Here is a 57,160-nt window from a genome sequence, read left to right as displayed (position 1 = left end):
CGGCAAGACCGTGCCGGTGATGTAGGACGCCTCCTCGGACGCGAGGAAACAGATCGCCGCAGCCTGTTCGTCGAGCGTGCCGTAGCGATGCATCAACGACGCGGCGAGCGTCTGGTCGATGTGTGCCTGGAACCAGTCCTGCTCGGTGGCGTTGGTCGGCTCCGGGGTACCGCGGGAGATGCGCCGCGGCGGGGCCTCGGTGCCACCGGGCGCAGTGGCGACCACGCGGATGCCCGCATCGGCGTACTCCATCGCCAACGACGCGGTGATGGCGTTGATGCCGCCCTTGGCCGCCGAGTAGGGGATGCGATGGATGCCGCGCGTGGCCGCCGACGACACGTTCACGATGACGCCGTGTCCGCGATCGATCATCGACGGAAGTGCGGCGCGGCACGCGAACAGGGTTGTCATCAACGATCGGTCGATTTCGGCGCGGATCTGGTCGTCGGAGAACTCGGTGAACGGTTTGAAATTGATCGCGCCACCGACGTTGTTGATCAGCACGTCGACGCGACCGAATGTGGAAAGCGCGGTGCGAACGACCGACGCCGCGCCGTCGTAGGTCTCGAGGTCGGCGACCGCGGACACCGCGCCGGGGCCTGTCGAGGCGAGTTCGGCGGACAGCTCCGCGACGAACTCGGACCGGTCGGCGAGCACCACCTTGCCACCCTCGGCGCTGATCCGCCGCGCGGTCTGCGCGCCGATGCCCTGGGCGGCGCCGGTGACCACCACGACCTTGCCTGCGAAACGGCCGGGTGTGACGAACTTCGGTCGGCGGGCCGCCATCTCGTCGGCCATGGCACGGCGCATTGTCTGCTTGGAGCGGTCGGCGTGTGCGGTGATCAATGCGCGTGCGGCGTCGCGGTCCCCGGATTCGAACGCGGCGACGATGTCGACGTGATCCTGTGCGCACAGCGGATGGCACCACGTCGCGTTGCGCAGCACGTCGCTCATCCGGCCCTTCACACCGAGCGCCTGGTACGCCGAGAGCAGGTGATCGTTGCCGGTCAGCGTGAACAGATAGTCGTGGAAGTTCGCGTTGGTCTCGGTGTATTCGGCGGCATCGACGAACCGGTCGCCGTCGACGTAGGGCACGGTCGTCTCCGCGAGCAGACGGTAACCGGCCAACTGTCTGGTGGACAGACGGCCGAAGGTCAGTTCGAGCGCACCGAGTTCCAGCGCGGCCCGCGCCTCGAACAGCGCGTCCGATTCGTGGATCTCCGGGTGCTCCTCACCGATCTGATAGCCCTCCGGGGTGATCGTGACGGGATCGGAAACCATCTGGGCGGCAGCGTCTTCCGGAGTCGTGGAGTCCGGGGTCGACCTCACAGTGGTGGCGTCGACGGTGTGCAGGGGTGCGATGGCGTCGCCGGGGAACACCTCCTGTCCGGCGATGCTCCGTGCCGGCGTCGCGGCCAGTGCACCGTCGTCGGCGTCGAGTGCGGGGGCCGCACCCGTGACGGACCATATCTGCTGCCCGGCGATGCGGGACATGGCGTCGTCGTCGGCCGCGGCGATCGACGTGGGTGACGGTTCGATGTCGGTGGGCGGCAACGTGATCTGTCCGGCGATCGCTCGTGCGTCCGGCGCGGGGATGAATCCCTCGTCGGTGACCGGCCCTGCGGACGGGGATTCGGCCGAGGGTTCGGCGGCGGCCTGCGACGTGTCCGCGGCCGCCGGTACGGCCAGGGCGAACTTCTCGTAGTAGAAGCCGGTCGGGTCGATGCCCGCATCGGCGACGTGCTTGCGGACCGATTCGACCATGGGCGGGGGACCACACAGATAAATGGCCACGTCACCGTCGTAGAGGTGTCCCGGCTCGATCAGGCTCATCACGTAGCCCTTGTTGACCGCGGCGCTGTTCGGGTCGGAGACGCAGTGGTCCCAGGTGAACCCGGGGAGTTCTCGGGCGAAGTACTCGATCTCGTCGAGGGCCACCAGATCGGTGTCGGTGGACACACCGTAGATGAGGTGCACCTTGCGCCTGCTGTTGTCGTCGTGCAGCTTTCGCAACATAGCCAGGATGGGGGCGAGGCCGGTGCCGCCGGCGAGCAGGAGCACCGGTCGGGTCGCTTCCCGCAGGAAGAACGATCCGTGCGGTCCGGTGAAGGTGATCGACTCGCCGCGCTGTGCGCGCTCGGTGAGATAGGTCGACATCGCGCCGCCCGGTGTGAGTTTCACCAGGAAGACCAGACGTTCCTCGTGCGGGCCGTTCGCGAACGAATATGACCGGGTGAGCAAGGCGCCCTGCCCGTCGTCGGTACCCGGCACGGAGATGTTGACGTACTGGCCGGGCAGGAAGGCGAGGTCCGCGCGGTTCGGGATCTCGACGCCGAGTCGCATCGTCGACTCCGAGAGCCGTTCGAGCTCCACGACGGTGCCGGTGAAGGTCGCCGCCTGTGTCTTGGCGATATCCGAGGTCGCCGAGATCTGGAGCACCAGATCGGAGGAGGGTTTCATGCAGCACGGCAGCGCGTAACCCGCCGCGGATTCGTCGTCGGAGAGGGCATCTTCGATGTAGCTGCCGCCGTCGTAGCCACCCGATTCGCAGAACGCCTTGCAGGTACCGCACGCACCGTCGCGGCAATCGAGCGGGATGTTGATGCGCTGTCGGTAGGAGGCGTCCGCGACCGTCTGGTCCTCGCGGCAGGTGATGAAGCGGGTGACACCGTCCTCGAAGGTGAGCGCCACCTGGTGGGTGCGGGCGTCGGAGTCGGTCGCGGCCGCAGCGTCGCGGTCGGTCGTGACGGTCATGGGCGCGCTCCTAGAAGTGATAGATGTCGACGACGTGGTGGATGTAATCGTTCTTCAGCACGATCGTCTTGCGGCGGATCAACGGCTGGTCACCGGAGAAATCGATCGTGTAGAACGACGTCCCGTAGTATGGATCCACCGTGTTGTAGCGGAAATACATGGTGTGCCAGTTGAATCGGACATCGACGAGGTCGCCCCGCCGTTCGATCACCTCGACGTTGTTGATGTTGTGGCTGGTTCGCGGTTCGGGAAGCGAAGTGGCCGAGGAACGTTCGGTGCGGATGCGGAACACGCGGTCCTCGAGGCCGCCTTTGTTGCCGTAGTAGATCAGCGAGATCTCACGGTGTGGGTCTTCGGTGAGACGGTCGCGGTCGTCCCACGACGGCATCCAGTAGACGACGTCGTCGGCGTAACAGTCGAGCCATTTCTCGAACTCTCGGTCGTCGAGGTAACGCGCTTCGCGGTAGAGGAACTGCTCGATCATGTTCTGCGTGATCAGCTTCGGTCCTGCGGACGCCTGTGCGTGGGTGCCGGGTGTGATGTCTGCGGTGGTCATCGGATCGTCCTGTCTGGCGGGTTCGGGGTTGCCGGTGTGACGGGTCAGGAGTTCGCCGAGGTTTCCTCGGCGGCCGCGGCCTTGCGCATCGTCTCCAACCAGTACCCGTGCTGGACCGGATAGAGTCCCTCGTCCTCGTTCTTCATGCCGGCCGAGATCACTCCGCTCATGCCGAGGCTCTCGGCCACCGGATCAGGACCGGTCAGCCAGTGTTCGGCACCCCGGCTCATGTCGTTCCACGGCGCCGCCTGCGCGCGGAAGGTGAGCTGGCAGGACCGGAACTCCTCGAGATCGTCCGGCGTGGCCATGCCCGAGGCATTGAAGAAATCCTCGTACTGGCGGATTCGATGGGCGCGCGCCTCGTCACTCTCACCCTTCGGGGCGATGCAGTAGATCGTGACCTCGGTCTTGTCCGGCGCGATCGGTCGGAAGTGCCGGATCTGTGTCGAGAACTGGTCCATCAGATAGACATTCGGGTAGAGGCACAGGTTGCGCGAACCCTTGACCATGAACTCGCCCTTGGCGTCGCCGAAGCGTTCCTTGAGCTGATCCATCTTGTCCCACAGTGGGCGATCCTGCGGGTTGGCTGCCCACGTCCACAGGCAGAGATGGCCGTTCGGGTACGACCAGTAGCCGCCACCGGACTTTCCCCAGCCGCCGGCGTCGAGCGCCTTGGTGTCGTTCGTGGATTCGCCGGTGCCGCGTCGGGAGGTGGTGGCCGCGTAGTTCCAGTGCGTCGCGGTGACGTGGTAGCCGTCGGCGCCGTTCTCCGCCTGGACTTTCCAGTTGCCGTCGTAGGTGTAGGTGGAGGACCCGCGCAGCACCTCGAGTCCGTCCGGGGACTGGTCGACGAGCATGTCGATCACCTTGGTGGTGTCACCGAGATGTTCGTCGAGGGAGGTGACGTCGGGGTTGAGGCTGCCGAAGAGGAATCCTCGGTAGCTGTCGAAGCGGGCGACCTTGGTCAGGTTGTGAGAACCGTTGACGTCGAACGTGTCCGGGTAGCCTGCCCCTTCCGGATCCTTGACCTTGAGCAGTGTGCCGTCGTTACGGAACGTCCAGCCGTGGAACGGGCAGGTCAGGGTCATCCGGTTGTCGGTCTTGCGTCGGCAGATCATCGCCCCGCGGTGTGCGCAGGCGTTGATCAGGCAGTTCAGTTCGCCGTCTTTGCTCCGGGTGATCACCACCGGCTGCCGTCCGATGTAGGTGGTGAAGTAGTCACCGGGCTCGGGGACCTGGCTCTCGTGCGCGAGATAGATCCAGTTGCCCTCGAAGATGTGGCGCATCTCCAGTTCGAAGATCTCCTCGTCGGTGAAGATGCGCCGGTTGGCGCGGAAGACGCCGGCATCGTGGTCGTCGATGACCGCGTCGGCCAGGACTGACTTGACGTGATGCAGGTTCTCGATCGACGCGGTCATGCTCTACCTCCATGAATGTGGGCTGTACTTGCACTGTGGCATCACGTGTCGCCGATCACACCAGGACAATTGCTAGTCCTGACCAAGCATTCGATTGATCCATTGTATTTATCAATCAGTGCATAACGTGTCCTTGTCTCGTATGGATGTCCGACCTACGGTGATGTCATACGTGGTGCCCATCACATCGGTTCACCATGGGAGAACGAGACAGGAAGTGCGCGGTCCATGGAGTTACGGCATCTTCGCTATTTCGCAGCCGTCGCGGAGACCTGCCATTTCGGACAGGCCGCTGCACAGCTGCATGTCGCCCAGCCTGCGCTCTCCTACGCGATCAGGCAGCTCGAGTCCGAACTCGACGTCACCCTGTTCACCCGCACCACCAGGCAGGTGTCGCTCACCCCGGCCGGTGACTACCTGAAAGCCGAGGCGGACCGCATCCTCGCGGAGGTCGACGACGCCGTCGACGGTGTCCGTCGGATCGCGGCCGGACGCAGCGGCGTGGTGCGGCTCGGCATCACCGGCATCGCGGCCTTTTCACACCTGCCCCGGATCGCGCGCGTGATCAAGCGTGAACTGCCGTCGGTGGATCTGCAGATCCGCTCCGACATGCTCACTCCGGTGCAGTGTGAGGGCCTGCGTGCGATGGCACTCGATCTGGGCGTGCTACGCCCACCGGTGGTCGGTGAACAGATCGACGTCCGCACCATCGACATCGAGCCGATGGTGTTGGCGGTGTCGGTCGATCACCGGCTGGCGGTGGAACCCGTGGTGGCCGTGCAAGACCTGCGCAATGAACCGTTCGTGATGTACGACAGTCGGGATTCGGCGGTCAACGACGCCGCCATCCGCACCTGCCATCGTGCCGGATTCGTTCCGCAGCGCGCGCACGAGGCGCCCGGCACGGCGGTGCTACTCGCTCTGGTCGCGGCAGGTCTCGGCGTCGCCGTGTTGCCCGCTTCGGTGCGGTCGCTACCTCTGGAGGGCCTGGTCATCCGGGATCTGGTCGACGCGGGCACCGTCGAACTCGCGTTGGCCTGGCGTGACGGAGAGGCCAACCCGGTGGTCTCTGCCGTGTCCGATGCCATCGCAGCTGCCTTCGCCGTCGAGACGGTCGGAATCGATATGGGAGAACGTGCATGAAGATCACCGCGGTCGAGGCGATTCCGTTCGCCATTCCGTACACGAAACCGTTGAAGTTCGCCTCTGGTGAGGTGCACGCCGCCGAACACGTCCTGGTGCGTGTGCGCACCGACGACGGCATCGTCGGCGTCGCCGAGGCGCCCCCGCGCCCGTTCACCTATGGCGAGACCCAGGACGGGATCGTCGCGGTGGTGGAGAAGGTGTTTGCGCCGCAGCTGGTGGGCCTGACCCTCCTCGAACGCGAGGTTGTGGGCGCTCGACTGGCGCGTACCGTCGGCAACCCGACGGCGAAAGCCGCTGTGGACATGGCGATCTGGGATGCACTGGGCAAGGCGCTCGAACTACCGGTGACCGATCTGCTCGGCGGTTACACCGATCGGATGCGGGTCAGCCACATGCTCGGCTTCGACGATCCGGCGACCATGGTCGCCGAGGCCGAGAAGATGCGCGACGGCTATGGGATCCGCACGTTCAAGGTCAAGGTCGGGCGACGGCCCATCGATCTCGACGTGGCGGTGGTGCGCGCCCTGCGCGACCATTTCGGCGACGGCGTCGAACTCTACGTCGACGGCAACAGGGGCTGGACCGCATCCGAGTCCGCCCGTGCGATGCGCGAGATGGATGATCTGGGGCTGCTGTTCGCCGAGGAACTCTGCCCCGCCGACGATGTGCTGGGCAGGCGGTGGTTGGTGGGGAAGGTGGACGTACCGTTCATCGCCGACGAATCCGTGCCCACCCCGGCCGACGTCACCCGCGAGGTGCTGGGTGGCTCCGCCACCGCGATCAGCATCAAGACCGCACGGACCGGTTTCACCGGTTCGCGACGTGTCCACCACCTGGCCGAAGGGCTCGGGCTCGAGGTGGTGATGGGCAACCAGATCGACGGTCAGGTCGGCACGGCGTGCGCACTCGCCTTCGGTGCCGCGTTCGCATCGACGTCTCGGTATGCCGGCGAGCTCTCCAACTTCCTCGACATGAGCGACGACCTGCTCACGGTCCCGCTGGAGATCCGGGACGGTTACCTGCACCGATCATCCACGGCCGGAATCGGTTTCGAGATCGACGAGGACAAGCTGACCAAATATCGCATGGACCTCTGAGCAGCGGGTAAGGAGAACGACGCAACATGCTCTTCCACGTACGAATGGACGTGAACATCCCCCACGACCTCGACCCGGACACCCGGGCGCAGACCGTGGCGCGGGAGAAGGCGTACTCGCAGGAACTGCAGCGGTCGGGCAAGTGGCCGCACATCTGGCGGATCGTCGGCGAGTATTCCAACTTCTCGGTGTTCGACGTCGCGGACAACGACGAACTGCACACCATTCTGTCGGGCCTTCCGCTTTTTGCCTACATGACCATCAAGGTGACCCCTTTGGCCACCCACCCATCGGATATCGCCGCGGGCTGACCGGCCCTCACCCGCAGCGTCAGCCCTCAGGCCGCCACAAAGGAGTACGACCATGACCACCAGTTTCGATTCCGAAGTCAATGCCAAGGCCGCCGAGTCCGGCGCGAACGCCTCGGCCCGTTTCCAGGAGCGCATGTCCACCGGCGGCCGTGCAGGCGTCGTCGACACCGCTCGGGTCAACTACCTGGCGTCGAAGGTGGTGAAACTCCTCAACGACACCATCATCGAGGACAAGGTCAGCTACGAGGAGTACAACGCCCTCAAGGCATGGCTGATCAAGGTGGGCGCCGACGGCGAGTGGCCGCTGTTCCTCGATGTGTGGCTGGAGCATTCGGTGGAAGAGGTTGCCAGCGAGCACCGCGAGGGCAGCAAGGGCACCATCGAAGGGCCCTACTACATCGAGGGCTCACCCGAACTGCCGTGGAACGGGACCATCCCGATGCGCGACGACGAGCCCGGCAACCCGCTGGTGTTCAGCGGCCAGGTGCGCGCAGTGGACGGCACACCGTTGTCGGGCGCCAAACTCGAACTGTGGCACGCCGACGATCTCGGCTTCTACTCTCAATTCGCACCGGGACTTCCCGAGTGGAATCTGCGCGGTACGTGGATCGCCAACGAGGACGGGCGCTTCGAGATCCACACGTTGCGTCCGGCGCCCTACATGATCCCGACCGACGGGGCCTGCGGCCAGCTGATCGCGGCGGCGGGCTGGCACGCGTGGCGTCCGGCTCACCTGCACTTCAAGGTCAGTGCCCCCGGCCATGAGCTGATCACCTCGCAGCTGTACTTCCCGGGTGACCCGCACAACCAGGACGACATCGCGTCGGCGGTCAAGCCCGAACTGATGCTCGATCCGAAGGACAACCCGGCAGGCGAGGGCTTCGTCGTGGAGTACGACTTCGTGCTCGATCCCGAGGCCTGATCTCGGGCCGAGACGGGCCTTCCTCCGAGTGCGGGGACGGCCCGTCTTGGTGTCTCAGCGCGGTTCAGCCGGTGGGACCCGTTCAGCCGGTGAGACATAGTGTAGCCCACGGAATCTCGCGCTGCCGGCGAACACCGAGCTGTCGAGTTCAACCCCGCGGTGTCGAGCCATCCGCAACGCGAGTCGCAGGAGCATCTTGATGTCACGCGGTGTGATGTCGGGGAATCCGCCGACGAGATCTTCGAGGAGGTCGTCTCCGAGGACGACGTCGTTGCCCGAGGCCAGGATCTGCCAGACCTGGCGGGCATCCTCGGCGGCGGGTGGCCGGTACTCGATGATGGCCGCACAGCGAGCCAAGATGGCCTCGTCGACACCGTCGATCCGATTGGTCGTGAGAAATAGCAGGCCGTCGAAATACTCGAGAGTGCGCAGGAATTCGGCCACGATGGCGTTCTGTCCGAGATCGAGTCCGCGCTCCATCACGAAGACATCGGCCTCGTCGAGCAGCAACACCGCATCCCAACGCTTGGCGCGGTCGAAGATGACCTCGAGGTTCTTGCGGACGAGTTCGGCGGTGATGCCCAGTGAGCCGGAGTGGATCGAGTACAGCGGCCGGCCGGTGACCTCCGCATAGACCTCGGCGGTCAGGGTCTTGCCGACGCCGGGCCGCCCCTTGGCGAGGACGACGTTTCCTGCCGACTTGCCGTCGATGATGTCGCCGGTGAACACCGAGATGTCCGTGGTCAGGATGTCGAGCAGTTCGCGCTGCTCGTCGGGGAGGACCAGCTTGTCCTGCAGCTTCGGATCATAGACGTACTCGATGAGGTCACCGGTGTTCACATCGAGGAAATCCTGGGCGCCGAGGTCGAAGACTCGGACCGCGGTGATGACCGGTACGGACCCATAGGAGTCGCCGCCCCGGAACAGGATCGACGGCGCGACAGTGCGCAACGCGGCGATCTCGCCGGGCGCCACGTCGTGGACGACCTTGCGGTTCTCACGCTTGTTGGGTGATCGGTAGTCGTCGGTCCGGATGACCCGACCCGTGAACGTGTACTGCTGCCCGAATCCGTCGTCGATGATGCGTTGATATCGGTCGCGTCGGGCCTGGTACTCGGCTTTGAGATCTGTCGTCTCCTTGTACGCGCCGCCGGCCAACAACACGTCGGCGGGGGACTTGCCGACGATCTCTGTCTCCTCGAAATAGAGGACACGTGGTTTGCGCGATGGTCGTTTGACGGTCGCGTTGTCGGCCTCTGCGGTGAATTTGATCCGTGGTCCATGCGTCCGGTCCGCGTGTTCGAGCGTGATGTCCATGACGAGATAGGGGTGCAGATACCCGTCTGATTCGCGGACGTAGAGCCAACCGTCGATGAGGTCGGAGCGGAGGAAACCGAGGAGGATCTCGGCGGCGGCGTCGATGTGTGGGATCGCCGCGAACGATCCGGCGCGAGCACTCTGGATCGCGGTCACCGCACGGGCGAACGACTCGTCGCCGATCGTCTCCGCGGTCGATACCAGATCGACGAGCGCCGTGTCGGTGAGATCCCGGTCCACGATCGCGATCTCCGGTGACCGCCACGACTGTGCCTGCTTGCGTGCCGGCGAGAGGTCATCGGAGGACGTCGCGGCAACCAGATCAGTGGGTGCGACTAGCATCTTCCCAGGTTATCGGCGGTATTAGGTAGATACCAGTAGTCAATTTGCGCGCATTGATAACGGGTGGCCATCAATCACGGTGAGTCGTGATCGCTGTCACCCGATCAGTGCGCGGGCGAAGAAACCGAGATTCGCCGGTCGCTCGGCGAGTCGTCGCACGAAGTAGCCGTACCATTCGGCGCCATAGGGGATGTACACACGCATCCGCATCCCGTCGTCGGCGATCCGTTTCTGCTCGTCGGTGCGGATGCCGTAGAGCATCTGGTGTTCCCAGGAGTCCCACGCGCGGTCACGCTCGACGGCGAGTTCCTGTGCGGCCGCGATCATGACCGGATCGTGGCTGGCCACCATTGGATAACCGTTGCCCTTCATCAGGATTCGCAGACACCTCAGGTACGCTTCGTCGATTGTCGCGCGTTCCCCGAATGCCACCGACATCGGTTCGGCATAGGCGCCCTTGCACAACCGGATGCGTGCCCCCGCTGCGGCGGCATCCCGGCAGTCGTCCTCGGTGCGCCGTAGATAGGCCTGCAGTACGGTGCCGACATCGTCGAAGTCGCGGCGCAGCGATGCCACGATGTCCAGGCGCTCTGCGACGGTCGCGTGGTCCTCGGCGTCGACCGTCACCAGGATGCCTGCGGCATGCGCTGCCGCGCAGATGATGTGGGCGTTCTCCTCGGCGATCTTGCGGCCGTGCCGCGGTAGTGCCTGACCCAGGGCGGTCAACTTGATCGAGACCTCGAGCGAACCCGCTTCCGGACCGCACAGCGCCGACATGGCTTCCATCAGCGACAGGTAGGCCTCGACGACCGCCACCGCCGACGCCTCGTCGGTGGTGTCCTCCCCGAGATGATCGACGGTCACCGACAATCCGGTCCCGACCGCGTCGCGGACCGCGGCCAGCGCGTCGGCCTGCGTCTCTCCGGCGACGAACCGATCGACGACACGTCGGGTGATCGGCAGCCGCTGTGATGTGTGCTTGATGCGTTCGCTGCCTGCGGCCGCGGTGATGACCGGGCGCAACGCGGTGTCGAAGAGTGTGCTCACGGTGTGCCTCCTGGGAAGTGGGGCGTCGGGCATGGCTGTACGGGCCGGCGCCCGGTTATCTGCAGACGTGAACGGACCAGATCAGTGGGTCGGCGGCGCCATGTGTGGATACGCGGACTCGGTCGGCGGGACGAAGGTCTCCTTGATGGTGCGGGTCGACGTCCAACGCATCAGGTTGGCCTTCGAGCCTGCCTTGTCGTTCGTGCCGGAGGCCCGCGCGCCGCCGAAGGGCTGTTGGCCCACGACGGCACCGGTCGGCTTGTCGTTGATGTAGAAGTTGCCCGCCGCCTGTCGCAGGACGGTCGAGGCCTCGGCGACCGCGTGGACGTCGGTGGCGATCACCGATCCCGTCAGGGCGTATCGTGCCGTCGAATCGACCAGTTGCAGAGTGTGTTCCCAGTCCGCGTCGTCGTAGACGTGCACCGAGAGGACCGGACCGAAGTACTCCGTCGAGAAGGCCTCGTCGGTCGGGTCGTCGGAGAGCAGAACGGTGGGCCGGACGAACCAACCCTCACTGTCGTCGTATCCGCCGCCGGCGGCGACGGTGAGGTGCGAGACCGTCTTGGCGCGGTCGATCGCCGCGACGCTCTTGTCGAAGGCCCGCCGATCGATCAGGGCACCACCGAAGTTGGACAGGTCACGGATGTCGCCGTAGGTCAATTCGCTTGCTTCGGTGAGGAAGTCATCACCCATCCGTCCCCACACCGACTGGGGGATGTACGCGCGCGACGCTGCCGAGCACTTCTGGCCCTGATACTCGAACGCACCGCGGATGAGGGCGGTTCGCAACACATCCGGGTCGGCCGAGGCGTGCGCGACGATGAAGTCCTTGCCACCGGTCTCGCCCACGATCCTCGGATAGTTGCGGTAACCGTCGAGGTGTTCGCCGACCTCCCGCCACAGGTGGCGGAACGTCGTCGTCGACCCGGTGAAGTGGATGCCCGCCAGGTTTTCGTCGGCGAGCAGGACCTCGGACAGGGCGATCCCGTTGCCGTGCACCAGGTTGATGACGCCGTCCGGCAGACCGGCCGCCTGCAGCAACCGCATGGTCTCGGCCGCGGCGTACGCCTGCGTGGGTGACGGCTTCCAGATCACCGTGTTGCCCATCAGTATCGGCGCGGTGGGCAGGTTCGCCGCGATCGCGGTGAAGTTGAACGGCGTGATGGCGTAGACGAAGCCGTCGAGCGGCCGGTGATCGATCCGGTTCCAGACGCCGGGCGAGGAGATGGGTTGGTCGGCGAGCACCTCGCGCGCGAACGCGACGTTGAAACGCCAGAAGTCGATGAGTTCGCACGGCGCATCGATCTCGGCCTGCTGCACCGACTTCGACTGCCCGAGCATGGTGGCCGCGGCCATCCGCTCCCGCCACGGTCCACCGAGCAGGTCGGCGGCACGCAGCAGAACTGCCGCTCGCTCGTCGAACGAGGCCGCGGCCCAATCGGGTGCGGTGGACGTGGCAGCCGCGACAGCTGCCTGCGCATCGTCGTGCGTCGCGTCGGCGATCGTGCCGAGCACGTCGCGGTGCGCGTGTGGTTGCACCACGTCGATGCGTGTGCCGGCGCCGTGATGGTCTCGGCCACCGATGACATGCGGGAGATCGACCGGGTCGGCTTCGGTCTGACGGGCGAGTTCGGTGGTGATCCGATCGCGTTCGGGTGTCCCGGGCGCGTATGTGTGCACCGGCTCGTTGGTCGGGTGCGGAGGATGGGTGATGGCGTCCATGGGTTCAGTGGACAATGCGCGCAGACACCCCGATATGTCGATTCGGACAATTCTGATCGGCATTACTCGTCCGATCGGACAACATGGGGTGTACTGGACTCCATGACCACGCCGTGGGGCGTCACCCTGGGCCGGCTGATCCTTGCGTTGGATCGCACGGTCGCGACGCTGGTGTCCGCGCCCGACGGTCTCGACCAGCGGGTGTCGTCGGCCGCGTTGCTCGACGTCGACGACGTGCATCTCGGCTTGGGGCAGGCCGCCCGCGGTGCAGAGTTGTTCCTGTTCGTCGGCGTCCCCGACGACGCGATCGTCACCTGGCTGTCCGGGCTCGGTACGCACGGCGCGGTCGCGATCCTGTGCAAGTCGCCGTCCGAGCGGATCGTGGAACGCGCCGAGACCGCCCGGATCGCGGTCATCGCCATCGATCCGCGCGCCCGCTGGGAGCGCATCTATCACCTCGTGATGCAGGTCCTCGAGGGGCAGGCTGCTGCCGAGCCGGCGCCCGCGGGGGAGTCGATGAGATCCGGCGCGATCGGTGACCTCTTCGAGCTCGCCGGCGAGATCGCCCGCAGGACCGGGGGATTGGTGAGCATCGAGGACGAACGATCGCACGTCCTCGCATACAGCAGTGCCGGCGACGAGGCCGACGAACTGCGCAGGCTGTCGATTCTCGGGCGTGAGGGTCCGCCGGAGATGCTCGCCTGGCTCCGACAGTGGGGAGTGATGGACGCGTTACGCACCACCGACGGCGTGGTGGTCGTCGAGGAGCGTGACGACCTCGGTCTGCGTCCGCGTCGGGCCATCGCCATTCGTCGACCCGACGGCCCGGGTGAGTTTCTCGGGGTGCTGTGGCTGCAGCAGGGCAGCGCGCCGTTGGCCGCCGACACCGACGAGATATTGACCGGCGCCTCGGCGGTGGCCGCTCGGATGATCTCCCGGCGCAGAGCCGTCGGATCGGTCCACGACGAGCTGGTGCGCCGGTTGCTGGGGACGCGTGGCGAGGTGATCGACGCCGACTACCTGGGCGCACAGCTCGGAATCGCCTCCGATGTCCCGATGGTCGTCGTCGGGTTCGCGACCATCGGGGCGAGCGTCGACGGCATCGATCGCGCCGGCGTGGTGTCGGCGTTGACACTGCACGCGAGTGCGCGCAGTCCGTTGTCGGTGACCGCGATGGTGGGTCAGCGGGTGTACGTGGTGCTGCCGGGAGTGGAGACCGATGCGGCGGTGATCTGGGCTCGTTCCGCCGTCTCGGCGTCCGAGCGGCAGTTCTCCGTGAGCTCCCGCGCGGTGGTGGGTGGACCCGGGAACGGGCTGACGTCGGTGCCTGTCCTGCGGACCCAGGTCGATCGGGTCCTCGATGCCGCGGAGAACCAGGGCGAGCTGATCGCGGGGGTGACGACGGTCGAGGAGTCGCGGACCGGTGTGCTGCTCGGGGAGATCGTCGCGCATCTTGCCGCCAATCCGGCGTTGGTCGATCGTCGCGTTGTCGAACTCGCCGAGCTCGACGACCGGACCGGCAGCGAGTTCACCGGCTCGCTTCGGGCTTACCTGGATCATTTCGGCGACGTAAGCTCGGCGGCAGCGGCGCTGCATGTCCATCCGAACACGCTGCGCTACCGCATCCGGAGGCTGCAGATGTTGACCGGGATGGACCTCGGTGACCCGGCGACGCGGTTGGTGGTGGCCTTGTCGCTGCGAGCCGGATCGACCGTCGAGGAGAGGACCACCTGATGGTGGAGAGCATGACCAGTGCACGCGTGGTGCCTGTTGCGGTCGAAGCGGCCTTCGACCGGACCCTTCCGGTGCCCCTCGAGGAGCTGTTCAAGCACTGGTACGGGCCCATCGGGCCGGTACGAGAGACGGTCGGCGATGAGCAGGGATGGGGATCCGTCGGGCAGACGCGTACCGTGATCCAGTCCGCCGGAGGCGGATTCACCGAGGAGCTGACGCGCGTCGACCGCCCACACGCTTTCGGTTACCGACTGACCCGACCACGCGGCCCACTCGGTGCGCTGATCACCGACATCGACGGCGAATGGACCTTCGATCCCCACCCCGAGGGCACGTTGGTCACCTGGCGGTGGGATCTGCATTTCCGGTCCGCGACGGCCGCGCGCACCGCCCCGGTGATCCGACGGTTGTGGGGCGGGTACGCGCGGCGGTCCCTGGCAGAGCTCGAAGCGCTCGTCTCGACGTGAGAGGAGTGTGTCTCCCAATCCCTCGCAGTGGAATCGGGAGACACACCCTAGAGGATAGTGAGCATTTCGTGGTAAGTCGGCAACGGCCAGAGATCATCGGCGACAATACTTTCCAACTTGTCGGCGACGGCGCGCACGGCCGACATCGCCGGGATGAGGTTGGTCAGTGCGTACTGCGCCTCGTCCTCGACGGTGTCGCCGTGGAACTGATCGATGAAATCCTCCAGCCCCAGCAACACCGCGTAGAGGTCTTTGATGTTCTTGGTCAGGGTCAGCAAGGCCGGGTGTTCGGTCTCGATACCGGCTGCCCGCAGATGTGCTGCGGTGCCGGCCAATTCGCCCTGGAAGCGATTGGCGGCAGGCAAGATCATCGTCTTGGCGATCTCCACGGTCTCCTTCGCCTCTACCAGCAGGGCGAGTGAGTACTGCTCGAGCACGACGTCTTTGCGGGCCTGCAGTTCCCTGTTGCTCAGGATTCCGTACTGGCTCAGCACGTTCTTGATGTCCGGCTCGTCGTACTGGGAGATCGCCTCGACGGTGGTGCGCAGGTTCAACAGGCCACGGGATGCGGCTTCGTCCTGCCATTCCTGCGCGTAGCCGTTGCCGTTGAACACGACCGTTCCGTGTTCGACGATGATCTCCTCGAGCACCTTCTGCACGGCGGCATTGAACTCGGTGCCGTCGGCGACCTCTTTCTCCAGGAAGGTGGCGATGTGATCGAGCGACTCGGCGAGCATCGCGTTGATCGCGATCATCGGGTCTGCGATGGACTGATTCGATCCGGGTGCGCGAAACTCGAAACGGTTGCCGGTGAATGCAAACGGACTCGTCCGGTTGCGGTCGCCCGCATCGGCCCGTAGCGGGGGAAGCGTGTCCACCCCGAGTTCGAGGACTCCGGATTCCTTGCTCGACGTGGCACCGCCACCTTTGGCGATCTGATCGAACACGTCCATGAGCTGGTCACCGAGGAAGATCGAGATGATCGCCGGCGGCGCCTCGTTCGCACCGAGACGATGGTCGTTCGACGCCGACGCGATCGAGGCGCGCAGCAGGCCGCCGAATTTGTGCACACCGCGGATGATCGCCGCGCAGAACACCAGGAACTGTTCGTTCTCGTGTGGGGTGTCCCCGGGGTTGAGGAGATTGCCCTGGTTCGCGTTTCCCAGCGAGAAGTTCACGTGCTTGCCCGAACCATTGACGCCGGCGAACGGCTTCTCGTGCAGCAGACAGACCATGCCGTACCGTTCGGCGACCTTCTTCATGGTCGTCATCATCAGTTGCTGATGGTCGTGGGCGAGATTGGCTCGTTCGAAGATCGGTGCGATCTCGAACTGGCCCGGCGCGACCTCGTTGTGTCGTGTCTTGGCCGGGATGGCCTGCTTGAACAGCTCACGATCGAGCTCCATCATGTAGGCCAGCACGCGATCGGGGATGGCGCCGAAGTAGTGGTCGTCGAACTCCTGGCCCTTGGACGGTTTGGCGCCGAACAGGGTTCGTCCGGCGGTCATCAGGTCCGGGCGGGCGAAGTAGAAGTGGCGATCGACGAGGAAGTACTCCTGCTCGGCCCCGGCGAACGAGACGACGGTGTCGACATCGCTGTGGCCGAACAGTTTCAGGACGCGCATTGCCTGTTTGCTCATCGCCTGCTGGCTGCGTAGCAGAGGTGTCTTCTTGTCCAGGGCCTCGCCGGTCCAGGAGATGAAGATGGTCGGGATGCACAGCGTGTTGCCGTTCGGATTCTCCGAGATGTACGCGGGGCTGGTCACGTCCCAGCCGGTGTAACCGCGGGCTTCGAAGGTGCCGCGCAGACCGCCGTTCGGAAAGCTCGACGCGTCCGGTTCGCCCTGAAGAAGGGTCTTACCCGCGAATTCGGCCAACGACGCGCCGGTGCCATCGGGTTCCAGAAATGAATCGTGTTTCTCGGCGGTGAAGCCGGTGAGCGGGTAGAAGACGTGCGCGTAATGGGAGGCGCCCTTCTCGATTGCCCAGTCCTTCATCGCCGACGCCACGTAGTCGGCGAGGGTGGGATCGAGCGGCGCGCCCTTGTCGATGGTTGCCGAGACCGCTGTGAAGACGTTCTTGGGCAATCGTGATTTCATCACCGACAGGGTGAAGACGTTACGGCCGAACGTTTCTGCCAACGGTTCCGAGAAGCCATCGGTGTCCACCGAGTAGGTGGTCACCGCCTCGATCGCCTGTCGTCGGGACATGCTGCCACTCATCGTCACTCCTCGGATCGACACCTCGTCCGCGGCGTCAGGGGTGCATCGGGGACGTTTCGTGGTGTTGCGAGCGATATGACGCTATGAGCTCGATGTACCCGGGTGGTTTCCCCGGTGTTGCGGCCGCGAAAACGTGGTCGAGGTGGACGATTCGCTGCCCGGATCAGGCGGTGAACCGATCCTGCCGTGTGATGGTGACAGCGGCGATCACGATGCCCACGACGATCCCGATCAAGGTGTCGGCGACTCGGTCGAGTGCCGCATCCGGAGTCAGTCCGGCACTCAATGCGGTCAGCAGCAACGCCATCGGGGTGACCGCCGTCGAGGCGATCGCGTAGTTGGCAGGCGCCATGATCTCGGCGACGATCTGGCAGGCAACGATCGCGATCACCGCTTGCCAGTATCCGAGTCCGATGCCGAGCAGGATGGCGGCGATCACCCCGCCGGCGATGTTGCCGATCAAGCGTTGCAGCCCGCGCTGAACGGTGACGTGATACCGCACGCCCTGCATGGCCGCCATCGCGCCCATGGCGGCCCACATCGGATGTGACAGCCCGATCGCCGTGGCGATCGCGGCACTCGCGGCGATCCCCGCCACGATGCGAAAGCTGTTGGCCAGGAGATCGTTTCCGGGACGACGGGTGAGAGTGGTCCGGATGGACTCGTAGCGCACCGTCGGCGCCGAGACGGCCGGGTCCGGCGAGGCCGCGGGACGCAGGCGAGACCGAACCCCTTCGGCGATCCAGGGTGCCAGCGATGCGGCGGCACCGACGAGGGCGCCGATCGCGGCCGCCACCATGGCGCGTGTGAGGTCTCCCGTCGTGTGCGCGAAGCTGACGGCTCCGTTGGCTGCGAATACGAAGACCACGGCCCCTGGGCCGGTGATGTGCAGCGCCCCGACGAGCAGGGCCGCCGCACCGCCGAGCAGTGCGATCACCGCGATCTCCACTGTCAGCGGCGCGTCCGCGAGACCGATCGACGCCCCCACACCCACCGAGGCGACCGTCGCCACGCCGAGCACCGCCAGGCGGCCGGTGCGCACCCGATAGGGGTCGGGGCGGCAGAACGCGGAGATCAAGGCGCCGAGGGCGGCAAAACCCGCGACGTCGCGCTGGCCGGTCAGGCCTCCGACGACGAGGACGAGGCCCACGGCGATGCCGACCCGAAACGGGACTGCGAAGCCCGTCCGACTCATGTCGACTGCCAGGGTGGACCGCCACACGGAAGGCTTCATCGCGTGTGCGAGTGCGCCGCGGCGGTGCCGGACCTGATCGACGGAGGTGGGAGTGGCCATGGATTTATACTTTACCACTGTTTCACTAGTGAAGTAATCACGCGGACTGTTCTAGGCTATGAGGGTGACCACGTCAGATACACCGGATCTCGTCGATCGCATCCAGCAGGAGTGGGCGCAGGCCTATCCGGAACTCGATGTCGCGCCGATCGGGGTGCTTGGCCGCATCCAGAACATCGCCGCGGTGAGCAGTGGTCGGCTCGACCGAAACCTCGAGGCGCACGGTATCGGCCGGTCCGAGTACGACGTGCTCGGTGCACTCGCTCGCGTGGACCGACCGCTTCGGGCCTCCGACGTGGTCTCGACGACACTTCTCAGCGGGGCCTCGATCACGAAGATCAGTGACAGCCTCTCGCGCCGGGGTCTGCTGGTGCGTCGCAAGTCCGAGCGAGACGGCCGTGTGGTGCTGCTCGAGATCACCGACGAGGGACGGCGGGTGGTCGATGCCGAACTGCCACGTCGGCTCGCCGACGACGAGCAGGCGTTGTCGCGATTGACCCCGGTCGAACGCGAGACACTCGCCGCGCTGTTGCGCAAGGTGTCCGAGGCGATCGGGGGTTGATACCTCTCGTCCCGGTGCGCGGAGCATAGTGGGGGACATGGAACTCGATCAGGTCATGCGGACCACGTTCGCCGCGCGCGAGTACACCGACGACCCGCTTCCCGACGATGTCCTCTGGCGCATTCTGGACAACGCCCGTTTCGCCCCGAGCGGGGGTAACCGGCAGGGGGCGCACATCGTCGTGGTGCGCGACCCGGAGACCAAGGGGCGTCTGGCCGAGCTGGGTGAGCCGACGGTGCGTCGCTACGTCGCGCAACGGGAGGCGGGGGAGCGGCCCTGGAACCCGGTGCATCCCACCGCGGTCCCGCGCGATGTCATCGACGCCACCGACGTCCCGGACAGTTTCGTGGCCCCGATCCGCAATGCCCCGGTCGTCCTGGTGGTCTCGGTGGATCTCGAGGTCGTGGCCGCGGTGGACCAGGACTTGGACCGGATCGGACTGGTGAGCGGTGCGTCGGTCTATCCGCTGGTGTGGAACATCCTGCTCGGCGCCCGTGAGGCCGGATTCGGCGGCAATCTGACCTCAATGGCCGTCGGTCAGGAGCCGCAGGTGCGTGCCCTGCTCGGGCTACCCGATACCCACGCGGTGGCCGCCGTGGTGCCGATCGGCAAGCCGGTCCGGCAACTCACGCGTCTGCGCCGCCAGCCCGTCGACGAGTTCGTGACCCGAGAACGGTTCGACGGACCGGGCTTCTCTGCCTGATCGGTCGCGGGTCGAGTCAGTCGGTCTGAACCGACAGCAACTTTCCCAGCGTGCCGGCCCATCCGGAACCGGCGGCGATCCAACACACTGCGACAACAACTGCATCCGGTCTCACGCCCCGCATTGCAACTCCCCCTGGCATGTCGACAGCTCGCCGCCACCGTACACGACCTAAGTCATATGACTCAACAAGGTGTGCACGGGGCGATGGCGGGCGCGCCGATCGGTGTCAGATCATGGCCTTGTCGCGCTTCATGCGGCGGCGTAGATCGCGCATGAGCATCCGGCTGCCGCCGAATCGGATCGATTTGGGCAAGAACTTGTTGACCACCGATACGAAGGTGAACAGGTGTTGGAAGCGGCGGCGGTCGTCTTCGGTCCATTCCAGGCCGAGCTGATCACGGTAGAGCGGTGGCAGGGTGCCGATCGTGAGGAAGCGCAGCAGGTTGACGAACGGTAGTCGGATGAGTGGGTTGATCATCTTGAGGTCGACGAGGTCGTTGAGGAAGTCGCAGGTGGCGTCGTCGATGACGACTCGTTGGCAGGCGATGTTCCAGTAGTGGTCGAACTCGGTGCGGGTGGCGGGCCACATGTCCTCGGGGACCTGCAGGGTGGTGCCCAGTGTCTTGGCGGACTGGTAGAAGGTCTCGGCTTCCTCGGGGTTCATGACGCCGTGGAGGAGTTGGTGGGTGTCCTCGATGCCGATGAACAGGCATGCGGCGACCCACATCTGGAGTTCACGGTTGAAGGCGTTGTACTTGACCGGACTGTGTTCGTCGGACTTGACGTGTCGGTGCGCGGAGTTGACGGCCTCGCGGAAGGCGGTCTTTTCCTCGTCGGTGCCGAGGATGGCGACCGCCAGGTACTGGCCGGTGGTGCGGGCGCGTTTCCACGGGTGTTTGGTCAGTGCGCCGGATTCGACCTTGCTCTCCATGACGCCGTAGGCGACCTCGGGCCAGCCCAGTTGCATGACGACGTTGGCCGCGCCTCCGGCGAACGACCAGAAATCGATGGCTTCCTGGATGACCGCGGGTTTACGCAGGCTCGTGACGCGCTTCTTGCGAGTGGTGATCTCGATGCGCGTCTTGGCCGTCGTCAATTCCGGCCGGGTCTCTTCCAGGGGCGGAAGGTAACTCGCGGGCATGGTCAGCAGCACCTCTCGAGAGTCAGCACCGCCGAGCCTGTCGAACACCCGATCGGGCCGGACGTGTGCGGTGGATCGTGCAGTGGCGGAGGCGAATCGGACGCCGCACGTCCCGCTCCCCGACATCTGAATGCGCATGCAACCAGATATGCATGATTATGCGAGGGTCGACGTGTCGTGTCAATCACCTGCGCGGATGTATCCGACCGCCGCATCTGCGATGATCGAGTGTGATGCCAGCGACGAGCAACCGCCTCTACAACGGGGTCGACACCGAGGAGCGCGTGGCGCAGCGACGGGAACGGCTGCTCCAGACGGGCTTGGACATCCTGGGCAATCCGCAGGGGGATGCGGACCTGACGCTGCGGACGATCTGCCAGCACGCTCAGTTGGCGCAGCGCTACTTCTACGAGAGCTTTGTCGACAAGGACGCCTTCGCGGCGGCGGTGTACGACTGGGCGCTGGCTCATGTGATCACCGAGACCCAGGATGCGTTGGCGTCGGCCACGTTGCGTGACGGCACCCGGATCGGCGTGGCCCGGATGGTCGCCACCATCGGGGACGACCGGCGGATCGGTGAACTCCTGTTCGGTCGTCACCAGGTCAACGCCGTGATCGTCGCCAAGCGTTTCGAATCGACCGCGACCTTTGTCTCGTTGTTCAGCAGTCGGCTCCGGCGCGACTTCGAGCCGGATGCGGGTGGTCGTGCGCCCCTCATCTCCCACTTCGTCGTCGGTGGCGTGGCGCAGGCGATCGCGGCCTGGCTCAACGGTGACGTGGTGATCACCCAGGAGGAACTGATCGACCGGCTCGTCGAGATGCTCGCCGTGCAGGGGGTCGGTCGCCGGGCGCGCTGATCGTTCGTTGACAACGCGGTCGTCGCGTCGGTAGCTTCGCCGATGTGAATGCAAGCGTATTCACATCGTGTTGCGAACGGGACAGGCGATGGCGGACCACGGTGTGGCAGAGGTGATCGAGATCGTCCGCTGGCGACGTGCGTTGGGAGGCATCGCCATTCAGGTCGACGCTCGGCACGAGCAGGCGATCGGGGGCGTCGGGTCGGTGACCGGAAGGTGGTACCTCGGAGACGACCGGCACGCCTTGTGTCTGTCGGCTGAGTCCGGTCGCGGTGTCCGTCTGCAATCGAACCGTGCGATCGCCACGCCGTCCTTCCATGACGAGATGGCTCGCCAGTTGCGGCGTACCCACGACGGCGCGGGGGCTATCACGACGGTCGTCGACGTCGAGGGTGCGCCGGTGTGCGTCATCGCGACGGTGGTCAGTCCAGAGAGGGTGCCCTGACGACGTCGTCGACGTTCACATCGGCCCGACGGGCGGCCCGCGAGTGCCCGAACATCCACCATCCGAGGCATCCCGCCGCGGCACTGACGCCACCGGCCACCCTCGCATCGTGCGGGCGAAAGTTGTTGTGCTCCCCACTGTTCCAATTGTGAATACTCACGTAGTCACCAATTGAGGTATCCGGGCTGCCGCCATGGAAGTCAACGGCCGGTCGACGCGGATCGTCGCAGTCATCGCATGGGTGTCGGCTCGCGATGCGGCACCCGGACCGCACCGGCGGCCGGTGCCGTAGACTGCCACTCGCGCCTCAGTAGCTCAGGGGATAGAGCATTCCTCTCCTAAAGGAAGGGTCGCAGGTTCGAATCCTGCCTGGGGCACCATTGTTTTCGCCCGCCGATATTGCCGCGCCACATAAGTGCAGGTCATGGCGCTGTTTGTGGTCGTCGGAGCGCCTCGATCCCGGGTGGCACCACGGCGTCGACCCTGTTTCGCGACAAAGTCTTTCGGCGCGTTGTTCACCGAATGTTGCGTAAATCGTGCTCTGGTGAGGCAAATTGGGGTTTGGCGGGCTCCTCCCGCTTCCGGAGACGACGAGTCGAGGTGGCATGACTACTTCACGGACACGACGACACGGCTGGGTTGGGGGTTGGTACATCGGTTTCATCGTCGCGACCGGTGCGGTGCTGGTGTTCAAGGCGCCCGCCGCCGCTGCGGTCGGGGTGCTCGGGTTGACCGACACATCCGCGGCCGGTATACCCGACGCGATGGCATGGGACACCGATCTGGCAGCTGCCCCGAGTGATGATGACGGATCGAACGCCTGGTGGTGGCTGGTCATCCCATTCGGACTGGTCTTCGCGGGCTTGGTGCTGACCTGGCTGTTCCGCAAGCTGCGACGCGGCCGCGTCACCGGCGGCACGGATGCGGCCGAGACGGCGGGCCAGGGTGTCGCGGCGGCAGACCGATCGGACATCGACGTCGAGAATCCCGAGGCCGCAACTCCCGACGCCGCCGCTGCGGCCGGGGCCGCTGCCGCCGCCGCAGCGATGCAGGATCGGGCCGGGGATGTGCTGCCCGAGGCCGGCACGGCCGAGCCCGAGGACGAACTGGCCGGTCGCGATGCCGCCGCGGACGCCGGGGCCACCGCCGCGGCCGCGGCTCTCGCGGAACGCACAGACGAGTATCGGGAAACCGCGGCGGCAACCCGCGCGGCGGCGGCCGCGGCGGCAACCGCGGGCGGTTCCACGGCCGGGATCTCCGAGGATGCCGACGCAGGTGACATCGCAGACCCCGATGCGGCCACCGGCGAACCAGTTGCACCGGGCGAGCAGATCCACGGAATCGGCGACGGGGTCGGCCACTACGTCAAGGACGGTGTGGAGGTGCCGGTCCCGCTGGGAGCACACCTACCTCTGTCCGACCCGAATCAGCCTCCCGAGGGCTACCCGATCAAGGGCAGCGCCGAGGACGAGGAATACCACACCGCACAGATGTCCACCTTCGACGACGCCTCCGCGGAGATCTGGTTCGCCTCGGAGTCGGCGGCATCCTCGGCGGGGTACTCGGCGGCCGAAAACGGGGGATGATCTGCGGTCACGCTACGGTGTGAGCGTGACTGCTTCATCAGGAAACCTGACTGTCCTGGTCACCGGTGCCACGAGTGGTATCGGTGCGGAGGTCGCGCGACAGTTCGTCGACCGCGGCCACATCGTGTACGGCACCAGCCGCAACCCCGATGCGGTGGCCGACCCGGTTCCCGGCGTGCAGTACATACGCCTCGACAACGCCGACTATCACAGCGCCACCGACTGCGCACGAACTGTCGGCGACATCGACGTCCTGATCAACAACGCGGGCGAGAGTCAGGCCGGCGCGCTCGAGGACACCTCGATCGAGGCCATCGAGAGGCTGTTCACGATCAACGTCTTCGGGCCGATCGCCCTCACCAAGGCGCTCCTGCCCCGTATGCGTGAGCGGGGCTCCGGCACCATCGTGATGGTCGGGTCGATGCTGTCGAGCTTCCCCGTCGCCTTCCGGTCCAATTACGCCGCAACGAAATCCGCGCTCAAAGCGTACGCTCTGGCGACGCGACGCGAGGTTGCGCCCTACGGTGTACGGGTCATCGCGGTGGAGCCGGGGACCATCGCGACCGGTATCGGCGACCGGCGCAGCATCCACATCGGTGACACATCGCCGTACCGGGCGGAGTACGAGACCCTGGCCGCCGCCACCCGCAAGAACGAGGACGCCGGTATCGGTGCGGCGGAGATGGCCACGGTCATCGTCGAGGCCGCGCTGGCCGAACATCCGAAGCCGTTCTACGCCAGAGGGAATCAGGCGGGACTGGTGTTCTTCCTGCGCAGGCTCGCACCCCGTCAATTGATTCTCGACATGACGGCCCGTAAACACGGGCTCCCACGGATCAAGGCCTGACCCGGCCATGCGAATCACGCTGCGTGTCATAGGGATCGGCCCTGGTAACCCTCGTCAGATCACATTGCAGGCGATCGACGCGATGGCCGACGTGGATGCGTTCCTGGTGTTGGACAAAGGGAATGACAAGCAATCGCTGCTCGCTCTGCGGCACGAGATCCTCGGCCGATACGCGCCCGAGGGGCACCGGGTCATCGAGGTCGTCGATCCGCCGCGCGATCGTCACCCCGATGACTACGACGCCGAGGTTCGTCGGTGGCATGCGGCCCGGGCGGGCCTGTTCGCCGATGTGCTTCGCGCCGAGGTGCCCGACCGTGGAGTGGCCGCGTTTCTCGTCTGGGGCGATCCGGCCCTGTACGACAGCACGTTGCGGATCGTCGACGACATCGCCGAGCACACCGATCTGAGCGTCGAGGTCGACGTGATCCCCGGCGTGACCAGTGTCAGCGCCCTGACCGCGGCGCACGCCATCACCGCCAACCGCATCGGCGAACCCGTTCACATCACCACCGGCCGTCGTCTCGCGGCCACCCCCGCCGGCGCGGACACGAACCAGATCGTCATGCTCGACGGCGATCTCGCCTTTCGACGTACCGCCGACCCCGATGACCACATCTGGTGGGGCGCCTACGTGGGTACCGACGACGAGATCCTCATCAGCGGAACCGTTTCGGAGGTGGCCGACGAGATCGCGCGGGTGCGGGAGGAGGCCCGTCGTCGGATCGGGTGGATCATGGACATCTATCTGGTGCGTAAGCGCAGTCGGTGACGGTCACCAGATCTCGTCGAGTGCCGACAGCAGCCGATCACGGATCTCGGTGCGGCAGATGACAAAGTCGGGCATGTAGGGGCGTGGCTGGTTGTAGACGATGGGAGAGCCGTCGAGGCGACTGCAGTGCAGACCGGCCGCCGATGCGACGCCGACGGGTGCGCAGTTGTCCCACTCGTACTGACCCCCGGAATGCACGTAGGCGTCCACGTCGCCGCGGACCACCGCCATCGCCTTGGCACCGGCCGAGCCGATCCCGATCATGTTCAATGAGAGACGTCGCGACACCCACGCGCTTTCGTAGGAACCCCCGTATCGGGACGCGGCCATGCGGCCGGTGAGCGGTCCCACCGGAGGTTTGACGGTGTCGGTGCGGAACAACTCGCCGACGGCGGGCAACGCCACCGCCGCCGATGTCACCGCGCCGCCCTCGGTGAGGGCCACGTGCACGGCCCAGTCCGCGGTTCCGGAGGCGAACTCCCGCGTGCCGTCGAGCGGATCGATGATCCAGACCCGGTCTGCGGTCTCCCTGTCGCCGATGTCGGCGGCCTCCTCGGACAACACCGCGTCGTTCCGACGATGCGAGACGAGCACGTTGGAGATCCACGCCTGCGCCATCGCGTCCCCGACGTCACCGAGATGACGGCCGGAGAGCAGGTCACCGTGGCGGACACCGACCAGTATCTCGCCCGCCCCCGCGGCGACGCGGGACGCCAGTTCGACGTCGGAAAGACGGGAGATCATCTCCTTACTAGAGCACACTGGAGCCATGCCAGAGCTTCCAGAGGTCGCGGCGATCGCGGAGTTCCTCGACGATCGGGCGTCCGGATTCCCCGTCCGGCGTGTCGACGTGGCGTCGCTCGCCGTGCTCAAGACCGCCGACCCGCCGTATGTGTCGCTCACCGACCGCGTGGTGGAATCCGTCGGACGGATCGGCAAATACCTGATCATCCGCACCACCCCGGGTACTTCCGGAGGCGACGGCGAACCGATGATCATCCTGGTCATCCATCTCTCGCGCGCCGGTTGGGTGCGCTGGAGCGACCAGTTGTCGCAGACCCCGCCGCGGCCGGGTGGAAAGGGCCCGATCGCCCTGCGGGTGCATTGTGGTCTGCCCGGGGAGGGGTTCGACGTCACCGAGGCGGGCACCCAGAAGCGGCTTGCCGTGTGGATCGTGCGTGACGTCGAGGACGTCGATCGGATCGCGTCCCTCGGACCCGACGTGATGTCGCTGTCGCGGGACGACTTCGGGAAGATGCTCGGCGAGACGTCGGCGCGGATCAAGAACGTGCTGACCGATCAACGCGTCATGGCAGGGATCGGCAACGCGTACTCCGACGAGATCCTGCACACCGCCCAGTTGTCGCCGTTCGCGACCGCGAAGTCGCTCAGCCCCGAGCAGATCGACACCCTGTATGCCGCGATGCATTCGGTGCTGACCGATGCGACCGCCCGGCTCGAGGGGCGGGAGGTGGCGCGACTCAAGTCCGAGAAGCGGACGGGGTTGCGCGTCCACGCCCGCACCGGATTGCCGTGTCCGGTGTGTGGCGACACCATTCGGGAGGTGTCGTTCGCCGATCGGTCGTTCCAGTACTGCCCGACCTGTCAGACGGGCGGCAAGGTCCTCGCGGACCGACGGATGTCGCGGTTGTTGAAGTAGGCGGCGCGGGGGATCGACGGCGCGGGAATCCCCGGCGCCCGACGACGAATGGGGTCGTGAGCACTTACCCCGGCCACGAAGCGGCTGTAGGGTCATCTCAGGGGCGGGACCGAGCGAGGTTGCGGTGCGAGTTCTGGTCGTGGACGACGACACACGCGCGGCGGAGACCATCCGGCGCGTCCTCATCAGCGATGGGTGGACGGTGGTCGTGGCCGCCGACGGTGCCGAAGGGCTGTGGCGGATCACCGAAGACGAGTTCGACGTCGTCGTACTCGACATCATGCTGCCCAAGATGAACGGTTTCCGTGTCCTCAAAGAGATGCGCGAGCGCAAGATCTGGACGCCGGTGGTGATGCTCAGCGCCAAGGACGGCGAGTACGACCAGGCAGAGGCCCTCGACTACGGAGCCGACGACTATCTCATCAAGCCGTTCTCGGTGGTGGTCCTCAAGGCCCATCTGAGGGCGGTGCTACGGCGCGGAGGTCGCGAACGTCCTGCGATCCTCACTGCGGGCAGCCTCACCCTCGATCCGGCGATGCGTGCCGTGGCACGCGGCGAGACCCCGATCTCCCTCACGCCGCGGGAGTACTCGCTGCTGGAATTCCTGATGCGCAACAAGGGAACCGTGGTCTCCAAATGCCTCATCCTGAGGTCCCTGTGGGATGAGAACTACGACGGCGACCAGAACATCGTCGAGGTCTACATCCGCTATCTGCGCAAACGCATCGACGACCCGTTCGGACTGCATTCCATCGAGACCGTCCGTGGCGCAGGCTACCGACTCTGCGAGGTCTGAGGGTCGGGTGTCACCGGCGCAGGCGCGGTGGCCGCAGACGGTGCCTGCGTCACGTCGGCGCCGGAGGTGTCCGGGTGGCGGGGCAGCGTGATCGTCACCGCGGCGCCTCCGGAGTCGCTATCGGCGATGCTCGCCGATCCGCCATGGGCACGCATGATCTCCCGCACGATGGCCAAGCCGAGTCCGGCGCCGAACTGACTGCGACGGTCGGCGTCGAGGCGGGCGAACCGGTCGAACACGATTTCGCGGTCCTCCGGCGCGATACCGGGACCATCGTCGGCGATCGTGACATGGGCGTCATCGGAATCGTGCGTCATCGTGACCGTCACCGTCGAATGCGCATGCCGCACCGCGTTGTCGATGACGTTGCGTAGAGCGCGTGCGATCTTGTCGCCGTCTCCGACCACACGAATCGGCGTGATGTGCGCGCGGATTCGCGCAGCGCCCATGGACCGGACACGGGCCACCTCGGCGGCCACCACATCGTCGAGGTCGACGTCGTCTCGTTGTAGCGGCAACCCGTGTTCGTCGGCGCGGGCGAGCAGCAACAGATCGTCGACCATCCGCTGCATCCGATGCGCCTCGGGCAGCAGGATGGTCCGCACCGTGGGCAGGTCGACGTCCGAGTCGGTGTCGTCGGCGAGATCGAGGATGCCGACGATGGTGGTCAGTGGACTGCGCAACTCGTGCGAGGCGTCGCCGACGAAGCGCAGCTGGGAATCCCGGCTGGTCTGCAGGCGTGCCAGCATGTCGTTCATGGTCGTCGCGAGCGTGTGGATCTCGTCGTGGGCGTGGGGGACGGGGACCCGTCGTTCGAGAGCCGTCGCAGTGATCTCGTTGACCTGCCTCGTGATTCGCGACACGGGGCGCAGTGTGCGGCCGACCAACAGATACACGGCGCCGGCCGCCAGGACGATGAGGATCGGCAACTCGATCAACAGGATCATCCCGGTTCGCCATTCGCTGTGCCGCAGCCCGGTGGCGCGATCGAGCACGATGACGGTGAAGTACTGCTCCTGGTGCTCGACGCCCATCGTCGTGGCGCAGAACTCGCCGTCCATGCCGTCGATCCGTACGTCGTCGAAGTACCGGTAGGTGGCCGGGGCCTGGTCGACCGCGAGTGCCGGTGCAGCCGGAGCGCCAGGGGACGCGGCGACGACCGTGCCGTTCCTGTCGACCACTTGGATGACGTCGACACCGGCGCCCGGCATCAGATCGGCGGGGGAGATCCCGTCCACACCGTCGCGCCGGATGATCGCGGCGAGTTCGTAGGCCTGACGCCCGGTCGATCGATACATCGCCTCGTTGTTCTCACGATGCAGCATCACCAGCATCACGGCGGCACCGACGGCCAACGCGATGGTCACCACGATGGTCGCGATCACGGTGGCCTGGAGGCGTACACCACCACGCCGCCGCGTGAGGTGCGGCAACCCGTTTCGCGCTCTCACCACGGTGCGGTCACCTTCTCCGACGACCAGCGTCGTCCTGGGTCGATGGTATTCCGACGTTGAGTGGACAGCCAGGTAGCGGTTTCAGCAAACCTTCAGCAGCACGCTCGCATGGTGGGCACATGGCCGGAGTCGAGACCACCGCGCGACACCTGATGCAGGTGTTGTACGACCACCGCGTGCGTATCGCGTTCGGGGTGCACGGCGCCAACATCGAGGACATGTATGCCGCAGCTCAGGAGGTCGGCATCACCGCGGTGGTGGCCAAACACGAGTTCGCCGCCGGAGCCATGGCCGACGCGCACACCCGGATGACCACACGCCCCGGGGTGGTGATGACGACGTCGGGTGGTGGCGCGATGAACGTGATCCCCGCGCTCGCCGAGGCATACGACAGCCGCGTACCGGTGCTCGCGCTGATCGGCAGCGCGCCAACGACTCTCGCCGATCATGGTGCCTTTCAGGACATGCTCGATCCGCCGGACACGATCGATCTGGTCGGAGTGCTCGCAGGCGTCACCGGATCGTGTTCGGTGCTCGCCCAACCGGAATCGGCTGCGGGGGCAATCGCCACCGCGTGCGCCACGCTTCATCGGGGGCTGCCCGCGGCGTTGGTGATCCCCAAGGACATCCAGTCGGCGCCGGTGGCCGCCATGCCCGAACCGTTGCACCATGTCTCGGCCCGCGGGCGTGACATCACCGTGGAGACACGGCTCGATGCACTGGCCGACCGCCTCGTGGCCGCTGCGGTCGCCCCCGGGCGCGTGTGTCTGTGGGTGGGAGAGGAGGCGTCACGTCTGCGGCTGGGACCGGAGATCGACGAACTGGCCGACCTGCTCGGTGCGAGCACGGTGGCGTCCCCGGGCGGTCGGGACGTACTGCACCCGGGACCGGGCTGCGCAGGCATCACCGGGGTCATGGGGCATCCGAGCGCACACGACGCGATGACCTCGGCACGACTGTGCGTGGCGTTGGGTTGCCGGATGTCGGTGACCGACCGCGCCGGCCTCGACGACGCACTCCGGGCGCTCGATCTGACTCACATCGGTTGTCACCGTGCCCGTTTCGACGAGTGCGACGAGATCATCGACGACGATCTGGTGGAGTCGGTTCGCCTGCTGGTGAAGCTGGTGGCCGCTCGCGTCGAGGGCCCGACCGATCGGCCCTCGACCACGCTGCGTCACCTGGTGTCGCCGCCGACCACCGCGGGCCGACCGCCCATGCGGACGGTGATCGACACCATCGGCGCCCACCTTCCCCCCGACTGCGCTGTTTTCGCGGATGCCGGCAATGTCGGGGCCGCCGCGGTGCATCACCTGCCGTTCTCCCCGCATCAGCGTTTCCTGGTCGCCCTGGGGATGGGAGGCATGGGCCATGGAATCGCGGCAGGCGTCGGAAACGCCCTGCGCGGCACGGTGGAGAACGACCGTCGCCGCACGGTGGTGATCGCCGGCGACGGCGCGTTCTACATGCACGGAATGGAGATCCACACCGCCCTCGAGCACGACGCGGCGCTGTCGCTCGTCATCCTCAACAACGACGCGCACGGCATGTGCGTGACACGCGACCACCTCTACTTTCCGAACACATACAGCGTCAACAGGTTCCGTGCCACCGACCTGGCTGCCGGACTCGATGCCATGTTCGCCACGCTCGACGTCCGACACGCCCGCACCGCCGACGAAGTCGACGAGTACTGCTCCGAGATGTTCTCCGCCACAGGGGTGAACTGCCTCGTGGTCGACGTGGACCCCGACGAGATCCCGCCGTTCGCCCCGTTTCTCCGGAAAGGATCGACATGACCGTGACCACCCCGCTCGCCGACCTCGGCGACGCCGCGATGACGTTGCCCGGGATCACGCGGATCGAGTCCCACCCTCGCAACGTGGCGACGCCGATCCTCGTGGACCGACTCCGGTCGGTGTATCCGCATCAGCAGGTCTTCGGCGACTTCTGCACCGTCCAGGGATTCGTCGATGCGCCACCGCGCGCGCTCTACGACTGGCTCTCCGACACGCGCTCACTGGAGGAATGGACATACAGCCTGCGCGGATTCACCCCGACCGACGAGCCCGGTCTGTGGCTCGCACACGACCGCCTCGGTGACCACACCGAGATCTACACGCGCACCATCGCCAATCCGCACGCGATGACCGTCGACTACCACTGTGCGTGGGATCAGGGTCGACATCTGTGGATGATCTACCTGATGCGTGTCGTCGACGCCCAGATCGTGCTCGACAAACCGGGATCGGTGGTGCTGTGGACCAACTGTCACCATCCGTTCTACGACGAGAACCCCTATCCGGAGACCGCACCTGCGCAACGTCCGGTCTGGGTTGGCGACTTCTGGGACATGTTCTCGGCCGGACACCAACTCGAACTAGAGAACCTCACCGCCATCGCCGAATACCGTCACCGCAACGGTCTTCCGCTCTGTCCCGATTGGATGCGCTCATGAGCTTGACCACCGCACCGACCAGCCTGCTCGACCTGGCCACCTATCTGCCCCAGAAACGCGTTCCGGCAGACTATTTCGCACAGTTCGCCGCGGACGACGAACTGATCGACAGTGTGATGTTCCGGTCGCCGACGTTCCGCCATCACGCCGCGGACGGTGAGACGTCGGCCGACATGATGGTCACCGCGGCCCGACGGCTGACCGGTCGCAACGGTGATGGATTCCTCGACGACATCGACGTGGTGCTCACCCACAGTCAGCTGCCGGAGGTCCCGGTCCGCGGTTGCGGAGGCGAACTCGCCCATCGCCTGGGTCTGCGACCACAGACCGTTCTCGACGTCCACAACGGCGGGTGTGCCGCCTTCATCCACATGATGGATCTGGCCGGGAATCTGTTGCGCGCAACCGGTGGTCGCAAGGCGCTGTTGGGGCTCGCGCAGAACAGCGCCGCGCAGGTGTTCACCCAGGAACAGGTCCGTGGCAAGGCGCAGGCGGCGATTCCCGGTGACGGTGCCGCCGTCGCGATAGTCGCACTCGACGACGATCGGGGCAGCCAGGTACTCGGTCTCTCCTGTCATTCCTACGGCCAGTACGCGGGTGACATGACGGGGGTCAGCGATCCGCCGCGCAAGTACTGGGAGGCCGGTCCGGGCCAGATCCACATCGGGTTCACCGAGGCCAAGATCACCAAGGTGCTCGCGCGCGGCAACCGCATGGTGCCCGAGGTGGCCATCGAGGTCGCCGACAGCATCGGCATCGCACCCGCCGACCTCGATTGGTTCGTGACCAATCAGCCGAATCGCATCTTCCTGCGCAATTGGCGTGAGGCGCTGGAGCTTCCACCCGAACGCCATCCGGACACCTTCGACGAATGCGGGAATCTCTTCGCCGTCGGTATCCCCGTCACGCTCGACACCGCCGTCGACGACGGACGAGTCCGTCCGGGGGATGTGGTGATGATGGCGGCGTTCGCGCACGCGGGCGACTTCGCCGCGGCGGCCGCGATCCGGTGGGGAGGCCGTCCATGAGTCCGCCGCTGCTGCTCGGAGCCGACCCCGGGCCCGTCGAGCCGTTGACACGTCTCGACCTCAACGAGTCCGCGTACGGCCCGCTTCCTGCGGTGGCCGCGGTACTGAGGGCCGGTGTGGACGACACGAATCGGTATCCCGATTTCTTGCCCGATCGCACGCGGGCGCACATCGCACGTCACATGGGTGTGCCCGATGCGCAGGTGACGGTTGGGGCGGGGGCGACCGGCGTCGCACTGGCGGCCCTGCAGGCCTGCATCCGGCGGGCGACTGTGCGCGGTACGCTCCACCCGGCGATGGTGACGGCGTTGCCGACCTTTGACGGTTACCCGATCCTCGCCGACATGCTCGGCATGCGTGTCGACGCAGTGAGATTGACCGCCGACGGCAGCGTCGACCTCGACGCCATGTTGGGCGCGGTGACCTCGGAAACCGTTGTCGTCGTGATCTGTTCGCCACACAATCCGACCGGGTCGATGGTGGACGAGGACGACCTGCACGAGTTCCTCTGGTCCCTGCCGCCGCATGTCATGGTCGTGTTCGACGAAGCCTACGTGGAGTACACCCATGACCGGCCCGACCTGCGGTGGCTGTTCCGTGTGTACGACGACATCCTGGTGCTGCGCACGTTCTCCAAGGCGTATGGACTGGCCGCGTTGCGGGTTGGGTACGGCGTCGGCCCGCCCGCCCTGGTCGCCGCCGTCCGTGCCTTCGAGGTCCCGTTCGGTGTCGGATCGGCGGCCATGGCCGCGGTCCCGGTGGCGCTGTCGGCGGATCACGAACTGTCCCTGCGGGTTCGATCGATGCGTGCAGAGCGCGAGCACATGGCCGACGAGCTCTGCTCGATCGGGTGCCCTGTGTTGCCGAGCGAGGGGAACTTCCTGTTCCTACCCGGCGCCGACGGCGTCGCGATCGGCGGGCTGCTGCGCGGATGCGGAGTCGCCGTCAAACAGTGCGGCCGATCGGGCACCCGCATCACCATCGGGGATCGTTTCAGCACCGACCACGTGATGGCGGCGATGCGGATGACTGCGCGCATCGCGGTCTGAGGATTCCGGTCACGCCCGCACCCGGTAGGTTCGACACCCGTGACCGCAACGACACGGCAGAAGATCCTGATCACCGGTGCCAGCTCGGGACTTGGCGAGGGCATGGCCCGCGCCTTCGCGGCGCGCGGACGAGCGCTCGCGTTGTGTGCCCGACGTGTCGACCGTCTCGACACACTGGCCGACGAGTTGCGTCCGTCGGCGGCGCACGTGGCGACCGCGGCCCTCGACGTGACCGACACCGACCGCGTCCCGGGCGTGATCTCGACGCTGGCCGGTGAACTCGGTGGGCTCGATCGGGTCATCGTCAACGCAGGCCTCGGCAAGGGCGCACCTCTGGGCACCGGGCACGCGGCCGCGAACATCGAGACCGTGCAGACCAACCTCGTGGGTGCGCTCGCGCAGGTCGAGGCCGCGCTGGAGATCTTTCGGGCCCAGGAGTCCGGCCATCTCGTCTTGATCAGCTCGATGAGTGCGATGCGCGGGATGCCCAAGGCGCAGACCGCCTATTCCGCGTCCAAGGCCGGGCTCTCGGCGATGGGGCAGGGATTGCAGGCAGAGTTGGCGGGCTCACCCATCAAGGTCTCGGTACTCCTGCCCGGCTATATCGAGACCGACATCAACCGCGGCGTGAAGACGTCGATGATGACACCGCTGTACAAAGGTGTTGCCGCGATGGTCGATGTGATCGAGAAGGAATCGTCGTGGGCCCCGGTCCCGCGTTGGCCATGGCTGCCGGTCGCGGCGGCATTGCGGTACCTGCCGTCGGAGATCACCCGGCGGATGGTGTGACGCTCGTGGGCGGTTGACCCGGCTGCGACCACACGACCGGCGCCGCCTCGAAGTCGAATTGGGGCAGACCGGCCGTATCCGCCCAGTAGATGACCTGCCGCAATCGGCTGCCCTCGTCGGCGACCGACACCAGGCAGGTCGAATACGATTCGCCCCGTGACATGCGCGCGGGCGGTGCTGTAGTCGGACATTTCGCCAATCCCGGTGTGGGAGAGAGGGTCAGCGCCGCGGTGTGGCCGTCGGGGCTGCCGGCGAGGCCGATCACCCCCGGTGCAGGTGCGGGACGCGCCGCCAACGAGGTGACGGTCACGTAGACGAAGTATGGGTCACCGCCCCTGGTGGTGTCGTCGGGGACACCTTCGGCCGGGGTGATACCGGTGACGGTGTACATCGCCGTGGGCCCCTGTGCGGCGAATGCGGTGGCCGGCAGCACTGCGCTCTGCCCGAATGCCAGCGTGGCGCCCGGCGCACTGCGGACAGCAGGCCCCGCAGGTGCCGTCACCGATGCGCTCGTCGGTACCGAGGTCGGTGTCTCCCGGGCGGCCGAGGTCGACGTGGCACATCCTGCAGTCAACGCGATGACCGCGGCGAGGAGGCAGACGGACGGACGTACACGCCGCGTCACGGGTATCACCGTCTTTGATCCCACGCTGCGTAAGGTAGCCGATGTGTCGGCAAAGCAAGGGCAAGTTGTGGCCCATGGCGCGTTTCAATTGTTCTCCGATCACCGCAAGGGCGAGGTCGGGGAGGTCCTGACCGATGTCTTCGGCCGCGACGACATCAGTGCCGTCGGTGCGGACTGGCGAGGCATCGTCTACTTCACCCTCGGCGACTACGCGGAGGTCGCCTCGGACACCGTGATGGGATTCGATCCGTCAAGCGGCAGTTCGGGGCCGTTGACGCCGCTCGGAGACGTGCTCGCCGCAGTGCGCTCCGGTGAGATCGCCGAGGCGGTCGACGTCGACAGTTTCGACGCCTGGCGGGAGGCCACCGGGCAGCGATCGATCGACATGGGCGCGTGCGTACCGCCCGCCGTCGTCGAGTTCCTCGGTGGCGATCCGGCCGAACGGTCCGCGCAACCCCAGGACCTGGTCTCCTTCATCGCGACGGCCGCGGCCCTGATGGGTCGCCTGGAAGCTCTCGGGGTCGAGCCCGGTGACGAGATCCCCGACGAGGTGTTCGACGACGAGCGCTGGGTGTGACCGGTGTCGTGAGACAGACCACCAGCTCCTGCGCCTGCGCCGACAATTGAACGTGCGAGAACCCGGCCTGCGGGCCGGCCGTTTTCGGGCGTCACGATATGGCCGCCGTTCGGGTGCCCGCCGTGTCGCTGGTTGGCGGGCACCCGAAAGGGGTTTCCCATTTGTCGCTGTGGAGTTTTCAAGGGTCGTGCGCGTCCCGGGGTCACCCGGGTCGTTGGTCTAGGTGTTGGTGAGAGTTGTGGTGGGTCAGCCTGTTTCGGCTCTGTGGATGTGCTCGGTATCGAATCCGTGCCCGGGATGCTCACCCGCCGCTGATCGAGTAGCGCGCGAGGCGCAAGGCGAGCGAGCGTATCGAGATCAACCTCCTGACTGTACCTGCACTGCGGGCGGTGGCCGCTGTGCCGCAGGGACCGGGGCAGGCGGGCGCTCACTGGGGTGGTCAGGCTGCGAGTGTCATGGTGCGTCGGTTGTAGGCCGGTAGCGGTGTGCGTGTGGGGTCGACGTCGGCGGGTGGGATCAGCCAGGGGTGTCGGTCGGCGCCCATGGTGATTTCCCAGTCTGATGCGTGGATTTGGGCGTGGCAGGCGGTGCACAGCAGGCAGCCGTTGTCGATGACCGTGGCACCACCATGCGACCAGTAAACGATGTGATGGCACTGCGTATACCCTGCAGCGGCTCCGCATTTCACACAGCAGTGGTCACGCACGATCAACGCTTTACGCTGCTGGACGGTGAACAACCTCGTCCCGTTGCTCACGCCGAGGGGTGCACCGTGCTCATCGACGTCGAACACGGTGACGCTGGCATCACACGCCACCAAATGGGCGGTGGTTTGGGAGACCGGACCCAACCATTCCAGGGTTGCCCGATCCGGATGATCGGCCGGCACGGTCACACTCACCTGTGCTTTCGGGGCGACCACCATGTCGGCGTCACCGCTGCGAGTGGCTTTGGCCGCGGCGTCGAGGATCATGTCCAACGCGTCGGCGCGACGCTGCCCCTTGGAGCGGGCGTCGTCGGATCCGTCGGGTTCGGGCCTCTTCTTCGACAGCGATTCGACCGCGGACACGAGCTTTTCGCCGGTGACGATGTCGAGGTTGGCGAACACCTCCAACCGGCCATCGCCGGCCACGGTCGTGGAGACCTCGTTGATCGTCCGGTCTTCGGCCGCCGGCACACCGTCCTGGTCGTCGGCGATCTGATTGCCGCGCGAGCGCGCCACCGCCAGTACCTCGCGTGGGGTGGCGCCGGAGAAGGCCTGGGCGATCAACGCCAACTCGTGTTCGATCACCGACCCCGCCGATAGTGGTTCGGGTGCCCGTTGGTCGATGTGGGCCATCCCCCGCACCAGGGCGTCGACGTGCTCGCCGGAGAACACCCCGTCCGCAGAATAGGCAGCGACGCGTTCCAACCGGTCCAGGGCGGCTCCGATGCGTAGCCAGCGGTCGGCGACGGCAGGAGCAGCGCCCATCTCGATCAACAGGCTGCGGGTGCGGCCGCCGGTGTGTTGCGCCACCCCGAGACGGTCAAGGTTCGCGGCGTGCACGGCCAGTTGGTGGTCGACGAGGTTACGCAGACTCATCAAGGTCTTCGTGGTGTCGAAGACGTGGCGACCGGTCGCATCGGCGTCGATCGTCACCTCACGCAGCAGGGGTATCAGGGTGTCCAACGGCATGACTCGATTGTAGTCGAACATACGTGCCCATGGAAGAATTCATCCACAGTTATCGGACTGTGCTGCAATATCTTTCACCACCACAGTCGTCACCTAATTGCCATTGTAAAGGCACCCTCCGACAAGTTCGGGATGGTGAGTCCTGTTGGTGCACAGGGGTAGGCCCCGTACTTGCTGATCGAGTAGCGTCCGAGCGTAGCGAGGCAGTGTTTAATCGCTGATCGAGTAGCGTCCGAGCGCTAGCGAGGCCGCGTATCGAGATCTGGTGCGAGAGCGTTGGTCTCGATACGGTGCCTCGGCTAACGCCTCGGCTCCTACTCGACCGGCAAGTGGGGCACCTCGGCCCGCCTACTCGACCAGCGGTGGGGTGAGCCGTGTGTCCGCTGATCGAGTAGCGTCCGAGCGCTAGCGAGGCCGCGTATCGAGATCCCCTGCCGGAACGCAGGTCTCGATACGGTGCCTCGGCTGGCGCCTCGGCTCCTACTTGACCGGCAAGTGGGGCGCCTCGGCTCGCCTACTCGGACCGGCGGTGGGGTGGGCCGTGTGTCCGTTGATCGAGTAGCGTCCGAGCGGAGCGAGGACGCGTATCGAGATCTGGTGCGAGAGCGTTGGTCTCGATACGGTGCCTCGGCTGGCGCCTCGGCTCCTACTCGACCAGCAACTGGGGCGCCTCGGCGCCTACTCGACCAGCAAGTGGGGCGGCTCGGCCCGCCTACTCGACCAGCGGTGGGGTGGGCCGTGTGTCTGTTGATCGAGTAGCGTCCTCAATACGGTTGTCGCCAGGGCCGCCGATTGTCGGCTAGGCTGTGCGCCCGCGGTGCGCGCGGTACCAGCGGACCAGTTCGTCGGTGGACGAATCATCCTGCGGTGCCGGGGATTGCGCGTCGACAATGATGCCGAGCAGTTCCTTGGCCTGGGTCTTGCCGAGTTCGACGCCCCACTGGTCGAACGGGTTGATACCCCAGATGCTGCCCTCGACGAACACCTGGTGTTCGTAGAGCGCGATCAACTGTCCGACGACCGACGGCGTCAATCGCGGGGCGAGTATCGACGTGGACGGACGATTACCCGGCATCACCTTGTGCGCCACCACATCTGGCGCCACACCCTCGGCCGCGATCTCGTCGGCTGTCTTGCCGAAGGCCAACACCTTGGTCTGTGCGAAGTAATTGCTCATGAGCAGGTCGTGCATGGAGCCCGACTCATCAGCGCCGTCGACGGTCCGCTGGGTCGGCGACAACACCGGGAGGTCGTCGGTGGGTTCGGCGAAACCGATGAAATCGGCCGGGATCATCCGGGTGCCCTGATGCAGGAGTTGGTAGAAGGCGTGCTGCCCGTTGGTGCCCGGCTCGCCCCAGAAGACCTCGCCGGTGTCGGTCGTGACGTGATGTCCGTGGGCGGTCACCGACTTGCCGTTGGACTCCATGGTCAGCTGCTGCAGATACGCGGCAAAGCGGGCCATGTCGTTCGAGTACGGCAACACCACACGCGACTGCGCATCCCAGAAGTTGCTGTACCAGAGGCCGATCAGACCCAGGATGACCGGTGCGTTCTGCTCCAGGGGCGCGGTGCGGAAGTGTTCGTCGACGATGTGGAACCCGGAGAGGAACTCCGCGAAGCGTTCCCGGCCGATGGCGGCCATCACCGACAACCCGATCGCGGAGTCCACCGAATACCGGCCGCCGACCCAGTCCCAGAAGCCGAACATGTTGTCGGTGTCGATGCCGAACTTCGCGACCTCGTCGGCGTTCGTGCTCACCGCCACGAAATGTTTGGCGACCGCATCCTGCGGTGCGTCTGCGCCGGGCGTGCCAAGCCGCTGCAGCAGCCACGCGCGCGCGGCCGAGGCGTTGGTCAACGTCTCCAACGTGGTGAAGGTCTTGGACGCGATGACGAACAGCGTGGTCTCGGCGTCGAGATCGGCCAACGTCGCGACCAGGTCGGCGGGGTCGACGTTGGAGACGAAGTGGCAGCGGATGTTGCTGTCGACGTAGTGGCGCAACGCCTGATAGACCATCACCGGTCCGAGATCGGAACCGCCGATGCCGATGTTGACGACATCGGTGATGGCCTTGCCGGTGTGACCTTTCCACTCGCCGCTGCGCAACCGGTCGGTGAACGCACCCATGCGATCGAGGACCTCGTGGACGTCGGCGACCACGTTCTGGCCGTCGACCTGCAGGGTGGCGTCGGCGGGGAGACGCAGCGCGGTGTGCAGGACGGCTCGGTCTTCGGAGGTGTTGATGTGTGCGCCGGAGAACATGGCGTCGCGGCGGTCCTCCAGGCCGACCTCGCGCGCGAGACTTGCCAGCAATTCCAGGGTTTCGCGCAGTACGCGATGTTTGGAGTAGTCGATGTGCAGGTCGCCGACGTCGACGGTCAGTTCGCGGCCGCGATCGGGATCGACCGCGAAGACCTCACGCAGATGCATTGCGTACACATGCGGCTGATGTGCTGCGAGCTCCTGCCAGGACTTGGTCGCGGTGATGTCGTCGTGATCGCTGGTGTCGAAGTCGCTGCCGGAGACGTCACTCATGGATCTCACCCTATGTGATCGGTGGATCGAGGACTGTGTGTGAGATCTCAGGGGGCTGTCGGTGTGACAATGCCGCGCGCGTACCAGGCTCGCGCAGGCAACGTGAACGGACCGTCGGGTAGCTTCGGCAGGCAGATCTCGCGCAGCTGCTCACGACGATCGGCGGGCAGCGAGGCCAGATAGGACCCGGCCGGGCCGACGGCGAAGGTGAACGGCTCCCAGAAGTCGTCGAAGCCCGCATAGTCGGCGTGCGCCGACAGTTCGCCGTCGACGATGTCGGTCAATCCCGCCGACTCCATCCGGGCCGCGATGTCGCCGCGACTCACACCCACGCTCATGCGTTCGCCGACGACGGTGGGGTCGAGTTCTCTGACCGCCTCCCAGAAGGTGGCCAGCATGGTCATCCCGCCTTCGGTGAGATCCCACATGCACGCCGCGACGACCCCTCCGGGTCGCGTCACCCGGGACATCTCGCGCAGCCCCCGGTCGGCGTCGTCCATGAACCCGATGACCAGACACGACAGTGCGGCGTCGAATCCACCGTCCGGCCATGGCAATCGTTCGGCCACACCCACGCGTACATCGGCATCGGGGTAGCGGCGGGCGCAGGCGGAGACGAACTGCGGTGCGGGGTCGATCGCGGCCACGTTCACCTCGCCGACCCGTTCGGCCAGGACACCCGTCAGTCCACCGGGACCGCAACCGACGTCGAGTACTCGCATTCCCTCGGCCACCCCGGCGGCGTCGGCGAGCACAGGAGCGAGTGTGCGCGTGTAGCGCCCCATGAAGCTGTCGTAGCTCTCGGCGGGCGAGGTGAAGCTCATGAGTCAACTCAACTCGCCGACCCGACCACGGTCAACAGTGTCGTGGCGGTCGTCGCCGGGTTCGGCCGGGTTCATCGGCCCGGCCGAACAGCAGATCAGCGGCCCAGCGGTCCGCGCCCGAGGCGGAGCAGCAGCATGGCCAGCGTATGGCCTTCTTGACCGAGCTCGGCGAAACGGTCGAGCACCTTGACCTCGCGGCTGTGCACCAACCGAGGACCGCCGGAGGCCATGCGCGCCGCCCCGATCTTCTTGGACACGGCCGATCGTCGCTTGATCGATGCCAGGATCATCGCGTCGAGACGGTCGATCTCGAGGCGGAGTTGATCGATGTCGTCGGGCAGGGCCGCGACGTCGGCGGACAGGTCGTAGGCGTCCACGTCGAACGGGACCGCACCGGCGGCGGAGCCGCCCGCCTGCTCGTCGGGGGTCTTGGCATCAGTCACCCGACCGATTTTGCCACGGGGGTTCCTCGCCGTAGAGACTGGAGCCCATGCTCAGCAGGGGGACGGTGTGGTCGGTGGCCATCGTGTTGATCATCGCGCAGCTGGCGGTGCGGGGTTGGCTGGCCGCGACGGGAAACTTCTACTGGGACGACCTGGTGCTGATCGGCCGGGCTTCGTCGGATCCGATCCTCAGCTGGGACTATCTCGGCCATAGTCACGACGGACATTTCATGCCCGCCGCATTCCTCGTCGCCGGCGTGTCCACAGTGATCGCCCCGGTGAACTGGGCGCTTCCGGCGATCACACTGATCGTCCTGCAGGCACTCGCATCCCTGTCGGTGTGGCGGATGATCCGGGTCATCGCTCCGGGCGCCCGCGTCGGCGCCCTCGCGGCGCTGACGTTCTATCTGTTCACCCCGATGACCGTGCCTGCGTTCGCCTGGTGGGCGGCGGCGCTGAACTCCCTGCCGATGCAGGCCGCGATGGCCTGGATCGTCGCCGACGCGATCATCCTCGTGCGGGCGCGTGGTCGGCATCCGCGCGCCCACCTGCTGGTGATCCGATCCACCGTCGTGTTCGTCGTGGCGCTGGCGTTCTTCGAGAAGTCGCTGTTCATCCTGCCGGTGGCGTTCGTCGCAGCGGTGCTCGCGTCCCGGTTCACCGGTCCCGAACAGGCCGAATCGCCAACCGTCGCGGGAGGAGATCCCGACCGACCGCAGGCGGCACCGGCTTTCACCGACTCCGCCCTCACCCGGGCGTTCACCGGTGCTCGCATGCTGTGGGCCGCGATGGGTGCCGTCTTCGTCCTGTGGACCATCCTGTTCTTCTCGGTGTCTGACGCCACCGCCGGTGAACACTCGGTGGGGCAGACCGCACAACTGGTGTGGCGGTCGATCAACAAGGCGCTGGTGCCCTCGCTGGTGGGCGGACCGTGGGAGTGGGAGCGCTGGGTGCCGAGCCCGCCGATGGGCTTCGCACCGATCTGGGCGGTGGTGCTCGGGTGGCTGGTGCTGGGCGGGTTGGCCTACCTCGCGTACACGCGGCGTCGGGGAGCCGTCGCCGTTCTCGTCTGCGCGGCGGTCTACGCCGTCGTCGCGCAGATCCCGGTGATGTGGAATCGCTCGAGCGCCAACACGGCGCTCGAGCTGGCGCAGACCATGCGTTATCTGCCGGATACCGCGGTGGTGATCACGATCGCAATCGCGCTCATCGTGGCCGCGCCCGCCACCGTGGCGAAGGTCCCGGCCGCAGGCCATCGTGAAGCGTCCGAACGCGGACAACTGATGTCGGTGTCCGCGGCGTTGGTCGGGGCATTGGTGGTGGCTTCGGCGCTGATCTCGTTGGCGTCGTTCTCCACCTCGTGGCGCGACGACCCGACCGGTGACTACCTGGCCAACGCGAAACGGTCGCTGGCCGCCAACCGGGATCATGCGATGTTCGACCAGTCCTTGCCGCTCGAGGTGTTGCTGCCGGTCGCCTACCCGAACAACCAGATCAGCCGCGTCTTCGGTCGCGTCGAGGACCGCCCGGATTTCTCGAACACGACCGACCGTCTCAACGTGCTCGACAGTGCGGGCGGGTTGGTGCCCGGAGCGGTCACCAAGGCGCGCACCATCCGGGAGGGCCGAGGCGCCTGCAATCGTCCCGAACTCGATGGCCCCGGGCGTCTGCGACTCGATGGTCCGTTGATCCGGTGGCGCTGGACCGTCGCGGTCGGCTACTGCGCGAATCGTGAAGGGGTGGTGGAGATGTCCCTGGAAGACGGACGTCCCGTACGGGTGCCGGTGACACCGGGGCTGCACGTCGCCTACGTGCAACTCGAAGGTCGTGGACGTCAGATCTCGATCGCGCCGGTCACCCCCGGGCTGGCCCTGCACACCGGTGAAGGACGGGTGGGCGAGGTCGTGGAGGCACGCCTCGCGGGGTGATCACCGCCGCGACGTCAGTTGTCGGCGAGCGGGACGGAGAACATCTGCACCCGTGCCGGGTCCGCCCCGGACTCCGTGGCGAGTGCACCGAGTGCGGCAGCCGTTTCGGGTTCGGCGCTGACGTAGGTGATGCGGCGGTCGCCCGCCGCGGCCATCTGCTCGGTCAGCTGTGACCTGAGTTGCTCGGTGCCCGGCCAGTTCGGATCGAATCGTCCCGCCGTCACATGGTCGGCATAGCCGGGGCCGAACGAGACGAACAGGTTGCCCTCGGGGCCGACGCCGTCGAACAGGTAGTCACCCTGTCGGACCGCGTAGCTGCTGGGCAACCCGGCCTCCTGGTCGTTGTAACGGGCCGCGTCACCGGTCTTGGCGCCGGTGCGCACCATGGCGATGGGCAGTGCGACGGCCTTCTCCTGGCTGTCGATGTAAGACCTCAGCCCGTCCTCGGTGAGATCGACGAAAGGCAGGTACCGAATCGAGGTCTCCGGTTTGACCTGCTGCGTCCCGGGCGGGAGGTTCGTTGCAGCACAGGGGATCTCGGTGCGTCCACCGAACGGCACCGAGACCACGCGTCCACACGTCCCGCCGACCGCACCGGGTGCGGCGGCGTCGACGGCGAACTTCACCGTCAGTCCGTAGTTGATGTGTCCGGCCACGCCACGCATGTCGGCGGCGTGCCCGGGATCCACCGCTCCGCTCGCGACCACGGTGAACGGACACGCGGCCGTGGTGCAGACCCCGGTCGCGCTCGTGGTGATGTCGTCGGCGGCCAGCGGCACTCCGGGGGCGGGCACGCTGATCAGGGAGGGGACGAGGGACCGCTCGTCGTCGAACATGCCGCCCAGATCGGCGGCGGCCAGCGGCGTCACATCGGTGTCGAGAGAGACCCTGGTGCCCGCTCGGGTGAACTCTCCCTTGATGTGGGTCACCTTGTGCGTCGACGGGTCGAAGGTGGTCTCCATGGCGCCGACACGCACACCGTCGTCGCCGACCGCGGTGATCGGTGGGTCGCCGGTCGGCCAGAAGCGGGCATCCGGCAGACCGCGGTTCGGCGCCGGCAGGACCGGTCCGGGCTCAGGTGCCTCGACCTGCTCGGTGTTTCCGATGCGACCGGCCAGCATGGTGGGTGACAACAGCAACCCGAGGTCGGGTAGACCCGAGAAGCGCAGATCCGACCACTTGTTCGCGGTGGGTGCCAGGTCCAGCTGCCGCAGAACCGGGGCGCCGCCGAACAGGGCCGACCAGATCTCGGCGGGGCCGTTGATGTAGCGATAGTTGCCGATCTGGCGGTACTGCGCATCGTGCGAGGCGAAGGTGACCGCACCCTGGGCATTCTTGGTCGACGCGACAACGAGGTCGTGGAATCGCACCGTACGTGGTGCTCCGTCCGGGATGGCCGTCGTGGTGAGCGTCCCGGAGTAGCGGGCGCCCGGACTGCTGCCGAGTTCGAAGGCGATGTCGTCGAGTCGCTGCTGGGCGCGGAAGGCACCCGTGGGTACGGCCGTGCCATTCGTGGTCATCGGAACGAGCGTGAACACCAGGGCGATGACGAGCACCACCAGCCCGGCCGCCGAGACCAGCGCCGGACCGAGGACGGACTTCTCTCTCATCGTGATCTCTGACCCCCGATGTTTGCGCGCATCGAATGTGCAGTCAGAATCGCAGCGTACCGCGTGTGGGCGGCGAATCCGGGCGTTCGCCCTCGTCCGGCCTTGTCGGCGGCCGGGGGTAACCTGAACCCTGATGACAAGTTCCACCCGTGTGACTTCTGAGTCCTCCCCGCACAGCGGCGGCGCGCCCACCCCCGACGGTGCCGAGACCGACGACCGCGTCGCTCACCTCCTCGACGGTCTCAACCCGCAACAGCGTGCGGCGGTGCTGCACGCCGGTTCGCCGTTGCTGATCGTGGCAGGAGCCGGCTCGGGGAAGACCGCAGTGCTCACCCGCCGGATCGCGTATCTGCTGGCGGCGCGTGACACCACCCCGGGACAGATCCTGGCCATCACCTTCACCAACAAGGCCGCCGCCGAGATGCGTGAGCGGGTGATCGACCTCGTCGGACCGCGGGCCGCCTATATGTGGGTGTCCACGTTCCACTCGACGTGTGTACGCATCCTGCGCGCCCAATCCGGCCTGCTCGAGTCGATGAACTCGAACTTCTCCATCTACGATGCCGATGATTCAAAGCGGTTGCTGGGCATGATCATCCGCGACATGGAGCTCGATCCGAAGAAGTTCAGCCCGCGCGGGGTCGCGGTGCAGATCTCGAACCTGAAGAACGAGCTGATCGGACCCGACGAAGCCCTGGCCGCGGCCGACGGTGGCGAACCGTCGGTGCTCACGATTGCGCAGGTCTACGCCGAGTACCAGCGGCGGCTCCGTGCCGCCAACGCCTTCGACTTCGACGACCTCATCGGTGAGACCGTCGCGCTCCTGCAGAGCCACCCCGATGTGGCCGAGTACTACCGCCGACGGTTCCGGCACGTCATGGTCGACGAGTACCAGGACACCAACCACGCGCAGTACGTGTTCGTCCGTGAACTCGTCGGCGAGCCCGACGACAACGCCGCGGTACCGCAGTCCGAATTGTGTGTCGTCGGCGACGCCGACCAGTCGATCTACGCGTTCCGTGGTGCGACGATCCGCAACATCGAGGAGTTCGAACGGGATTTCTCCAACGCCGAGACCATTCTGCTCGAGCAGAACTATCGGTCCACGCAGACCATCCTGTCGGCGGCCAACTCGGTCATCGCCCGCAACGAGAACCGTCGGGACAAACGACTGTGGACCGATTCCGGCGACGGCGAACTCATCGTCGGATACGTGGCCGACTCCGACCGCGACGAATCGCTGTTCATCGCCAAGGAGATCGAGGACCTCACCGACTACTCGATCGGCGGATCGTCGTCCTACGCGTACGCCGACATCGCGGTGTTCTACCGCACCAACACGGGGTCCCGTGCATTGGAAGAGGTCTTCGTCCGGCACGGCATCCCCTACAAGGTCGTCGGCGGAACCAAGTTCTATGAACGCAAGGAGGTGCGCGACGTCGTCGCGTATCTGCGTGTGGTCGCCAACCCGGACGACGCGGTGAGTCTGCGCCGGATCCTCAACACGCCGCGCCGGGGGATCGGTGACCGCGCCGAGGCGTGCGTGGCCGTGCACTCGGAGAACCGGGGGATCAGCTTCTACGAGGCGCTCGTCGAAGGTGCCGAGGGCAAGGTGCCGCTGCTGAACACTCGTGCGGTCAAACAGATCGGTGGTTTCGTCGAGCTGATCGACGGGTTGCGCAACGACTTCCTGGCCACCTTCGGCGCGGTCGGTGGGACCGGAGAAGACATCGAAGTCGTCGACGCGTCCGAGGAGGGTGCCGACATCGGTGAACTCGTCGATGCGATCGTCGAGCGCAGCGGTTACCGCGCCGAGCTCGAGGACTCCCGCGATCCGCAAGATGGCGCGCGCCTCGACAACATCAACGAACTCGTCGCCGTGGCAAAGGAATTCAGCGCCGACGCGGCCAGAATCGCTGCCGGTGAGGTCGACGACGCCGACGACCTCGAGGAGATCGACGAGCTGCCTGCGAACGACGGGGAACCCGAACCCGGTTCGCTCTCGGCATTCCTCGAGAAGGTGTCGTTGGTGGCCGACGCCGATCAGGTGCCCGACGAGGGAGACGGCGTCGTCACGATGATGACGCTGCACACCGCGAAGGGTCTCGAGTTCCCGGTGGTGTTCGTGACCGGTTGGGAGGACGGACACTTCCCGCACATGCGCGCCCTCGGCGACGCGAACGAGCTCAGCGAGGAACGCCGATTGGCGTACGTGGGTATCACCCGTGCCAAAGAGCGTCTGTACCTCACCCGATCGCTGACCAGGGCATCCTGGGGGCAGCCGGTGTCGAACCCGGAATCCCGCTTCCTGCAAGAGATCCCGCAACATCTGCTGGATTGGCGACGCACCGAGCCACCCCGCTCGATCAGTCGGCACCTAGGGTCGCGTGGCGGCGTCTTCGGTCGTGGCGACTCGGGGTTCTCCGGCGATACTCGGGGCCGATCGTCGTACTCGACCGACCCGACCCGTGGCCGGAACAAGCAGGTGCACTACGACGTCGGTGATCGGATCAATCACCCGAAGTACGGCATGGGCAAGGCCGTGAACAAGGAGGGGAGTGGCGCCACCGAGCGCATCACCTTCGACTTCGGTGGCAACGTCGGGCGTGTGACGCTGCTGACCGCAGGCGGACTGCCGGGAGACAAGCTGTGACCTCGTGACCTCGTGATCGAGTGGGTCCGAATCGGTTGAGAGGGCGCCGGATTCGGTTGGCCGCGCGCTGAGGTCGGCTGAAGTGGGCGCAGATGCGATGGTCGTGCAGTGACGCGATGATCTGACGCACACCCGACCACAGGTGCTCGAACGGCCGACCGGGGCGCGATCGGTCCACAGTGAGGTGCGATGGGTTGGCTGTGATCCCTGCCGATCGGAGTGATGCTCAGCCGACCTGAGATGCCGATCGGCCGGTGGCGTCAGCTACCGGTGTAGTTGGTGAGGCGCACGCCGTGCTCGGCGAGCCACGGAGCCGGATCGATCTTGGTGGTCCCGTTCTTCCAGACCTCGAAGTGGCAATGCGGTCCGGTGGAGAAGCCTTCGCTTCCGACCAGTGCGATGACATCACCGGCGGTGACGTGCTGGCCCTTCTGGACGAGGACGCCGGAGGAGGCCATGTGTCCGTACATGGTGACGGTGCCGTCGTCGGCGCGCACCTGAACCCAGTTGCCGTATCCCGACGCCGGGCCGGCCTCGAGGACCACACCGTCGGTGGCGGCGTGGATCGGGGTGCCCAGCGGGGCTGCCAAGTCGATGCCGCCGTGGAAACTGCCCCAGCGGTTCGCATAGGTCGACGTGAACTGGTACTGGCCGAGCGGGATGGGCGAGGTGAACAGCGGCCTGCGCAGCAGGTTCTCGCGCTGTTCCTCTGCCGCGGCCATCTGCTTGCCGACGGCGAGCTGCTCGGTGAAGGTGCTCATGTCCTTGGTCGGGTTCCCGGCTGCGACACCCGGTCCGAGTTCGGGGGTCTGACCGGCGGGCCCGACGTTGGCGGCATTGGTGGGCGCAGGCGCCGGATCGGAGGAACCGACCTGGGCTGCAGCGGCGACAGCGGCACCCGCGGCCACCGCGATCAGCGCGGCACGTCCACCACGCAACGAGGCAGGCGGCGCCGCGATGCGGTGCTTACCTCCGCGGCGGGGTGACGTCTTGGTCGCGGGACGGGTCCGGAAGGGCTTGCTCTCGACGGCACCGGCGGAATCGTCGTCGTCATCGGTGCTGGGCAGGGAGAGAATGTCGGCGCGGGCGCCGTCGACGTCGAACGGTTCGTCGTGCTCGAAGGCGTCGAACTCGCTCTCCGGGATCAGGATGTCCTGCGTGAGCTCCGAGCGCGTCGGGCGGTAGTAGCGGTCCCAGGTGGTCGAGTCCCAGGTCTGTGACCCGTAGTCGTCGATCGGGATGATCGTGGTCACTTCCGACGCGGAGTGCTCGGTGTCGTAATCAGTGCGGGCGGAGCGCCCGGTGGCCGAGACCGATGCGGTCGTGAAGTCACGTCCCGTCAAGTCGTCCACCTCATCCCTTTGCTAACGAGGATTACAACATTGCTGTCCGTAATCCTTTTGTGACCAACTGCCAGCCGACGGTAACGAAATGATTGCGGCAAGTCCAACGGCCCGCCGGAAAAACCGGTCAAACTGTGAGTTGCATCACTGGTCGGTGGGCGATTCTGATCAGCGCAAATACTGAATTCACGGTGGAGAACCGGTCGGCTGCGCTATCTTTTCGACGGCGCAGACAATTGGACCATGTCTCGGTTCGGCATCGCAGTCCGGGGCGGCCCTCGCGTCGGGCCGGCGACCGAGCGAGTGATCTGTCGCACAAGCGAAGGGTGCGCCGACGACGGCCATACGCGGCAGGTTTAGATTCCTATATGGCCCGCGTTACACCCCTTTCGGTGTTCCAACCCTTTGCGGGCAAATCTACGAGATGGTGAGCTGAATGGATCTCTTCGAATACCAGGCGAAGGAACTGTTCGCCAAGCATGGGGTTCCCACCACACCCGGGCGGGTCACCGACAATGCCGCCGATGCACGTGCGATCGCCGAGGAAATCGGCAAGCCCGTGATGATCAAGGCGCAGGTCAAGACCGGCGGACGTGGTAAGGCAGGCGGCGTCAAGTTCGCCGCGACCCCTGATGACGCACAGTCGCACGCCGATAACATTCTGGGCCTCGATATCAAGGGCCACATCGTCAAGAAGCTCCTCGTCGCGGAAGCCAGCGACATCGCCGAGGAGTACTACATCTCCTTCCTGCTCGATCGGGCCAATCGCACCTACCTCGCGATGTGCTCTGTCGAGGGCGGCATGGAGATCGAGGAAGTGGCCGCCACCAAGCCGGAGCGCCTCGCCAAGGTCGCCGTCGACGCCGTCAAGGGTGTCGACATCGCGACCGCGCGCTCCATCGCCGAGCAGGGCCACCTGCCCGCCGAGGTGCTCGACGCGGCTGCCGTGACCATCGCCAAGCTGTGGGAGGTGTTCATCGCCGAGGACGCCACGCTGGTCGAGGTCAACCCGCTGGTGCGCACGCCCGACGATCAGATCCTCGCCCTCGACGGCAAGGTCACCCTCGACGAGAACGCCGACTTCCGGCATCCCGATCACGAGGAGTTCGCCGACCGCGACGCGACCGATCCGCTGGAGCTCAAGGCCAAGGAAAACGACCTCAACTACGTCAAGCTCGACGGCGAGGTCGGCATCATCGGCAACGGCGCGGGTCTGGTCATGTCGACCCTGGACGTCGTCGCCTACGCAGGTGAGAACCACTCCGGCGTGAAGCCCGCGAACTTCCTCGACATCGGTGGCGGTGCCTCGGCCGAGGTGATGGCCGCCGGTCTCGACGTCATCCTCGGTGACTCGCAGGTCAAGAGCGTCTTCGTGAACGTCTTCGGTGGTATCACCGCATGCGACGCGGTGGCCAACGGCATCGTCGGCGCGCTGAACAAGCTCGGCGACGAGGCCAACAAGCCGCTGGTGGTCCGGCTCGACGGCAACAAGGTCGACGAGGGACGCAAGATCCTGGCCGATGCGAATCACCCGCTGGTGACGCTCGCCGAGACGATGGACTCGGGCGCCGACAAGGCCGCCGAGCTGGCGAGCAAGTAAAGGGAGCGTCGGAACAATGTCGATTTTTCTGAACAACGACAACAAGATCATCGTCCAGGGCATCACCGGCGGTGAGGGCACCAAGCACACCGCACTGATGCTCAAGGCCGGGTCCAACATCGTCGGCGGCGTCAACGCACGCAAGGCCGGCACCACCGTGAGCCACACCGCGAAGGACGGCTCCGCCGTCGAGCTGCCGGTGTTCGGCGGCGTCGCCGAGGCCATGAAGGAGACCGGGGCCGACACTTCGATCGCCTTCGTGCCGCCGAAGTTCGCCAAGGACGCCATCATCGAGGCGATCGACGCGGAGATCCCGCTGCTGGTCGTCATCACCGAGGGCATCCCGGTGCAGGACACCGCGTACGCGTGGGCCTACAACGTGGAGAAGGGCAACAAGACCCGCATCATCGGCCCGAACTGCCCCGGCATCATCACGCCGGACGAGTCGCTGGTGGGCATCACCCCGGCCAACATCACCGGCAAGGGCCCGATCGGTCTGGTGTCCAAGTCGGGCACCCTGACCTACCAGATGATGTACGAGCTGCGTGATCTCGGCTTCTCCACCGCCATCGGCATCGGCGGTGACCCGGTGATCGGTACCACGCACATCGACGCCATCGAGGCATTCGAGAAGGACCCCGAGACCAAGGTCATCGTGATGATCGGTGAGATCGGCGGTGACGCCGAGGAGCGGGCGGCCGATTACATCAAGGCCAACGTCTCCAAGCCGGTCGTCGGCTACGTCGCAGGCTTCACTGCGCCGGAAGGCAAGACGATGGGTCACGCGGGTGCGATCGTGTCCGGTAGCTCCGGAACCGCGCAGGCGAAGAAGGAGGCCCTCGAGGCCGCAGGCGTGAAGGTCGGCAAGACGCCGAGCGAGACCGCCAAGCTGGCCCGAGAGCTCTACCAGAGCCTGTAGGTCACAGTCGGACGAAACCCGGGCGGACGGTCATCGGCCTCCGCCCGGGTTTCTCTGTATCCGGGGCCCCCATTCGTCGCGTCGACCGGTGCCGAGGGCCGGTGCTCGGGTCCCGCTCGGGTGACCCGGACCGTGCCATACTTCCCTGGTGAACGGCAGCGCACCGAGGCGAGGTCCCGGGACTCCCGGGGCCATCGAGCTTGGGCGGCGGGTGGTCTCGGGTGCCTTCGACACGGCCGCGTCGATCCCGATCGCCGGGGAGTTCCTGGTCGCGGGCCGCGATGTGACGCAACGGATCGTCGAGGCCTCCGCAACGGCGGTCGTGGACACCACGCGAACGGCGTTGTCGGCGACCATCCGTCAGGTCGTCGACATCCTCACCACCGACATCGACCTCACCACGCTGGTCGTCGACAACGTCGATCTCGACCGCATCATCGCGGCGGTCGACGTGGGCGCCATCCTCGATCGGCTCGATCTCGACGAGATCGTCCGGCGCGTGGATCTCGATGCCGCGGTGGCCCGTGTCGACCTCAACGCGATCATTGACCGTCTCGACATCGATCACGTGCTGTCGCGGGTCGACATCATGTCGGTGATCGGTCGTGTCGACCTCGACGACGTCGTGGCGCGTGTCGATCTGGACCGTGCGGTCACCCGGGTGGATGTGGACGCGGTTATTCGGCAGGTCGATCTCATCGGATTGGCGAACGAGGTCATCGACGGTGTGGACCTCACCGGCATCATCCGCGAGGCCAGCACATCGGTGACCGCCGACGTGATGACAGATGTCCGCAGCACCGGCGAGCGAGCCGACGATGCGGTCGCGCACATCGTCGGCCGGATACTGAGGCGTGCGCCGGAGTCGGAACGCGATGACTGACGTTCCCGAGCATGCCGATCACACCGCGATCCATGACACCGACAAGAGCGCAGGCATCGTCAGCCGCGGTATCGGCGCGTTCTGTGACCTGTTGGTGGTGCTCATCGTCCTCAGCGGTGCGTATCTGGGATATGCGATGGCGCGCTTGCTGTTCAGCGTGCGCGACTTCTCGTTTCCCGAACCCAACGCGGTGTTCACCGCGACTGGTTTCATCGTGGTCTCGGTGGCGTATCTGGCGTTGTGCTGGGCGGTGTCCGGACGCACATTGGGTTCGGTCGCGATGGGCTTGCGGGTGGTCAACCGCAAGGGACGACGACTGCGCCCGGTGGTGGCCCTGCTCCGTGCCCTGCTGTGCGTCTTCTTCGCGATCGGCCTCGCCTGGGTGATCATCGATCGCCGACGCCGATCGATCGCCGACATCGTGCTGCGCACCCGGGTCGTCTACTCCCGCTGAGCGCTCACGTCTCGGCGGTGGATTTCAAGGCGGCCAAGCCCTTTTCGAAGTCCTTGCCCAGGATCTTGTCGAACAGGCCGAACCGTGACGTGACGCGGGAGAACAACGAATGCGGACCGGTCATGGTCCAGGTGACCTCGGTCTGTGCACCGCGTGGCGCAAGGGTGAAGACGCTTGTGCTGGTCGACTTCATGGGCTTGTCGAAGGCCACCTCCACGGCGACCCGGGTCGGCTCAGTCGCCTCGATGATCTCCATCGATCCCTTGCCCGCCTTGCGGTTTCCCGACCACGCATACCGGGCTCCGACTCCGCGCTCGGCGCCCGAGTAGTCGCGGTCCAGATCGGCATCGAGGCCCTCCCACGGGGACCACTGCATCCATTCGTGGAAGTCGACGATGAGGGGAAAGATCCGCTCCGCGGGTGCAGAGATCGTCTCGGCGCGGGTCACGGTGTACTCGGTCAATGTGGTCTCCTCGGTGTGGTTGTGAGAAGTATGACCGCACCGACGGCCTCAAGTCATCGTCTTGTCGGCGGCGCGTCGGGACCACCCATGGCGGTCTGCCCACGGGTTACGGTGGGGACGTGACTGATCGTGGGCGCCGCACGGCACACCAGTGGGTCGACGAGTTGATCGATCGCGGCAGTTGGGAGTCATGGGACACCGCGGTCGAGCGGACCGGACTCGACCCCGGCTATGCGCAGGCGCTGACGACCGCGGAGCAGCGCGCGGGTGTCGATGAATCGGTGATCACCGGGGCCGGGACGGTCGACGGGGTCCGGGTGGCACTGGTGGTCAGCGAGTTCGCTTTTCTCGGAGGCTCGATCGGACACGACGCCGGTGCGCGGGTGGTCGGCGCGCTGCAGCGAGCGACGTCCGAACGTGTGGCGGTACTGGCGCTTCCGTCGTCGGGTGGGACGCGGATGCAGGAGGGGACCTCGGCGTTCCTGCAGATGACGGCGATCGCGGCGGCGGTCAACCGGCACAAGGCCGCCGGCCTGCCGTACCTGGTGTACCTCCGCCATCCGACCACCGGGGGTGTCTTCGCCTCCTGGGCGTCTCAGGGGCACATCACCTGGGCCGAACCCGCGGCGCTGGTGGGTTTTCTCGGCCCGCGTGTGGTCGAGGCGCTCACCGGCACCGCCATCCCCGCGGGTGTCCAGTCCGCCGAGAACCTTCTCCGTCATGGGCTCGTCGATGCGGTCCTGTCCGCCGAGGGGCTACGCGAGATCGTCGGAAAGACGTTGTCGCTCTTGGCTGACGGTACGCAGGCCGGCAGTCCACGGGAGTCCGTCGCAGGGTGCGTGTCGCCCTCTGCGGCGGCGTCGACGGCAGCGTCTACGGCATGGGAGACGGTGACTGCGACGCGCGCCGAGGATCGACCTGGGTTGCGGGACCTGCTGTCCGGGCTCGAGACGGTACCGATCAGGACCAACGGTCCGGTCTGGTTGGTGCTCGTGCGACTGGGGCGTCGCCGCGCGGTGCTCGTCGGGCACGATCGTGTCGCACAGCAGGAAGGAATGCTGATCGGTCCGAGCGATCTCCGTGTCGCCCGTCGCGGAGTCGCGTTGGCAGCGGGGCTGCGATTGCCGTTGGTCACCGCCATCGATACTCCGGGAGCAGAATTGTCGGCGGCGGCAGAAGAAGCCGGACTCGCCGGTGAGATCTCCTGCTGCACATCAGAACTCCTGGAGGTTCCGGTTCGCACCGTGTCGGTTCTCCTCGGCCATGGTGGTGGCGGTGCCGCGCTGGCACTGTTCCCCGCAGACCGGATCATCGCGGCGGCAGACGCCTGGTTGGCACCGCTTCCTCCGGAGGGTGCCAGTGTCATCGTCCACCGCGACACCGACCACGCACCCGAGATGGCGCGGCGCCAAGGAATTCTGGCGCGTGAGCTCGCCGAGCAGGGAGTCGTCGATGAAGTCGTGGACCTGGGCAGGGCCGGGGTCGACGGCCTGATCGGCCAGGTGGCGACGGCACTGGATGTCGAGGTCCGAGGCGACCGCGCCCGCGTGCCCCGGTTGTCGTGATGGGGGCCCGAATCCTGGCTGTCGGGGCCATCATCCGTGATTCCCGTGGCCGATTTCTGTTGGTGCAGCGCCGTAACGAGCCGCAGGCCGGGTGTTGGACGGTGCCCGGCGGCAAGGTCGAGCCGGGAGAATCCCTGCGGCAGGCCGTCGTCCGAGAGGTGGCCGAGGAGACCGGTCTGACAGTCGTGGTGGGTCGGCGGGCCTGGATCGTCGACATTCCGGACGGTCGCGGTGGTGTCTTCGAAGTGCACGACTTCGTGGCCGCGATGGGGGCGGGCGCGGCGGAGGCGGGATCGGTACAGGCGGGCGACGATGCCGCCGATGCCCGGTGGGTCGCCTCCGAGGACTTCGACGGCCTTCGGATGACCGACGGACTGGTCGACCATCTGCGGCGCGCGGGTCTGCTCGCGTGACAGCAGTTTTCGGACACGTCAGGTCGAGAGCTTGAATCGAGCCCTCGACACGGGGGAGGCTGAACGTATGGCCGACGAATTGCTCTCTTTGAACCCCGACGAACTCCTCACCACGACGCGCTCGGTTCGCAAACGGCTCGACCTGGAACGGTCGGTACCCCTCGAGGTCGTCCACGAATGTCTCGAGATCGCCCTGCAGGCCCCGTCGGGCAGCAACACCCAGAGTTGGCACTGGATCGTGCTCACCGACCCGGAGCTGCGGCAGAAGGTCGCCGACCACTATGCGAGGTCCTTCGCCGACTACGCGGCGGCACGGCCGCAGACCGACGACGCGACAATGGACCGGATACGCACGAGTTCGCAGTATCTCGCCGACGTGATGGGGCAGGTGCCGGTTCTCGTCCTCGGCGCCATCGACACCGGCGGCGACCTCCCGACGGGCAATCAGGCCAGCATCTGGGGCTCGCTGCTGCCGGCGGCCTGGAACTTCTCACTCGCCCTGCGAGCACGGGGTCTGGGGTCGGCGTGGACGACACTGCACCTCGTGTATGAACGCGAGGTCGCCGAACTCCTCGGCATTCCGTCGACCGTGCATCAGGGCGTCCTGCTGCCGGTGGCCTACACCAAGGGCACCGACTTCCGGCCGGCCAAGCGGCGGCCTCTCGACGACGTCCTGCACGTCAACGGGTGGTGATCGAACCCGACACCGCACTGGTGTCGGGTTGTCGGCGGTAGAGTGCGGACTCATCATGTCGACCCAGCCCACACCCGCCTCCGAACCGGTCGCCCTGACCCGGCGCGGCCAGGCGAAGGCTGCCCGCCGCGCCGAACTGATGGAAGCGGCCGCACGGCTGATGGCCGACCGGGGGTTCGCAGGCGTCACCTTGGAAGACATCGGCGGAGCCGTGGGGGTGAGTGGTCCCGCCGCATACCGGCACTTCTCCTCGAAGATCGATCTGCTCGATCAGATGCTCGTGGACATCAGCAGACGTCTACAGGAGGGCGGGTCCGAGGTCGTCGCACGCGGCACCGCCCCCGATGCCACGCTGCGCGACCTCATCGGGTTCCACATCGACGTGCTGGTCACCAAACCCGACCTCATCGCCGTACAGGACCGGGATCTGTCGTCGATGACGCCGGATGCCAACCATCTGGTGCGCTCGCTCCAACGGCGTTACGTGGAGCAGTGGGTGGATGTGCTTCTCGCCGCAAGTGCCGATGCCGGTACGTCGGCGCTGACGCGTGAGGAAGCAAGGGTGCGCGTCCACGCGACCTTCGGGCTGCTGAACTCATCGCATCGTCTGCCTCCCTATCCCGAGGACGACTTGCGCTCGCTGCTCACGTCGATGGCCTGGGCCGCGTTGCTGTCCTGAGCGCCTCGACCGGGTTGCGCCGGTCCTGGGGTGTGTTCCGAGGCTCTGGGTTTCGGGCGTCGCTGTGAGACCTGTGAACATCCCTGTGTAACACCACCACTCATCACTCCGAACCTGTCAGAGACTGTCGCTACAATCACACTCAGGCGCCGTCTGAGTTGGCGAAATGCGTTGCAGCTCAGTCGAATGCCTGTGGATGAAGTCTTCCTGACGAACGTATGTTCGACTACAATCGAGTCATGCTGTTGGACACTCTGATTCCGTTGCTGCGTGAGGTGACGATCGACGCTGATGCGTCTGGTCGCCAGGTCTTCGAGACCACGAAGGTATTGATGGACGTGCGTAACCTGGTCGATCATCAGTTGGCGGTGCATGTGGCGGCGATGGACAGGTTGGGTGTGGCGCAGCGCACCGGCGGCCGCACGCGAGGGCTGTTGATCGAGATGGGTGCTGCTCCGGCGGTCGCCGACCGCTGGCTTCGCATCGGCACCGCCCTGGACCGGTTAGAACGGGTGGCTGCCTATGCTGCGGACGGGGTGTTCTCCGGCGAGCACGTCGACGCGGTGGTGCGCGGGATGGCCCATATCGATCAACGGGCACCGGAACCGTTGTCTGCGGGGTCGGTGATCGAACACGAGTTGGCGTTGATCGCCCAAGCCTTCTCCGGCGCCACCCCACGCGAGGTACTGGCGGCGGCGCGCTCGCGAGGCAATCAGATCGCCGACGACCAGGACGGTGTGCCGGCCGCCGAAGACCGGACGATCAACGAGCTGTCGACCA

50 protein-coding genes, 1 tRNA gene and 1 pseudogene (1 of these 52 cut by a window edge) are annotated in these 57,160 nt (G+C 66.3%); 33 read left to right on the top strand and 19 right to left on the bottom strand.

The features are described 5' to 3' along the window. The 3 genes in view from benC to benA are tightly spaced (at most 44 nt apart) and all read right to left on the bottom strand, a layout consistent with a single transcriptional unit that may run on beyond the window. Positions 1–2,754 carry the 5' portion of a benzoate 1,2-dioxygenase electron transfer component BenC gene (gene benC / locus AAFP35_RS12715; protein ID WP_419221994.1) on the bottom strand. 24 nt of this gene lie to the left of the window's left edge, so the window shows 2,754 of its 2,778 coding nt (coding positions 1–2,754); it begins with the start codon at positions 2,752–2,754; its stop codon lies off the left edge, out of view. 10 nt (positions 2,755–2,764) lie between these two features. Then, complete coding sequence (gene benB / locus AAFP35_RS12710; protein ID WP_419221993.1) at positions 2,765–3,310, bottom strand: benzoate 1,2-dioxygenase small subunit; 546 nt, start codon at positions 3,308–3,310, stop codon at positions 2,765–2,767. A gap of 44 nt (positions 3,311–3,354) precedes the next feature. Further along, complete coding sequence (benA, locus tag AAFP35_RS12705) at positions 3,355–4,728, bottom strand: benzoate 1,2-dioxygenase large subunit (protein ID WP_419221992.1); 1,374 nt, start codon at positions 4,726–4,728, stop codon at positions 3,355–3,357. A gap of 228 nt (positions 4,729–4,956) precedes the next feature. Here benA and AAFP35_RS12700 point away from each other — a divergent pair, with 228 nt between their 5' ends. Genes AAFP35_RS12700 through catA form a run of 4 tightly spaced genes read left to right on the top strand, consistent with a single transcriptional unit; the run spans position 4,957 to position 8,204 of the window. Beyond that, positions 4,957–5,871 (top strand): LysR substrate-binding domain-containing protein, encoded by a 915-nt coding sequence (locus AAFP35_RS12700; protein ID WP_419221991.1) that lies wholly within the window; start codon positions 4,957–4,959, stop codon positions 5,869–5,871. Further along, positions 5,868–6,971 (top strand): mandelate racemase/muconate lactonizing enzyme family protein, encoded by a 1,104-nt coding sequence (locus AAFP35_RS12695; RefSeq protein ID WP_419221990.1) that lies wholly within the window; start codon positions 5,868–5,870, stop codon positions 6,969–6,971. The genes AAFP35_RS12700 and AAFP35_RS12695 overlap by 4 nt, the downstream gene beginning before the upstream one ends. 26 nt (positions 6,972–6,997) lie before the next feature. Continuing rightward, complete coding sequence (catC, locus tag AAFP35_RS12690) at positions 6,998–7,282, top strand: muconolactone Delta-isomerase (protein WP_419221989.1); 285 nt, start codon at positions 6,998–7,000, stop codon at positions 7,280–7,282. 52 nt (positions 7,283–7,334) lie between these two features. After that, positions 7,335–8,204 (top strand): catechol 1,2-dioxygenase, encoded by an 870-nt coding sequence (catA, locus tag AAFP35_RS12685; protein ID WP_419221988.1) that lies wholly within the window; start codon positions 7,335–7,337, stop codon positions 8,202–8,204. 54 nt (positions 8,205–8,258) lie between these two features. Here catA and AAFP35_RS12680 read toward each other — a convergent pair whose 3' ends face one another. The 3 genes from AAFP35_RS12680 to pruA form a co-directional block, all read right to left on the bottom strand. After that, positions 8,259–9,863: an AAA family ATPase gene (locus tag AAFP35_RS12680; RefSeq protein ID WP_419221987.1), complete on the bottom strand. Its 1,605-nt coding sequence runs from the start codon at positions 9,861–9,863 to the stop codon at positions 8,259–8,261. 96 nt (positions 9,864–9,959) lie between these two features. Continuing rightward, entirely contained in the window at positions 9,960–10,910 is a 951-nt protein-coding gene (locus AAFP35_RS12675; RefSeq protein WP_419221986.1) for a proline dehydrogenase family protein, read from the bottom strand. Positions 10,911–10,991: 81 nt separating this feature from the next. Then, on the bottom strand, positions 10,992–12,632 hold the full coding sequence (gene pruA / locus AAFP35_RS12670; RefSeq protein WP_419221985.1) for an L-glutamate gamma-semialdehyde dehydrogenase: 1,641 nt from the start codon (positions 12,630–12,632) through the stop codon (positions 10,992–10,994). A 102-nt stretch (positions 12,633–12,734) separates the two neighbouring features. On the opposite strand from pruA, the gene AAFP35_RS12665 reads away from it, so the two are divergent. Continuing rightward, positions 12,735–14,366 (top strand): PucR family transcriptional regulator, encoded by a 1,632-nt coding sequence (locus AAFP35_RS12665; protein ID WP_419221984.1) that lies wholly within the window; start codon positions 12,735–12,737, stop codon positions 14,364–14,366. A gap of 11 nt (positions 14,367–14,377) precedes the next feature. Beyond that, a complete protein-coding gene (locus tag AAFP35_RS12660; protein WP_419221983.1) occupies positions 14,378–14,833 on the top strand; it encodes an SRPBCC family protein in 456 nt (151 codons plus the stop codon). Between the two features lie 47 nt (positions 14,834–14,880). On the opposite strand, the gene AAFP35_RS12655 is transcribed toward AAFP35_RS12660, so the two are convergent. After that, positions 14,881–17,055 carry a glutamine synthetase III gene (locus AAFP35_RS12655; RefSeq protein ID WP_419221982.1) on the bottom strand — a complete coding sequence of 725 codons (2,175 nt, stop codon included), beginning with the start codon at positions 17,053–17,055 and terminating at the stop codon, positions 14,881–14,883. A 163-nt stretch (positions 17,056–17,218) separates the two neighbouring features. Further along, positions 17,219–18,349, bottom strand: a complete 1,131-nt coding sequence (locus AAFP35_RS12650) for an FUSC family protein (protein WP_419221981.1) — start codon at positions 18,347–18,349, stop codon at positions 17,219–17,221. A gap of 64 nt (positions 18,350–18,413) precedes the next feature. Between AAFP35_RS12650 and AAFP35_RS12645 the strand changes: the two genes are divergently transcribed. Next, on the top strand, positions 18,414–18,911 hold the full coding sequence (locus AAFP35_RS12645) for a MarR family winged helix-turn-helix transcriptional regulator (RefSeq protein ID WP_419221980.1): 498 nt from the start codon (positions 18,414–18,416) through the stop codon (positions 18,909–18,911). 37 nt (positions 18,912–18,948) lie between these two features. Next, entirely contained in the window at positions 18,949–19,614 is a 666-nt protein-coding gene (locus tag AAFP35_RS12640) for a nitroreductase family protein (protein WP_419221979.1), read from the top strand. A 229-nt stretch (positions 19,615–19,843) separates the two neighbouring features. On the opposite strand, the gene AAFP35_RS12635 is transcribed toward AAFP35_RS12640, so the two are convergent. Next, the gene (locus AAFP35_RS12635; protein ID WP_419221978.1) at positions 19,844–20,758 is read right to left on the bottom strand and encodes an oxygenase MpaB family protein; all 915 of its coding nucleotides are present in this window, start codon (positions 20,756–20,758) and stop codon (positions 19,844–19,846) included. Between the two features lie 233 nt (positions 20,759–20,991). Between AAFP35_RS12635 and AAFP35_RS12630 the strand changes: the two genes are divergently transcribed. The 6 genes from AAFP35_RS12630 to cobF all read left to right on the top strand — a co-directional run bounded on the left by AAFP35_RS12630 (position 20,992) and on the right by cobF (position 25,262). Beyond that, the gene (locus tag AAFP35_RS12630) at positions 20,992–21,615 is read left to right on the top strand and encodes a TetR/AcrR family transcriptional regulator (RefSeq protein WP_419221977.1); all 624 of its coding nucleotides are present in this window, start codon (positions 20,992–20,994) and stop codon (positions 21,613–21,615) included. 88 nt (positions 21,616–21,703) lie between these two features. Continuing rightward, positions 21,704–22,060 (top strand): hypothetical protein, encoded by a 357-nt coding sequence (locus tag AAFP35_RS12625; protein ID WP_419221976.1) that lies wholly within the window; start codon positions 21,704–21,706, stop codon positions 22,058–22,060. A gap of 304 nt (positions 22,061–22,364) precedes the next feature. After that, positions 22,365–22,440: transfer RNA gene (locus AAFP35_RS12620), tRNA-Arg, on the top strand. Between the two features lie 225 nt (positions 22,441–22,665). Beyond that, a complete protein-coding gene (locus AAFP35_RS12615) occupies positions 22,666–23,646 on the top strand; it encodes a hypothetical protein (protein WP_419221975.1) in 981 nt (326 codons plus the stop codon). A gap of 25 nt (positions 23,647–23,671) precedes the next feature. Beyond that, the gene (locus AAFP35_RS12610; protein ID WP_419221974.1) at positions 23,672–24,493 is read left to right on the top strand and encodes an SDR family oxidoreductase; all 822 of its coding nucleotides are present in this window, start codon (positions 23,672–23,674) and stop codon (positions 24,491–24,493) included. 7 nt (positions 24,494–24,500) lie between these two features. Then, a complete protein-coding gene (cobF, locus tag AAFP35_RS12605) occupies positions 24,501–25,262 on the top strand; it encodes a precorrin-6A synthase (deacetylating) (protein ID WP_419221973.1) in 762 nt (253 codons plus the stop codon). A gap of 3 nt (positions 25,263–25,265) precedes the next feature. Here cobF and AAFP35_RS12600 read toward each other — a convergent pair whose 3' ends face one another. Continuing rightward, positions 25,266–26,006 (bottom strand): 3'(2'),5'-bisphosphate nucleotidase CysQ, encoded by a 741-nt coding sequence (locus tag AAFP35_RS12600; RefSeq protein WP_419221972.1) that lies wholly within the window; start codon positions 26,004–26,006, stop codon positions 25,266–25,268. Positions 26,007–26,031: 25 nt separating this feature from the next. Here AAFP35_RS12600 and AAFP35_RS12595 point away from each other — a divergent pair, with 25 nt between their 5' ends. After that, positions 26,032–26,922 (top strand): DNA-formamidopyrimidine glycosylase family protein, encoded by an 891-nt coding sequence (locus tag AAFP35_RS12595; RefSeq protein ID WP_419221971.1) that lies wholly within the window; start codon positions 26,032–26,034, stop codon positions 26,920–26,922. A 124-nt stretch (positions 26,923–27,046) separates the two neighbouring features. Then, positions 27,047–27,718, top strand: a complete 672-nt coding sequence (locus tag AAFP35_RS12590) for a response regulator transcription factor (RefSeq protein ID WP_419221970.1) — start codon at positions 27,047–27,049, stop codon at positions 27,716–27,718. Here AAFP35_RS12590 and AAFP35_RS12585 read toward each other — a convergent pair. Continuing rightward, the gene (locus AAFP35_RS12585) at positions 27,697–29,172 is read right to left on the bottom strand and encodes a HAMP domain-containing sensor histidine kinase (protein ID WP_419221969.1); all 1,476 of its coding nucleotides are present in this window, start codon (positions 29,170–29,172) and stop codon (positions 27,697–27,699) included. The genes AAFP35_RS12590 and AAFP35_RS12585 overlap by 22 nt on opposite strands. A 119-nt stretch (positions 29,173–29,291) precedes the next feature. Here AAFP35_RS12585 and AAFP35_RS12580 point away from each other — a divergent pair, with 119 nt between their 5' ends. The 5 genes from AAFP35_RS12580 to AAFP35_RS12560 are packed head-to-tail and all read left to right on the top strand — an operon-like array spanning position 29,292 to position 34,496. Then, positions 29,292–30,971, top strand: coding sequence for a thiamine pyrophosphate-binding protein (locus tag AAFP35_RS12580; protein WP_419221968.1), 1,680 nt, complete (start codon positions 29,292–29,294; stop codon positions 30,969–30,971). After that, entirely contained in the window at positions 30,968–31,630 is a 663-nt protein-coding gene (locus tag AAFP35_RS12575) for an SRPBCC family protein (RefSeq protein ID WP_419221967.1), read from the top strand. The genes AAFP35_RS12580 and AAFP35_RS12575 overlap by 4 nt, the downstream gene beginning before the upstream one ends. After that, positions 31,627–32,658: a 3-oxoacyl-ACP synthase III family protein gene (locus AAFP35_RS12570; RefSeq protein ID WP_419221966.1), complete on the top strand. Its 1,032-nt coding sequence runs from the start codon at positions 31,627–31,629 to the stop codon at positions 32,656–32,658. The genes AAFP35_RS12575 and AAFP35_RS12570 overlap by 4 nt, the downstream gene beginning before the upstream one ends. After that, the gene (locus AAFP35_RS12565) at positions 32,655–33,707 is read left to right on the top strand and encodes a pyridoxal phosphate-dependent aminotransferase (protein WP_419221965.1); all 1,053 of its coding nucleotides are present in this window, start codon (positions 32,655–32,657) and stop codon (positions 33,705–33,707) included. The genes AAFP35_RS12570 and AAFP35_RS12565 overlap by 4 nt, the downstream gene beginning before the upstream one ends. A 39-nt stretch (positions 33,708–33,746) precedes the next feature. Beyond that, positions 33,747–34,496, top strand: coding sequence for an SDR family oxidoreductase (locus AAFP35_RS12560; protein WP_419221964.1), 750 nt, complete (start codon positions 33,747–33,749; stop codon positions 34,494–34,496). On the opposite strand, the gene AAFP35_RS12555 is transcribed toward AAFP35_RS12560, so the two are convergent. Further along, entirely contained in the window at positions 34,477–35,121 is a 645-nt protein-coding gene (locus AAFP35_RS12555; protein ID WP_419221963.1) for a hypothetical protein, read from the bottom strand. The two genes, AAFP35_RS12560 and AAFP35_RS12555, sit on opposite strands and share 20 nt — an antisense overlap. Before the next feature lie 43 nt (positions 35,122–35,164). Here AAFP35_RS12555 and AAFP35_RS12550 point away from each other — a divergent pair, with 43 nt between their 5' ends. Then, complete coding sequence (locus AAFP35_RS12550; protein WP_419221962.1) at positions 35,165–35,698, top strand: hypothetical protein; 534 nt, start codon at positions 35,165–35,167, stop codon at positions 35,696–35,698. A 439-nt stretch (positions 35,699–36,137) separates the two neighbouring features. Here AAFP35_RS12550 and AAFP35_RS12545 read toward each other — a convergent pair whose 3' ends face one another. From AAFP35_RS12545 to AAFP35_RS12530, 4 genes are all read right to left on the bottom strand, one after another. Next, on the bottom strand, positions 36,138–37,394 hold the full coding sequence (locus AAFP35_RS12545) for a DUF222 domain-containing protein (protein WP_419221961.1): 1,257 nt from the start codon (positions 37,392–37,394) through the stop codon (positions 36,138–36,140). A 778-nt stretch (positions 37,395–38,172) separates the two neighbouring features. Continuing rightward, entirely contained in the window at positions 38,173–39,909 is a 1,737-nt protein-coding gene (pgi, locus tag AAFP35_RS12540; RefSeq protein ID WP_419221960.1) for a glucose-6-phosphate isomerase, read from the bottom strand. 47 nt (positions 39,910–39,956) lie between these two features. After that, the gene (locus AAFP35_RS12535) at positions 39,957–40,733 is read right to left on the bottom strand and encodes a class I SAM-dependent methyltransferase (RefSeq protein ID WP_419221959.1); all 777 of its coding nucleotides are present in this window, start codon (positions 40,731–40,733) and stop codon (positions 39,957–39,959) included. A gap of 95 nt (positions 40,734–40,828) precedes the next feature. Continuing rightward, on the bottom strand, positions 40,829–41,110 hold the full coding sequence (locus AAFP35_RS12530) for a chorismate mutase (protein ID WP_419222248.1): 282 nt from the start codon (positions 41,108–41,110) through the stop codon (positions 40,829–40,831). A 113-nt stretch (positions 41,111–41,223) separates the two neighbouring features. Between AAFP35_RS12530 and AAFP35_RS12525 the strand changes: the two genes are divergently transcribed. Further along, a complete protein-coding gene (locus AAFP35_RS12525) occupies positions 41,224–43,104 on the top strand; it encodes a hypothetical protein (RefSeq protein WP_419221958.1) in 1,881 nt (626 codons plus the stop codon). 14 nt (positions 43,105–43,118) lie between these two features. On the opposite strand, the gene AAFP35_RS12520 is transcribed toward AAFP35_RS12525, so the two are convergent. Beyond that, positions 43,119–44,714: a hypothetical protein gene (locus AAFP35_RS12520; RefSeq protein WP_419221957.1), complete on the bottom strand. Its 1,596-nt coding sequence runs from the start codon at positions 44,712–44,714 to the stop codon at positions 43,119–43,121. A 133-nt stretch (positions 44,715–44,847) separates the two neighbouring features. Between AAFP35_RS12520 and AAFP35_RS12515 the strand changes: the two genes are divergently transcribed. Next, positions 44,848–47,367 (top strand): UvrD-helicase domain-containing protein, encoded by a 2,520-nt coding sequence (locus AAFP35_RS12515; protein WP_419221956.1) that lies wholly within the window; start codon positions 44,848–44,850, stop codon positions 47,365–47,367. A 260-nt stretch (positions 47,368–47,627) separates the two neighbouring features. Here the strand turns inward: AAFP35_RS12515 and AAFP35_RS12510 are convergent, their stop codons facing one another. After that, the gene (locus AAFP35_RS12510; RefSeq protein ID WP_419221955.1) at positions 47,628–48,719 is read right to left on the bottom strand and encodes a M23 family metallopeptidase; all 1,092 of its coding nucleotides are present in this window, start codon (positions 48,717–48,719) and stop codon (positions 47,628–47,630) included. A 427-nt stretch (positions 48,720–49,146) separates the two neighbouring features. Between AAFP35_RS12510 and sucC the strand changes: the two genes are divergently transcribed. The 4 genes from sucC to AAFP35_RS12490 all read left to right on the top strand — a co-directional run bounded on the left by sucC (position 49,147) and on the right by AAFP35_RS12490 (position 52,566). After that, positions 49,147–50,310 carry an ADP-forming succinate--CoA ligase subunit beta gene (gene sucC, locus AAFP35_RS12505; RefSeq protein ID WP_419221954.1) on the top strand — a complete coding sequence of 388 codons (1,164 nt, stop codon included), beginning with the start codon at positions 49,147–49,149 and terminating at the stop codon, positions 50,308–50,310. A gap of 16 nt (positions 50,311–50,326) precedes the next feature. Next, the gene (gene sucD, locus AAFP35_RS12500; protein ID WP_419221953.1) at positions 50,327–51,229 is read left to right on the top strand and encodes a succinate--CoA ligase subunit alpha; all 903 of its coding nucleotides are present in this window, start codon (positions 50,327–50,329) and stop codon (positions 51,227–51,229) included. 148 nt (positions 51,230–51,377) lie between these two features. Then, positions 51,378–52,112, top strand: a complete 735-nt coding sequence (locus tag AAFP35_RS12495) for a hypothetical protein (protein ID WP_419221952.1) — start codon at positions 51,378–51,380, stop codon at positions 52,110–52,112. Continuing rightward, entirely contained in the window at positions 52,105–52,566 is a 462-nt protein-coding gene (locus AAFP35_RS12490; RefSeq protein ID WP_419221951.1) for an RDD family protein, read from the top strand. Before AAFP35_RS12495 ends, AAFP35_RS12490 begins: the two co-directional genes overlap by 8 nt. A 4-nt stretch (positions 52,567–52,570) precedes the next feature. Here the strand turns inward: AAFP35_RS12490 and AAFP35_RS12485 are convergent, their stop codons facing one another. Next, positions 52,571–53,029: an SRPBCC family protein gene (locus AAFP35_RS12485; RefSeq protein WP_419221950.1), complete on the bottom strand. Its 459-nt coding sequence runs from the start codon at positions 53,027–53,029 to the stop codon at positions 52,571–52,573. 119 nt (positions 53,030–53,148) lie between these two features. On the opposite strand from AAFP35_RS12485, the gene AAFP35_RS12480 reads away from it, so the two are divergent. From AAFP35_RS12480 to AAFP35_RS12460, 5 genes and pseudogenes are all read left to right on the top strand, one after another. Then, positions 53,149–54,594: a carboxyl transferase domain-containing protein gene (locus AAFP35_RS12480; protein ID WP_419221949.1), complete on the top strand. Its 1,446-nt coding sequence runs from the start codon at positions 53,149–53,151 to the stop codon at positions 54,592–54,594. Continuing rightward, positions 54,594–55,007 carry an NUDIX hydrolase gene (locus tag AAFP35_RS12475; RefSeq protein ID WP_419221948.1) on the top strand — a complete coding sequence of 138 codons (414 nt, stop codon included), beginning with the start codon at positions 54,594–54,596 and terminating at the stop codon, positions 55,005–55,007. Before AAFP35_RS12480 ends, AAFP35_RS12475 begins: the two co-directional genes overlap by 1 nt. A gap of 67 nt (positions 55,008–55,074) precedes the next feature. After that, positions 55,075–55,701 (top strand): nitroreductase family protein, encoded by a 627-nt coding sequence (locus AAFP35_RS12470; protein ID WP_419221947.1) that lies wholly within the window; start codon positions 55,075–55,077, stop codon positions 55,699–55,701. A gap of 55 nt (positions 55,702–55,756) precedes the next feature. After that, positions 55,757–56,380, top strand: a complete 624-nt coding sequence (locus AAFP35_RS12465; protein ID WP_419221946.1) for a TetR/AcrR family transcriptional regulator — start codon at positions 55,757–55,759, stop codon at positions 56,378–56,380. A gap of 218 nt (positions 56,381–56,598) precedes the next feature. Further along, positions 56,599–57,160, top strand: a pseudogene (locus AAFP35_RS12460) (HNH endonuclease); the annotation flags it as partial.

This window comes from Gordonia sp. CPCC 206044, assembly GCF_048537895.1.
Taxonomy (GTDB): Bacteria; Actinomycetota; Actinomycetes; order Mycobacteriales; family Mycobacteriaceae; genus Gordonia.
This window is presented reverse-complemented; position numbering and strand designations above follow the sequence as displayed.

What these genes read in the sequence shown, in the direction of transcription:
- benB (WP_419221993.1), bottom strand. Translation starts at nt 3,310, where the DNA reads ATGACCACCGCAGACATCACACCCGGCACCCACGCACAGGCGTCCGCA.
- benA (WP_419221992.1), bottom strand. Translation starts at nt 4,728, where the DNA reads ATGACCGCGTCGATCGAGAACCTGCATCACGTCAAGTCAGTCCTGGCC.
- AAFP35_RS12700 (WP_419221991.1), top strand. Translation starts at nt 4,957, where the DNA reads ATGGAGTTACGGCATCTTCGCTATTTCGCAGCCGTCGCGGAGACCTGC.
- AAFP35_RS12695 (WP_419221990.1), top strand. Translation starts at nt 5,868, where the DNA reads ATGAAGATCACCGCGGTCGAGGCGATTCCGTTCGCCATTCCGTACACG.
- catC (WP_419221989.1), top strand. Translation starts at nt 6,998, where the DNA reads ATGCTCTTCCACGTACGAATGGACGTGAACATCCCCCACGACCTCGAC.
- catA (WP_419221988.1), top strand. Translation starts at nt 7,335, where the DNA reads ATGACCACCAGTTTCGATTCCGAAGTCAATGCCAAGGCCGCCGAGTCC.
- AAFP35_RS12680 (WP_419221987.1), bottom strand. Translation starts at nt 9,863, where the DNA reads ATGCTAGTCGCACCCACTGATCTGGTTGCCGCGACGTCCTCCGATGAC.
- pruA (WP_419221985.1), bottom strand. Translation starts at nt 12,632, where the DNA reads ATGGACGCCATCACCCATCCTCCGCACCCGACCAACGAGCCGGTGCAC.
- AAFP35_RS12665 (WP_419221984.1), top strand. Translation starts at nt 12,735, where the DNA reads ATGACCACGCCGTGGGGCGTCACCCTGGGCCGGCTGATCCTTGCGTTG.
- AAFP35_RS12660 (WP_419221983.1), top strand. Translation starts at nt 14,378, where the DNA reads ATGACCAGTGCACGCGTGGTGCCTGTTGCGGTCGAAGCGGCCTTCGAC.
- AAFP35_RS12655 (WP_419221982.1), bottom strand. Translation starts at nt 17,055, where the DNA reads ATGAGTGGCAGCATGTCCCGACGACAGGCGATCGAGGCGGTGACCACC.
- AAFP35_RS12650 (WP_419221981.1), bottom strand. Translation starts at nt 18,349, where the DNA reads ATGGCCACTCCCACCTCCGTCGATCAGGTCCGGCACCGCCGCGGCGCA.
- AAFP35_RS12640 (WP_419221979.1), top strand. Translation starts at nt 18,949, where the DNA reads ATGGAACTCGATCAGGTCATGCGGACCACGTTCGCCGCGCGCGAGTAC.
- AAFP35_RS12635 (WP_419221978.1), bottom strand. Translation starts at nt 20,758, where the DNA reads ATGCCCGCGAGTTACCTTCCGCCCCTGGAAGAGACCCGGCCGGAATTG.
- AAFP35_RS12630 (WP_419221977.1), top strand. Translation starts at nt 20,992, where the DNA reads ATGCCAGCGACGAGCAACCGCCTCTACAACGGGGTCGACACCGAGGAG.
- AAFP35_RS12625 (WP_419221976.1), top strand. Translation starts at nt 21,704, where the DNA reads ATGGCGGACCACGGTGTGGCAGAGGTGATCGAGATCGTCCGCTGGCGA.
- AAFP35_RS12615 (WP_419221975.1), top strand. Translation starts at nt 22,666, where the DNA reads ATGACTACTTCACGGACACGACGACACGGCTGGGTTGGGGGTTGGTAC.
- cobF (WP_419221973.1), top strand. Translation starts at nt 24,501, where the DNA reads ATGCGAATCACGCTGCGTGTCATAGGGATCGGCCCTGGTAACCCTCGT.
- AAFP35_RS12600 (WP_419221972.1), bottom strand. Translation starts at nt 26,006, where the DNA reads ATGATCTCCCGTCTTTCCGACGTCGAACTGGCGTCCCGCGTCGCCGCG.
- AAFP35_RS12595 (WP_419221971.1), top strand. Translation starts at nt 26,032, where the DNA reads ATGCCAGAGCTTCCAGAGGTCGCGGCGATCGCGGAGTTCCTCGACGAT.
- AAFP35_RS12580 (WP_419221968.1), top strand. Translation starts at nt 29,292, where the DNA reads ATGGCCGGAGTCGAGACCACCGCGCGACACCTGATGCAGGTGTTGTAC.
- AAFP35_RS12575 (WP_419221967.1), top strand. Translation starts at nt 30,968, where the DNA reads ATGACCGTGACCACCCCGCTCGCCGACCTCGGCGACGCCGCGATGACG.
- AAFP35_RS12570 (WP_419221966.1), top strand. Translation starts at nt 31,627, where the DNA reads ATGAGCTTGACCACCGCACCGACCAGCCTGCTCGACCTGGCCACCTAT.
- AAFP35_RS12565 (WP_419221965.1), top strand. Translation starts at nt 32,655, where the DNA reads ATGAGTCCGCCGCTGCTGCTCGGAGCCGACCCCGGGCCCGTCGAGCCG.
- AAFP35_RS12545 (WP_419221961.1), bottom strand. Translation starts at nt 37,394, where the DNA reads ATGTTCGACTACAATCGAGTCATGCCGTTGGACACCCTGATACCCCTG.
- pgi (WP_419221960.1), bottom strand. Translation starts at nt 39,909, where the DNA reads ATGAGTGACGTCTCCGGCAGCGACTTCGACACCAGCGATCACGACGAC.
- AAFP35_RS12535 (WP_419221959.1), bottom strand. Translation starts at nt 40,733, where the DNA reads ATGAGCTTCACCTCGCCCGCCGAGAGCTACGACAGCTTCATGGGGCGC.
- AAFP35_RS12525 (WP_419221958.1), top strand. Translation starts at nt 41,224, where the DNA reads ATGCTCAGCAGGGGGACGGTGTGGTCGGTGGCCATCGTGTTGATCATC.
- AAFP35_RS12520 (WP_419221957.1), bottom strand. Translation starts at nt 44,714, where the DNA reads ATGAGAGAGAAGTCCGTCCTCGGTCCGGCGCTGGTCTCGGCGGCCGGG.
- AAFP35_RS12515 (WP_419221956.1), top strand. Translation starts at nt 44,848, where the DNA reads ATGACAAGTTCCACCCGTGTGACTTCTGAGTCCTCCCCGCACAGCGGC.
- sucC (WP_419221954.1), top strand. Translation starts at nt 49,147, where the DNA reads ATGGATCTCTTCGAATACCAGGCGAAGGAACTGTTCGCCAAGCATGGG.
- sucD (WP_419221953.1), top strand. Translation starts at nt 50,327, where the DNA reads ATGTCGATTTTTCTGAACAACGACAACAAGATCATCGTCCAGGGCATC.
- AAFP35_RS12490 (WP_419221951.1), top strand. Translation starts at nt 52,105, where the DNA reads ATGACTGACGTTCCCGAGCATGCCGATCACACCGCGATCCATGACACC.
- AAFP35_RS12475 (WP_419221948.1), top strand. Translation starts at nt 54,594, where the DNA reads ATGGGGGCCCGAATCCTGGCTGTCGGGGCCATCATCCGTGATTCCCGT.
- AAFP35_RS12470 (WP_419221947.1), top strand. Translation starts at nt 55,075, where the DNA reads ATGGCCGACGAATTGCTCTCTTTGAACCCCGACGAACTCCTCACCACG.
- AAFP35_RS12465 (WP_419221946.1), top strand. Translation starts at nt 55,757, where the DNA reads ATGTCGACCCAGCCCACACCCGCCTCCGAACCGGTCGCCCTGACCCGG.